Origin of the sequence: Flavobacterium sp. SLB02, assembly GCF_009664855.1 — a bacterium.
Lineage (GTDB): Bacteria > Bacteroidota > Bacteroidia > Flavobacteriales > Flavobacteriaceae > Flavobacterium.
In genome coordinates this window covers 825,079-882,749 of sequence record NZ_CP045928.1, presented here as the reverse complement: position 1 = coordinate 882,749, position 57,671 = coordinate 825,079, and the positions used below count along the sequence as shown (strand labels likewise).

The window sequence follows — 57,671 nt, the reverse complement described above, 5'->3', positions numbered from 1 at the left end:
GCTGTCCAACATCACTAATGGCTCCTCTGTTTAAATCCTCAGCCTTAACAGACGTTACAGCAGTAGTCAGGTTTTTACGCGATCCCTTACCATAACCCACCACTACTACTTGTTCTAAATTAGTGGTGTTAGACTGTAATTTAATGGAATAATTTTTTTTTGCCGGCTCTAATTTTACAGACTGATCATTAAAACCCATAAAAGAAACCAGTAGTATCGCATTTGGGTTTGAAACCGAAATTTTAAATTTCCCGTCAAAATCTGTCGTGGCAGTATTAGTTGTCCCTTTCTCCAGGACATTAGCCGCTGGCAGAGGAATACCTTTCTCATCTAAAATTATACCTGAGATTTCTGTTTTTTGCGCCCAGGTATTAATTGATAAGCCAAGAAAAAAGGCTAGTAATAAAAGTTTAAGTTTTTCCATTGTTTTTTTGGTTAATTGGTTAATATAGTATTGACGAAATTACTGGTAAAGAAATCTTAAGAAATGGACAAGTTATTCACAAACATGGATAAATCCTTTAAAGCCAATAATTGCAAGGGTTCAGGAGCGTATCTTTATAAAATTATATCATTAAAAACTGACTAATTAATCGATTTCGTAAAAGATTTCACTTCATATCCCCGGTATCCTTTAAGCCCAGAGTTGAAAGCTGAGGTTATATTACCTTTATTAGGGTAATAGTTATCCTCTTTGTATTATTTATTTACTCTCAGTCCAATTAATTTCCCAGTTTTTAATTACTTGCCTTTCTTTTACCTCATCAAATGGGGTATTATCTACAGCTGACTCTCTCAAGGCCTGCAAAAACATTTTCCATCTTGGCCAGTAAAATCCCCTGTACATTCCCTTCCATGATCTTGAAGCGTAATCATTTAAATGACCTTCTCCGCCCCAAAGGGTAATTAAGGTTTTGGCATTTTTTACATACAATTGAGCTACCTGTGGAGAACTTGCGTACTCAGCGGCCGATTGTACCCAATTATCAAGACTGTTCAAAGGCTGTCCGGTCATGATATTGTCAATAGCCAAGGCTTGTTTTTGGATCTTTTTAAATAGCTGGTCTGCCTTTGTGATGTCTTTGTCCCGGTACGCCTTTACGCATGCTATCAAATCCTCATCAATGCAGAGTGAATAGTAATGTCTTGAAAGATCAATTAAATCATAATAAATAAAATTCTTTTTATCATATCCTTTAGCCTCTTTGCTCAAAATATCTAAAGCCTGTTTTAGTTTTTTCTTGTCTCCTGGATTTCCTTTAAATTCTGTAATTTCTTGCGTTGGACGCTTAAAAAGCAAGTACGCTCCAGCGCTATCATTCCACCAGCGTGTCTCCCAATATTTGACATTGTAAACAGATTCTAACAATAATTGCCACGCGTGAAAAGCCCCAGCAGAAGTCTTTTTTGCGTACCTGGCATGAAGATATGCCTGGAGCCAGTCCTCTATAGGCTCCTGTCCTTTATTCCAGGCAAGATCATAAATGTATTCATAGACTATAGAATTGTTATTCAAGCCTTCTGGCATAGCTCCATAGCCCACAATATTTCCTTTGTTGGGATTTTTCAGTAAACTTGTTAGTTCATTTTTATAGAAATTCAAATCTCCATACACAGGATTTGACCCGCCATAATTATGAACATAACCATAAGTCCATTGTTTTCCATAAAAGGCTTCCTGATTCTCCCATACTTTATATCTGTCGTTGGCATAATCCTGAACCATTAGTCTGTCATTGGGCACTTTACTTAAAAATGCACTAGTGGCTTCTTTGGTCCAAAATTCCTTATTGTCTCCAAAAAGCCACCCCTGCATTACCCAAACCGCCCCTGGAGCAGCCTCATTAATAGTTTCATAGATAGCGCTTCCGTAATTGGAGAGTTCTTCATATTTAGTATCCTGGGACACTGGAGGCTCGATCTCGTTAAAAGAATCTGCCAGATAGAAATTAGATGCTCCATAAATACTGGTATAAATTTCAATAAAGCGTTTTCCTAATTTTTTAAATAAAGGATCTTTTGAATCCAGTAGAAACGTACTGGCAAAACCACCTCCTGACCAGGATTTTAATTCGGTTATTTTGGCCTCTGGATGTTTCTGGGCAAAAGCTTTTGGAACATACCCGCTAAATGCCGGTACAACAGGATGCATATCCAGAGCCCTCATTCTTGCCAGGATTCTTTTTTGCAGTGCTTCTTTTTTAGTGAACCATTCAGGGGGCAATGGTCCTTGAAGACTGTTGATATTTCCCATACGCTGCCAGGGCAGAAAGGCTGGTCCTGCAAAATGTGCCTCTAGCTCGTTACTTGTCAAACCGTACTCTTTCCATAATTGCTGCCAGGCGGCTTCCTGACCTTCCATGGCCGTTGGAAGATTTACCCCGTGCATGGCCATCCAGTCAATTTCCTGTTCCCAGCGTTTCCAATCCCACCATGGTGTGGTGTAACCAAAAGTGCAGGCATTTAAATATTCTCGGTACTCAAAAGGCGTATCCCCTTTTTTTAAATACTTGGGCCAACTCTTAGGCACCCCTACTCTATTTCCTTCCCAGCTCACTAAAACTGCTCCGATATCCCTTAGAAAATGATACGCTGCATAACAAATGGCAGTATTACTGGATGCCTTAATTTTTACCTTACTGCCTGTTGTTTCTATTTCAAACCAATCTGATTGGTTGACCTGTTTTTTGTCAATTATGCTCAATTCAAAATCGCTGGCCCGGTTGCCTATAAGTCGCTCTATTACTGCAAAGGCCTCTTTTGTTTTTTCCTTATTCTGACTATAGCTTGTAAAGCCAAAAAAAAATGACAGTATAAAAAGTGATACCAACTTTAAGGAATGGCACTTTTTAATTTTAAAATTCTTTCTTTTCATATAACCTTGTATTTATTAAATTCTCTTACCCCTTATTATTCTAGTAAAAACAATGGAGATGAATTCATCTCCATTGAAACTAAAAACCAAACAAAAATCTACTGCTAATAATCAGCAATCCTATTGCATGAATTCAGGATAAACCATAGATCCTAAACTAAAAATAAAATTATATAGAATTTTATGCTCCATGATGGATTTATCAATCAAAAGCATAGACATATTCATTGAATGCTATAACTTTTTAAAGCAAAAAGGTATGAATTGAGAAAAAAAGTAAATTCTATAATGAGTATATAAAAAAAGGGTTTGGATTTAAAGTTCGAATTCCTCTTTGCCCCTCAGTATTTAAAACTCATAACGATCATTAAGGGTTTTATTTTTTTATTATATTATTTTCTTTGTAAATAGTTCCAAAAAAATTTCCACAATCGAAAAAACCCCTTATATTTGCACTCGCAATAACAAAATGATCGCGACATACTGGAGAAATGGCAGAGCGGTCGAATGCGGCAGTCTTGAAAACTGTTGACTGTAACAGGTCCGGGGGTTCGAATCCCTCTTTCTCCGCTGAAAACGAAACCCCTAGTAAACACTAGGGGTTTCGGTATTTTCAGGGCGGAGCTTTTATTTTCGAACCCTGCATCCAAAATAATTCACTCCCCTGTTAACCCCGTAAACACTGGACAAATTATTTTTTATCCAATTACAGATTTTCAAAATCTGAAATTATAAGGCGTATTTTTGTGTCCCTATGAGTCTCCCTATTTTTACAAAAAACTACCTTATCTTGCTTCAAAAAATAAGTATTGTTCAGCTCGTTTTCAACATCGTAAATAGGTAAATTGATAAAATTTTCAGACCTTTAATATCCTTATTTTTTTCAAACTGAAAATAATCCGATCATGCTGAAGATTTATTTTTTTCTTAAACCCGGAAAACTGAACTGGAAAAATGAATCTCCGGTTTATGTACGCCTCTGGCATGAACATGATTCCATCACAATAGCAACCGGACATTATATAAGCAAAGAAAGATGGGACTTTACAAAAAAGCTGCGAAGTGTGCTCAGAATGGAAAAAGAAAAAACGCTCCGCAGAAGCCTGGATGCTTTCCAATTGGCAATTGAGAAAAAATTCAATGAAATGATCCGCAGAGACGACGACTTTTCCCTCGCTGGGTTCAAAAATGAACTTAACAGCAAAACGCCGGACAAAATTACTGCCTTAAAGATTTTGGAACTCCATATCGATTTTTTCAGCCGAAAAGTTAACCATGATGAAAGGCCCCGTGCAACCCTAAGCAAATATGAGCGGTCTAAAGACCTGCTGTCAAATTTTATAAGGGAAGAACATCAAAAAAATGACATCGGCTGGAAATCAATAAGCGGCAATTTTATTAATAATCTGGAATTATTCCTGAGGTACCATAGCACTTTTAATGGCCATATAGGAATCAGGTAAAGTACATGCGCATGTACAAAACTGCCTTCAACTATGCCCTCAAATCAGGCTTAATCACTAAAACCCCTTTGAACTGTACGAAGGTAAGGTATTTGAAACTGACGCAGTTTATCTGACTCCTGAAGAATTAAAAACGATAGAAACAGAGGAAATTACGGCAGGGCGATTAGTAAAAACAAGAGATATCTTCATATTCTGCTATTATACAGGATATGCTCCAGCGGATGCCGCAGCTCTGAGAGAGGACAATCTTGTTTCTGACAACAACAATGATCTCTGGATTCTGGCAAACAGAACAAAGACCTCAATGCATGAAAATGTGCCTCTGCTTCCTCCTGCATACAGAATAATTAATAAGTACAAACATTTGCAGCCAACGCTTCTGCCTGCCATATCAAATCAGAAAATGAATGAATACCTGAAGGAAATTGCAGCATTATGCGGCATCAGAAAAAAACTAACATGGTACACAGCGCGGCATACTTTTGCCACAACAATAACTTTGGGAAACGGCATCAGAATAGAAAACGTTTCCTCAATGATGGGGCATGTAAACATTATGCAGACACAACATTATGCCAAGGTGCTGGATATAAACATAAAAATGGACATGAAAAAACTAATGGATAAATATAGATAATTTCTGAAAACAGTGCCTTTTCCGCCTTAAAAAGCAAAGGCGGTTTTATAAAAAAATAAGGACATATTTTTGCATCTTTAGCTTCCAACTCAATTCTTATTAGCACATCCCCCTTGAGGGTTATTCATTTAATATGCTTTTGAATCTTTAAAGAATAAGAACTTTTCCTAGATACGATAGAACCCTAAACTATAATGCTTAATGATTCAAACCTGTTGATTATTTGGATAGGTTTTTTCATGTAAAACGATTAGATTTACAAATTGTTTGGCTTATTTTTTTTTAAGTATATCCAATTAATTTTATAATTGTTATAACATGTTTACTACTAAACACCAGATTATTAGATACAAGAAACTGGATAAATGCTTTCAAAATTTTGGAAGAGAATACAGTATTGAAGATCTTTTGGAATGTGTAAACGAAGCAATATTAGATTTTGACTCTAAGAGTTCAGGAGTACAAATAAGAACACTAAGAAAAGATATTGCATTTATGCGATCAGCATATGAAGCCCCTATTGAAACAATTAAAGGTTCAAATGGTATAAATTATTATCGGTATAGTGATAAAAGTTTTTCAATTAATAAAAGTCCATTGAATGATACAGAAGCCAAGCAATTAAGAAATGCTATCTCAATTTTACAGCGTTTTGAAGGTAGCCCAGAATTTGAATGGGTTAATGAATTAGGGCCATTACTAAATGATAAATTTGGACTAAAAAAACAAGAACAAAAAGTAATCTCATTGGAAACCAATATCGATTACAAAGGTTACGAGTATATAACTCCTCTTTTTAATGCAATTATAAATAAAACTGTTTTGGAAGTTACTTATGCTCCTTATAATAAGGCAGAATATATTGTAACTTTTCATCCCTATTTTTTAAAACAATACAATAATCGTTGGTTTGTTTTTGGTTACAACGAATTCAACCAAATGGCACAATGGAATTTAGCACTAGATCGTATTCATAAAATTGAGAATTCTAGAAAAAAGTATTTCTTAGATAAAACTGATTGGTTTGAGTTTTTTGATGAGATTATCGGTGTTTCAAAAGATCCGGTTAAATCACCTGAAAAAGTTTCTTTACTTTTCAATAAAGAACAGGCTCCATATGTACAAACTAAACCATTGCACGGAACGCAAAAAAACAAATTGCAATCTGACGGTTCTCTACTTGTAGAAATTGAAGTAGTAATTAATTATGAGTTAGAAATGCGTATTCTTTCCTTTGGAGAAAAAGTTAAAATTGTCTCACCAGAATCTTTAGTAACCAAAATTTTAGATAGAATAACACAGCAATATAAGAATTATTAATACTATGCACACATATTACACACTATAAATATACATTTGCAGAGAATTTAAAATCAATTATGAACAGAGAGTATTACAACAATGAACATATAAAAAATATTTCGAACGAAATATGGCGCATTTTTGATTATTTAAGAAGTTCTATTCCTGTCGAAGATTTACATGTACTTTTATTTTTATTATCGTGCTATAAAGATGGTCTATTTGATACTTTGCAAGATGAATATATTGACATACACAACGATCTAATAAATTATTATAAAAGAGATAGTAAATACTTTCAAATTGCAGAAATTTACACTTCAATTATCAGATATATTCCCAGACAAAAATTAAGTGATATTGTATCCTTTTTTTTTAGAATAAATAAAAAGGACTTACGAGAATTTTTCCCTGAGCTTTTTGATTTCCTTTTATATAAGATTTCAAATGTTCAGGGTAAAAACTCTGGAGAATTTATTCAACCATTCGAAATAAGTCGACTAATGATGAATTTAGCAGACTTAGACAATAATGCTACAATTTATAATCCTTTCGCTGGCTTAGCCTCTTTTGCTTCATTTTTACATCCTTTACAAAGGTATTATGGCCAAGAAATAAATCATCGTACATGGGCATTAGGTTCTTTACGCCTTATGGCTCATAACCTTGAAAGTTTTGACTATAGACTAGAAGATTCAATTGAAAATTGGAAGAGTTTTGGAGAATTTGATTTAATTGTATCCAATCCTCCTTTTGGAATTAAAATACCAAGACATTTTACTAATGGAGCAAATTCATCTGTCGAAATGTTTTTAATTGAAAAAAGTTTACAAAAACTCCCTAAAAAAGGGCAATTGATTCTGATTTTACCTCAATCATTTTTATATACTTCTACGACTAACAATAAACAATATAGAGAATATTTGGTGAACAATAATTTTATTGATACCATAATTTCTCTACCATCTGGTATATTAAAACATACTGCAATTCCAGTCTGTATAATCGTTTTTAGAAAAGTTCCAATAAATAAGGGATTTATCAAATTTGTTGATGCTTCTGAATTCGCAATTAAATCATTGGATAAAAAGGCTAAAATTCTAGATGATTTAAGATTATTAGATTATATAAAAACAAGTATTGAATATGATTTTATCAAAAACATTGATTTTTTTAAAATTAAAGAAAACGATTATAATCTAAAAGTCAATCGATATTTGATCGACGAAGATTTTGAGGGTGCAAAATTATCAGAAATTAGTAAATTCATATCTGGGACAAGAAGTGTTAGAGAAACAATTGCAAAATTTGTTAAGATAAAAGATTTAAAGGAAGATATTGTAAACTTTTATTTAGATGTAGACACAATAGAATCCAAAGAAATTCCGAGTAATAATATTAGAAAAATTGAACAGGATTGTCTTCTTGTGGCTGTTAGATGGAAAACTCTTAAACCCACCTATTTTAAATATCAAGGTGAAGCAATATATATTTCTAATGATATATTTGCAATCAAAATTGATGAAAACCAAGTTAATATTAATTACCTAATAAATGAACTTAGTTCAGATTATGTAATCAAACAGTTGGATAGATACAAAATAGGCACTGTCATCCCAATGATTAGAAAAGTGGATTTATTCAATATAAAAATTGAATTGCCAACTTTAGAAAAACAAAATGAAAAGTATTTTGATCAAGCTGGAAAATATCTTTCAACAAGAGATCAAGAATTTAAAACTGTTTATAAGGAACTAGAAATTAATGTAAATGACGAAAATAGCTTTTTAAGACATCAAATTGCTGGCACTCTCAAAAACGTTAGAGGTGCTTATAAAATTATTCAAAAAATACTTGAGGAAAAAGTAGAACCTGAATTTCCTGAACTTTACAACCTGAAAAATAATAAAGCTCTAGATTCTACATTAAAAACATATTTAGATATAGTTGAACGAGACTTAAATTCAATAACAAAATCTGTAAATCAAGTGGGAGACAAAATAGAACTTATGGATTTAAACATAGAATCTTTTGACTTATTAATTTTTATGAAAGAATACTTTGAAGATTTAAAAATTAGATCTAAAAATTTTTATTCTGTTACACTTGATTTAGATGAAAATGCAATTAAAGAAGATGGTTTAATAAGTATATATATCCAAGGAGATCGAGATTTATTGAGAAAAATATTTGATAATATTATTGAAAATGCTGAGAAACATGCATTTCCTAAAGGCATAAATAATGGATTTGAAAACAAAATCCAGATTGTATTATTATATGATTTTAAAGACTTTACTGTTCAGATCGATTTCAGCAATACAGGAAAACCTCTTCCGGAAAACATAACTTTTAATTCAATCACGAGGAAAGGTAGTTCATCTGGAATAAATTCAGGTAGTGGCATTGGAGTTTGGTTTGTAAATGAAGGAATGAAAATTCACAAAGGCAAATTTAGTTTCACGGATGAAACTGGGCCAGAAGGTATAGAAAGTGAGTTTGTAACTACTATGGAATTAACATTTCCAATAATCCCTGCATTATGAGAATATACAAAGTGTTATGGTTCGATGACCAACATGAAGAATTTGAAATCGATAAAGAGAAAGCTATTATAGAAAATATAAAGCTAATTGGTTATTCCAATTCGAAAGAAGGTATTCCTGAATTAAGACATAATTACAAAGATTATGACGCTATTATTTTGGACGGTCTGTTTTTTAAAGAAAAAGGGCAAAAAGGAACTGATATAGACCAAACAGCATTTGGTGAAGTTGCAAAAGTATTAAACGAACTAAAGGCGAAAAGTATAATTTTACCTTGGTTTATCTATTCGGGGCAGCCTTCTTTCGTGAAAGATAAAAATGATTTACTTGAAGTCCTTAAAGATAAAACTTTTGCAAATGGAAAGGTTTTTGACAAAAACAGGGATGAAGACTTTATTGAACTGATGAACGAAATAAAAACGGCATCCGATCTTAATCCAATACGAAAAATAAAAGTGACGAATCCTGAAGCTTTTTCACCTTTTGATTTAAATATAATTGACAAATCTTATGAGCCAATCTTAATAGAGATTATCACTGCTTTAGAAAATGAAGACTACGCAAAGAAAAACTTAAATGTACAACGTGACCTATTAGAAGCAATATATAAAACTTTAAACGCTCCCATACCTTGTTTGCACAATAGCTTTTTTGATAATACAAGAAATAATAAACCCAATCTTGAATGGTGCACACGTTTCATGGAAGACAGGGATGTTAATGGGCATAAGCTAAATAAAGCTGTTCCTCAAAGTATTAAATCTGCATTCAGAAAACTAAAAGAATCTACCAGTGAATATTCTCATTTATCAGAAGAAGCAATATTGAAACTTCCCTTTCTCTCAAATACTTTTTTACTGATGGAAATATTAGAATGGTTTCCGGGCTTTGTTAAGACAAATTATCCCAATTATATTTAAACTCAAAGGAATACTACTAAATAATATCCCATTAATTTTACAATCAACAATACCCAATGATTACAGGAGATTTAAAATCAAAAATAGACCAAATCTGGAATATATTCCATAGCGGTGGAGTTCCAACTACAATGACCATTGTAGAACAACTAACCTACCTCATTTTTATAAAAGACTTAGACGAAACTGAAATACGCAACGAGCGTAAAGCCCTACGCGGATTCAAATACACCCCTATTTTTGCTCCATTTAAAGGAGAAAAAGACGAAGTAAATCAACAAAATTTCCGTTGGAAAAATCTAAAAGAAATGGATGTTTCTGCGAGACATGATATTTTTACAAATACAGTCAGTGGTATTTTTCCATTTATTAGGAACTTAGGTAAAGAAAAAAGCTTGTTTAGCGTACACATGAAAGGGGCGACATTCGGAATTTCTAAAGCTTCTGTACTCGATCAAGTAATTGAGAAGTTAGAAAATATCGACATGTCTAATCAAGATACCAAAGGAGATATATACGAATACTTACTCTCAAAATTAGAAGGTGGTGGAACAGCTGGGCAATTTCGTACACCAAGACACATCATTAAACTGATGGTTGAACTAATGCAACCTACACTAGAAGATACCATTTGTGATCCTTCAGTAGGAACGGCAGGGTTTTTAGTTGCGGCTAAAGAGTACATTGATAAACACAATGAGGTGACCAAACTAGACAAATATGCTGATCACATCAACAAAAAGATGTTTAACGGTACAGAGTTCGATGCTACTATGCTACGCATTTCTTCTATGAACTTGTATTTACACGGCATCGAAGAACCAAATATTATCGACGTTGATGCAGTTTCCAAAGACAATAAAGTTGCTGATGCTTATACTTTAATATTGGCAAACCCCCCATTTAAAGGAACAATCGATAAAGAAAGTATTGCACCAGGATTAAAAAATGTAACCGATACCACTAAAACAGAATTATTGTTCTTAGCCTTAATGCTACGTCAATTAAAAACAGGGGGACGTGCAGCAGTTATTGTGCCAGATGGTGTATTATTTGGCAGTGGAAAAGCATATAAAAGTATCCGAGAAGAAATCATAGGTAATAACAAACTAGAAGCCGTAATCTCAATGCCTAGTGGTGTTTTCAAACCCTATGCAGGGGTAAGTACAGCTATTATTATTTTTACCAAAACAGGAACAGGTGGAACTGATAATGTTTTGTTTTACGACATGTTAGCCGATGGAAAATCATTAGATGACAAAAGAAACCTTTTGGTTGATGAAGATTTATTTACAACTTTTTCATTTGGAAATGCATTGGAAAACATGGATTTAGAAGCCAAGCAAAAATTACACGATAAATTCAATTTACCACAAATACTCGACCACTACTGCTATTACAAAAGTGATTATTTTAAAAAAATGCACGGTAAAAACGGTGAATTATTACAAGTTAGCGATGTGCCAGAAAATTTAGGTTTTAGTCATTTTATGGATGAAACGCTAATGCATGATTATAGCAATAGAACCTCTCAAAGTTTCTTAGTACCGTTTAAAGAAATCAAAGAAAACGAATGGGACTTATCGATTAACCGTTATAAAGAAATTGTATACGAGGAAGTGAAATATGATGAACCTAAAGTAATATTGAATAGGATTTCTGATTTAGATAAAGACAGAAAGACATTATTTACTAAACTCAATTTTTACTAAATTATGATTGAATTAAAAGAATTGAGAATAGTCTGTGATTTAAAAAATGGTTTTGCTTTTAAATCGGAAGATTATGTTGAGTATTCAAAAACTGTAAGTTTAAGGATGAGTAACATTAGACCAGGTGGATCATTTGACAGTGAGTATAACCAACGTTTTTTACCTGATAATTTTAAAGAGAAATATTCACAATATTTACTTAGTGATGGTGATTTAGTAATTGCTATGACAGATTTAGCTACTGATCCAAAAATTTTAGGTGTTCCAACTATTGTAGAAACAAATGGAAAAAATTGGTTATTAAATCAACGTGTTGGTAAATTAGTGATTAGAGATAATCTGAAAGCTGATAAAACTTATCTGAGATATATTTTAAATCATCCAATACATAAAAATTACTACAGAATGTTTGCTGGCGGTGGGTTGCAAATTAATATAGGTAAGAATGAAATCTTATCACTTAAAATCCCACTTCCACCAATAGAAATCCAAAAAAAAATTGCTAATATTTTAGATAATGCAGCGTCTTTAAGAAATAAAACAGAGCAATTGATAAAAGAATATGATTTACTAGAACAATCTATATTTTTAACAATGTTTGGAGATCCAGTTAGAAATGAAAAAGGTTGGAATACAGAAATCGGTGAAAACCTATGTAAAAAAATTAGCGTTGGAATTGTAATAAAACCTGCTTCATATTATGTTGACAATGGCATATTAGCATTACGTTCTTTAAATATTAAAAAAAATCATATTGATTTAACAAATATTGTACAACTTTCTAAAGAAGCTCATTTATCAGTTTTAAAAAAATCAATTCTAAAAACTGGAGATATTGTAGTTGTAAGAACAGGTAATACGGGAACAGCTGCAATAATTCCTGAAAGCTTAAATGGTGTAAATTGTATAGATTTAATTATAATTCGACCTGATATAAATATAATGAATTCCAAGTTTTTTATTTATTTTTTAAATTCGGAAAGAGGTAAATTACTAATTCTTGGTAAATCTGTTGGGGGTATTCAAAAGCATTTTAATGTAGGTTCAATGAAAAAATTAGTATTACCAGTTCCTCCTCTTACTTTACAAAATGAATTTGCTGAGAAAATTACTTTAATTGAAAAGCAAAAAGTATTAGCGAAAAAAGAATTGAAAGAAAGTGAAGATTTGCTCAATTGCTTACTGCAAAAGGCGTTTAGAGGAGAATTAGTGTAAATAATTAACAATACTAAATATGACACATGAAGAAATGCAAGATCAATTTATTTTGCAAAATTTAAGCGAAGGAACTGAAGTTCAATTAACCTTGATTGATGGTAGTACAATAATAGGTACACTTTCAAATGGTAACGTTCTCCCCGAAATAATAATAGGCGGAAGAATTATAGGAAGTAGAATTGGTTTGTTTTCAGGTCCCTTAACAGTAATGCAACCATATTTTTCTGAAGACATAGTTGAGATAATTGAAATTTAATAGAAGCATCTCTAGATTTTAATTTTTAAATTAAAAAATATTGAAAGATACATATACATTAAAAGAAATAGCTAATTGGCAATTAGACCCAGATAAGTCCATAGTAGAATTACCTTCAATTCAACGGGGCTTCGTATGGAAACCAAAACAAATTGAGGACTTATGGGATTCCATTTTAAGAGGATATCCCATAGGTTCATTTTTGTTTTCAAAAATAAGCAATAAATTGCATTTAATGGATGGCCAGCAAAGAGCAACATCTATATTTTTAGGACATTTTAATCCTTACAATGCAAATGATGCTACTAAAGCATGGGCGATAAAAGGAGAATTACCTGTCGTTTGGCTGGATATCAAACCAGAGGTAAAACCGGATACAAGTAAATATTTATTCCGATTAACAACACGCTCACATCCTTGGGGGTATCAGGCAAAAAATAATGACACAAAGTTAACCGTATCAGAAAGACGCAAAGCCTTAGATTTATTCCAACAACACCCCAACAATAAAGGTGGCTATACCTCATTTAAAAATACAACGACATTTCCGTTTGATTCTTCATATCCAATACCGTTAGCTTTTATAATTGAATCAAGAAATAGTGATGACATAATAGCAAAAGTAGAAGAAAATTTACCAGATTACTTTTCTACCTTAAGAGGTGGTTTTGCGGACAAAAATGAATTTGTTTCTTTACTTAAAACAGAATTAAAAGCGGAACTGGATGGTATTTTTGAGAATCTAAAGCAACTTTCCGAATTAAAAATCAAATCAAATATTATTGATGATCGGGTTCTACAGGAAGAAAACGAAACGGAAAACCCTACTCTATTTGTTAGAATAAATTCATCAGGAACAACCTTAAATGGTGATGATTTAATTTATTCAATTTACAAAGCAATTTTCCCAGAAGCCAAGAACTTAATGGAAAACATTGGCTTAGACTTTATTGCACCTACACAGGTACTTTCATTAGCTTCTCGTTTAGCAGCTTCTGAATTAGAAGGTAATAAATTCATAAAGAAAATAAATGTCCGAGATTTTCAACGTAGGATAAAAAACGATGATTTTAAAGAAGGTTTAAAAAATCAAATTCAAAAACAAGAATTAAAATCATTGTTTGCACAAGCAATTTCCATTCTATCCTGCGAAGATAATTTCTTGTTTGATGGCAAAGTTCCACCCGTCATTATTAAACAGTTTATCAAGAGAAATCAAGATTTATTTTTATTCTTTGTGTATTGGTTACACATTAATAAAATTGAATTAACCGACCAGATTAAACTTAAAATGGCGGGTAAATTATTCTCATTTGCTTGGTTTGATTTTGCTGATATTCCACGCTTGTGGAATGAAAAAATTAACAATAAAAACTTCTGGGAAGAACCACTCAATGAATTAATCTGGTGGGATGATAAATTCGGCATCCACTTTTTGATTAAACCTGATTTACTAAGAGTGTATTATTTACACCCCAAAGTAGAAAATAGGTTCATCAGTGAAGATAAAGATAGATGGGGCCTTTTGGAAGATGGCATTGGTACAGAAATAATGAAGTACTTCAATGAGGTAAAAGGGCAAAATTATGATTTTCCAACTGCGAATGAATATTTCTATAAATTCATAGGCAGAATTCAACACAACAGACAGCTAATTTTGTTGGCACAAAGAGAATACATCAATGCCGCTTTTGGTGACTATAATCAAATGGATGATATGGATGACACCAATGTTCCTTGGGATTGGGATCATATATATCCAAGTGAATGGGTTTACCGTAAAGAGTACTGTAATAGAAGTATTAGAGATTGGAATAATACCAATGGAAATTTCCGTGCGATGTCGCTAGAACAGAATAGAAGTGAAAGCAATTCAGCTTCTCCTAGAGAACGGCTTTCACTTGCAGAAATAAGAGATTATTCATTTATAAAGGAGGATTGGCAGTATTGGCAGAATTTAGAGAAAAGAATTTGGGATGATGAAGTACAAAATCATTTTCGAGCTATAACTTCTCGAATGATAAATATCTATGAAAAATTTTGGAAAGATTTTAAAATAGCTGAATTAATAAATACTAGTGAAAAAATTAAAGAATGATAAACATTGATTTCAAATTTAGAGCTGTAGGCCAAGGCGCTTTTTACACAGGTATATTTAAACACCAAAACGGAAATCAATTTTCTTTCGTTTATGATTGCGGTACACATTCTTCAAGACAATATATTGACCAAGAAATAATTAATTTCGTTAGTGAAACTTCAAATAAAAAAATTGATATTCTATTTATATCACATTTGCATGACGATCATATCAATAAAATAAGTGATTTGTTAAATCAAACTGGCGGAGCAAAATTAGCAGTCCTTCCCTATTTAAATCTTGATGAGTTGATACTTGCTTACACAGATGTCAATCTATCTGTTAGAGGTGGAGATACTCTCTCATTCATTCAAGACCCTATAAACTTCTTATTGGAAAGAAAGGTTGAGCAAGTAATCTTTATTCATCCAACAGATGAAAAGGATTCAAACGATAACAATGAACCAGATCTAAAAGATCCTGATTTCGATAGTTTTTTGTCAGATGATTTTGATTTTGAAATTTCAAATCAATTAGTCCCAAACAACAATATTAAAGAACAAAACCCGAAAGTTTCTCATTATTACGATTTAGGCAGATTTTCAATCGTTGCTTTTTGGGAGTTCAAGTTTTTCAATAAGCATAGAGATTTAGCAACATTAAATAATTTCCATTCTGATTTAGGTAGAATTTTGGGTACTCCTAGTGTTAATTTTGACAACATTGCAACTTATATAAAATCTCATCCTACTACTTTTGAATCCAATTTTAATACCATTTACTCTCAAAATTTTGGTTATGGTCAATTAATCAATGATACTAGTTTAGTCATTTATCATGGAGGTTTATCCAGACCATTTAGAAACCATAGAATGCATTTTAGCGCATTTCCATATTGGTCTTTAAGAAAACCAATTGGAACTTTATTGACTGGTGATATAAGATTCAATCAAGATTGCTTAAATCAAATACAGTCAAAATGGATAGACATTCAATATATTAGAAATATTGGTATTTTTCAAGTACCCCACCATGGAGCGAATCATTATCTAGAACCAAATGTAATTAGTACCTATAAAAATGTAAATTGGTGGGTAATTAATTTTGGCTTAGGAAATACACATAAACATCCTCACCAAAATATAGTAGATGTGATAGAAAACAACAAATTGAGAGGTAGAATATTTGCAAATACCCAAACAGACATTTTAAATTATAAATGCCTATTGCTACTAAGATAATGATAAGTAAAAATGAATCTTATCCAGAAAATATAGCTGATTTACTCATTTATGGAGATGAGGTAGCTAAACAAATATTGACGCAATTAACTAGTTCAAGCTGTAAAAAAGTGGGTGACTTATATAATTTCATAAATGGTAAAGTAACAAGGAATAAAAAATTGTTTGATGAATTAGGTTATAAAGCAAATGAATCAAGTGAATTCAAAGGATTATACATTTTCGGCGAAGAAATAGACGGTAGTGTTATTCCTGTGTATGTTGGTATCAGTCGTAGTGTCTATAGAAGATTAAGACAACATGCTTGGGGCAAAAAACACAATGAATGTACCCTTGCCTATTTAAAAACAAGACATCGATGGAAAATTGAAGGTAAAAAAACAGACAGAGCCACAATAACTGATGAAGATATGTTACCAGCCAAATCGTTTATTCAAAATTATAAAGTAGTTTTAGTTGCCATACAAAACGATTATGATCTATACTTTTTAGAAGTCCTTTTAGCAGGAAAATTCAAAACAAAATGGAATAGTTTCAGAACACATTAGTATATTAGCTTTATGGATACAAACTTTCAATTTCTAGCAGAAGAATGGACTGCATTTCACGAACGAAGTGTAAAAGCAGAACAATGGGTATTTACAGATCCACGAACTTCATTAACTTATGCACGAATGGCATTAGAGCTAGCTATAAATTGGATGTTTACAAACGATGAGGAACTAGCGCTCCCTCACGACACAACTCTAAACTCTTTAATGAAACAAAGAGAATTTCAAGAGCAATTTCCGCACAAATTATACAATGAAATTGATTTAATTCGTAAAGCAGGAAATTTAGCCATTCACAACAAACCAGTTACTAAAACAGATGCTGAAAAAGTAATTGAGCATTTGTTTTACTTTTCTAGATGGTTTGCAAAGTCTTATACAAAAAACAATTTAGGTATTATCCCAACATTTGATTGGACGCTAATTCCTATAGAAGGACAGGAAGCACTTTCAAAAAAAGACCTTAAAAAAGTACAAGATAAATATGAGGTTGATTTAAAAAAATTCAAATCTAAATTAGAAGAAGCTGCCGAAAAAAATATTGAATTAGCCAAGGAAAACGAACTATTTAAAAAACAGCTAGAAGCATTACAATCCCAAATTGAGGTTAATAAAAAAGAAGCTAATACAGCTGACACAATAAATCATCCTCGAAACGAATATGAAACTCGTAAATACTTCATCGATGTCTCCCTCCGTGAGGCTGGCTGGGATTTATCAGTCAGTAAAGACAAAGAGTTCAAAGTACATTATATGCCAGCTTCAACAAATGTTTCAGAAATAGGCTATATTGATTATGTCCTTTGGGACGATGATGGTTTGCCACTAGCTTTGGTGGAGGCAAAAAAAACCATGGAAAATGCTAGTAAAGGCGAAAATCAGGCACAACTATATGCAGAATCGCTTGAGGAAATGTATGGTCGTCGTCCGGTAATGTATTATACAAATGGTTTTGAAACCTATTTATGGGATGATCAATTTTATAAAAAATCAAGATTAGTTCATGGTTTTTATACAAAAAGAGAACTACAAACAATAATGTTCCGCAGAACAAACCGTGAAGACATTAGAACGAATCCTATTGATAAAACAATTACTGATAGGGCATATCAACTGAGAGCTATAAAATCTGCTGCAGAACATTTTGCTGGAAATAATAAAACGAACGGCCAACTCATTGGAACCCACAGAGCAGCTTTGTTAGTACTAGCAACGGGTACTGGTAAAACTAGAATTAGTATTGCTTTATCGAAATTGTTATTAGAAGCTAATTGGGCAAAAAGGATATTATTTTTAGCAGATAGAAAAAGTTTAGTAAGCCAAGCTAAGAATAACTTTGTAAAATTAATGCCAGAACACTCTTGTGTCAACTTATTGAAAGAAAAAGACAATATTGAAGCTCGTATTGCATTTTCAACCTATCCTACCATGATGGGTTTAATTGATGGCTCTAAAGAAAAAGACAAGCGGTTTTATGGTGTAGGGCATTTTGATTTGATTATAATTGATGAAGCCCACCGTTCTATTTATAAAAAATACCAAGCTATTTTCGATTATTTTGATGCACTCTTTTTAGGTCTAACTGCAACTCCTAAAAACAGCATAGACAAAAACACTTATTCCATATTCGGATTAGCGGATAAAACACCTACTGATGCTTATACGTTTGAAGAAGCTGTGGCTAATAAACATTTAGTTCCTTATCATTCAATTGATGTCCCAACTAAATTTTTAAGAGGTGGGATACATTATGACGAACTTACAGAAGAAGAAAAAGAAGAATTTGAAGATGAAATTTTAGATGGCGAAAAAGCTACAGGTCAAGAAATTATACCCTCCAGTGAACTTAATGATTGGCTATTTAATAAAGATACGGCTCTTAAAACATTACAATACCTTTTAGAGAAGGGAATTAAAAAAAGAGGAGGTGATGAAATTGGGAAGACCATAATATTTGCCAGAAATAAAAAACATGCTCAATTCTTAAAAGATATGTTTTTAGAATTGGACCCAGAGCTTTTTGGAAATGATTATGTAAAAGTAATTACGCACGGGGAACCAAAAGCAGAAGAGTTTATTCAACGTTTTTGTGACGAAGAAAAAGAAAGATTACCACAAATAGCCATTTCAGTTGACATGATGGATACTGGAATTGATGTTCCTAGTTGCGTAAACTTAATGTTCTACAAACCGGTAAAATCGTATGCCAAATTTTGGCAAATGATTGGAAGAGGTTCCCGTTTACGTCCCAACTTATTTGGTGAAGATCAAGACAAAGAAAACTTTCTTATTTTTGATTTGTATAGTAATTTTGAATTTTTCAAAGAAAACCCTAATGGGATAGAAACTGGTTCTCAAAAGAGTTTAACAGAAATAGTTTTTGGTTTAAAATTACAGCTTGCATTGTATCTTAAAGAAAATAGTTTCAAAGAAGATAAAAAATTACAAGACTACAGTGTACAATTACTTAACGAACTACACAATTCAATTATTGAATTAAATAAGGACCGTTTCGATGTAAAAATGAAAATAGAAACGGTAATAGACTTCTCAAATAGGGAAGTTTGGAATCATCTAGATAAAAGAGATTGTAAAACCATTTTAGACATACTCGCTCCTTTAGTACGACCTACAAAAGATGATTCAGATTTAGCTCGTTTTTATGATAAAATAATCTACACATTAATGCTAAAACGTATCGAAACACCAAATACACAAGAGTTTTTAGCCAAATTAAATATTCCAATTACAAAAGTAGCCATCATCTCAAAGAAGTTACTAAAAAAAACTACAATACCAGAAATAAAACATAACGAAGAACTTGTAAAGCTTCCCCTAAATGAAGATTTCTGGAAGAATAATGGCCTAAATCATTTAGAAAAAATTCGTACTGGTATCCGCGAACTGATAAAATACATTGATCCTGTTGATCAAAAATATGTTACAACAAATTTTGAGGATTCCATTCTTGAAAATGAAATTGTAATAACAGCTTTTGGCGAGGAAAATGTCGAACAATATGGCAATCCATTCCATAATAATATACACCGTTTAGAGGAAATTATTAGACAAAATAAAAACAACATTACCATAAGTAGGATACAAAATGGTGAATTAATTACTGAAGAAGAATTAAAATCATTAGAGACTCTTCTTTTTTCAAACAAAATTAAAAAAGAACAGGTTGAAAAAGAAATAGGTAACTCATTAAATTTAGTTGATTTTATTGTAAGCTTAATAGGTCTGTCTTCTGATAAAGTTGATAATGCTTTTGCCGAATTCATCAATAAATATCAATTATCCTCCGTACAAATCCAATTTTTGAATACCATTAAATTATTCCTCACAAATAACGGAAAAATTGATCTTGAAAAATTATATGACTCGCCTTTTAAAAATTACCATAGCTTAGGAATTGACGGTATTTTTAATGAGGAACAGGCTGATAATATCTTCACTATTGTAAAAGAATTCAATAATAACCTAAAAGGTAATTAACCGTTTATTTTCTTGCGATTTTAATCAAAATTGCATTTTATTTTTACTATGCACTTGTAATGCACAGTAACTCTTAATCTTTGTAGTGTTAATTATTAATACTATAAAGATGAATTTAGAAAACAATCAACTGCACTTCTTCGTTGACAAAATCAAGCTGCAAAGTGAAGACATGCAGAAGTATCGAGATCAAGTCAATAATCTCAAAGAGAAACTCGAAAACAAAATCAAAAATGACCAAAGCACAGGCCTTAAAGTAACTAAATTTCTTTTGGCAGGTTCATGGAAAAAAAGAACTATTCTAAAAGCTTCCGGTGATAACCCTATAGATATTGACCTAGTACTTTTTGTTGGCGGAGATGATAATATCCAAAACGATCTGGAAAAACTGCACGATTATATCGTGAAATATCTTAAAGAAATCTATCCTCAAAAAGATATTAATCGAGATGTTGATGCGAAAGGAAATACAAAATCCATTACCATCCGTTTTTCAGGATCAGGACTTGAAGTAGATATCGTACCTGTTGTTCCTATTGTAGCACCTCAAAGATACGTTTGGCAACCACAAAGAGGCGGTGGTGGTAAATACATTACCAGTGTAGAAAATCATTTAGATTTTTCTCTAAAAAAACGTCAAGATAATCCCAGCTATACAGCGATTGTAAGAATGCTGAAGCAGTGGAAAAATTATAAAGAATTAAAACCTACCGATTACGAAGGAGGAATTTCTTCATTTTCGATTGAATTAATTGTTGCTTACTTAGATGAGAAGCAAGGAACACAAACAAATATAGAAGAAGCTATTATACGATTTTTTCAATTTGTGAGTGCCCCTAATTTCCCAGTCATAAAATTTAACCATGCCATTAATTCAGTTCCCTCTTATTCATCTCCAATTTACATTTCTGATGATACTAATAATGAAAATAATGCGGCTAAGAAAATAGATCAGTCCAAATGGAATGAAATTATTGACGAAGCCGAAAAAGCTTTTGATGCATTGAATTATGCTCAATCTATTAAAACTGAAGGAAGCACAATTGAAGAATGGAAAACAGTTTTTGGTCCAACTTTTAATATCAAATAATCATGTATAATACTAGAACAAACACAAATACCTATACAGTAGTAGATATTCGCAAAACATTTGAAAATTGCGAAGCTGACATCAGAACAATTGCACGAAGAACAGGTAAATGGTCTATGGAATATGTTGATAAAATAATGCATGATATCTTAAAATTAGCAGAAAATGGATATTTAAATGAAGTTTCTATCGCCTTAAAAGATGCAAATAACCATGTAAAAAGAGCAACCAAGTTTGCAATAAGTGAAAATGGAACCGCCAATGATAGTGCTCGACCTGGTCAAAATAATGATTGGGAAAATATTGTAAATACACATTTAAGTGTATACCTCTCCTATTCATCCAAATGGCACTCTTTGACTGACCAACAAAAAAAAGGATTTCAGACAAATAATTATTTTCAAATCGGCTGGACTACAACTTCTGATGATACATCATTTTCGCACCTAAACTCAGGTGCTGCGCAATTATATGCAAATAAAGGATACGAACTTCAAAAAACAAATTTTAAATAATGGCTACTATATTTGACAACATAATGGAACTTCCTAGTAAAGAAGTTCAAACCCAGACTGATTCCTTAATTGGTTTTGAAAACAAATTCGAAAGGATTTATAATAACCTGAAATTACTTTTAGATCAAGGAAGCCTCACGAATTGGAGTAAACAGCATCATAAGGTGGAACTACCAATAATTCAACAGTTAAAAGATAAATACCCCCTCATCATTCTCGCAGGTGATGCTGGTACTGGTAAAACTATATCTGCTATTTCAATTGCAGACAGAATGACTCGTGAATTAGGCAAAGAAGGTTTTTTTCTAAAGTTAAGCACTCGTGTTCGTGGTGAAGGCTTACATGGAGAAATGGGTAAATTGGTTAATGATGCATTTTCACAGCTTAAAGAACAAGCTGGCAAAAAAAGAATTGCTTTTTTACTAATAGATGAAGCAGATGCAATTGCAACCACAAGATCGACAAGTCAAATGCACCAAGAAGAAAAAGCCGCAGTCAATACATTAATTCAAAAAATTGATGAAATTAGAGAATTAAACGGTCGTGCCATTATTTTTATGTCCACCAATCGACTTCATTTTATAGATGAAGCAATTTTACGACGTGCAGCTGTTGTGCTTGAATTTAATAGACCAACAAAAGAGGAGTGCATTGAACTTTATCAAAAGAGTTTAAAAGGAATTACTTTTACTGTAGAGCAATTAAATGAGTTAGCAGAATTGTCTTTAAAAAAAGGTATCGATAAGATAGGCTATTCATTTTCTGACATAAGGTTAAAAGTCTTACCAGAAGCTATTGCTAAGGCATACCCAAACAAACCATTAACTTTTGAAATCATCAAAGAAGTAATTTTATCAATAACTCCTAGCCCAGAAATAATATGATAAGAAGAATAATTCAAGCATTAATAGCTATAGGTTTTATAATTTATGGCTATTTTAAAATGGCTGGTTCAGAATACCAAAAAGATGTGGTTGTTTTTGGTATTATTGGTTTAGCTACTTTATTAGAACTTTTAATTGAACATTTAATAATTAATCGAAAAAGATTGATTTTACTTTTACAGATATATTATTTGGCTTTAAAAAGAGAAAACATAAGATTTTCAATGTCTTACTTGTACGTTATTAAGGTAGATGATGAATATTTATTAGTGAAAAATTCTAATTATGGTCACTACCAATTAGTAGGCGGGAAATACAAACGGCTAAAAGGAACTCAGAGCCTACTCAAAGAAAAATTTGAAGCAATTGATGATCTCAAACTTCCAAATAAAAATCTAATGAAAGATGATTTTGCTATTTTTATTCCAGCTCAAAATGCTATAAAATTTTTAGACTGGTTTAATGAAGGTAAAAATCGTGAAATAAATCATTGGAGAGAATTCTATGAAGAATTAATTGAAGGTAAAGGAAAATTATTATCAAAAGAAAAATTTCCTTATGTTAATTATAATCTGTTGGGCAGAGTAACTACTCCTGTAAAAAAAACACCAGGCTGGGATTGTTATGAAATATTGCAGTATGATATTCTAGAACTTTTGCCAAATCAAGAGCAATACACAGAACTTTTAAATTTGAAAAATCAAGGTGATAGCGAGTATATCAAATGGGCTGATATCGAACTCATTAATTGTTTAGGGCACGACAAAAGAACAAAGACTAAACTTTATGATATTGGTCAGCATACTAAATGGGCCTTAAATATGAAGTGGAGCAAAGATTAAGGCTTTATTAAAAAAATTGTCTGAAGGTACAAATCTCCTAATATGTAATGATCTCCAATAAAATGGAATTACAACTAAAAAGTGGAGGCTTTTTTACGTTATGAACTTTTCATTGAGTGAGACATGTAAGTACAAACAAATAATATAACTAAAAAAGAAATTATCTAAATGAAGTCATAGAAATACAATAAAATCTACCAAATCATATAGCGAATTTTTTATCTTTGCAATTGACTTACGAGAGTTAAATTTGTACTGTACCTATAGGTGTACCAATTTAAAAAAAATGCTGAAAACACCAGCAATTGCTGGGATCTAAATATGGTTAGCGGTACCTCTTTCTCCGCGGAAAGCACCTCAATGAGGTGCTTTTTACATTTCAATACTTTCCCAACTTTACAAAATCCTATATTTTACAGCACTTAAGAGTCGTTTTGTTTTAAATTCTTAAATGAGCCTATTTTCATTTTTAAACTTTAAATCTTATCCGACAAGGATTGCAGTTAGTCTACGTAGGCTACTTAAAAGTATTGGCGAAGATCCGGTAACTCAAAGCTATAATAAGATAGCCTTGACTGCATATATTAGAAAAGCTACAGTTTCAGACACATTTAATGCGAGATCAATTCCAAATTCATTGACTCTGTTTTTAATAGTTGAGACAATGGGTTTTTCCTTTACAGATTTTGCAAAAATTTATGATTCAATTGAAAATTCAGATTTAGTAATATTTAAAAATACTTTGCTTAGGTAATTTGTTTATAATTTTGATCCATTAGCTTTTATTAATGGAGGTAAAAGTAAGATGCGTATGCATCTTACTTTTATGCCCAATAAAAATAAAACAGGTATTTATACGGTATGGTTTGCATCATTAAAAGAATTATTTTGCAATTCATTTTATGATACTGATTATGGAAAACCGTAAAATAAAAATAAAATGGTTTTGTAGGTTTGGCAAAGTAAAAATATGATTTTATGGGACAAAGCCAAGCAAAATAAGACATGTAAAAGCCATTTTATACATAAAATAAGTTGTAGGCTAGTTTAACTCAAAATTGCGCCTACAAAAATCGAAAAATAAACCAAAAAATTAAAAGATGAATAAACCCGAAAGTGTTAGATTAGAAGTTTTTAAATTCAATTTAAGTCCAAGAAAGTCATATAAAGGAACGAATTCTTTTAGAGATTTATTTATAAAAAGAACAGAAGAACCTGCAAATATAGAAAACACAAAATTATATTCAAGTTTCTTCAAGCATATGATTTCAATTTTAGATAGTGAATATAAGGTTGTAAGAAACAAAGCTTTTACACTAATTAATGAAAATAATCAAACTAGTTTTAGCGCACCAAAAAATATAATATATGGAGTTTTGGAAGGCGGACAAATGGGCGAAGGAAAAACTAGACGTAAATTAAAAAACAAAACCAATTCAAATTCGTTGGACGGTGACGTAATTAATGACAAATATTTCTTTTACATTTATGCACCATTGAATGACAGTAATGGATATATTATGTTTCAAATTTATCAACAAGATAATATTAGAGAAGAATTTATGAGCTTCATTTTTAAAGAAATATACAAAAATGAAACAGATTATAATATGCCCAATTATGATGTTTTCATTCCACAATCAATAAAAGATGAATTCAAAAGCTCCGCTAAAGTTAAAGAATTGAAATTTACAGAAACTGTTTTATCTACGGAAATTGAAAAATCTGCGAGTTTTATGTCTATAAACGAAAGTTACAAAATTGAAATAAAAATTACTCCAGTTAAAAGCAAAATACAAATGTCTTTACTAGATACATTAGTTCAACCATTTTTGAAAAAAAGCTTTAATGGTATTGGGTTAGAGAATTTTGATAAAAAAAATGTAGTTCTAAAAAACAATAAAAAAACAGCAACATTTGAAATGGATGGTGCAGGTGATATAATGCCTCGAATATATTTAAAAGGAAAAATTCCTATAAGTCAATTTGGTGTTCCTGATTTTGAAGCGTTAAAAAAATATTGTGATGGAATATTAGAGGGAATATTATCCGAACAACCTAAAGTAAAAGAAATATAATTATGTTTTTAAACATAAAAAATATAAAAATTAATGCCAAAAAATCATTATACACAAATATTAATGGTGAGGAAGAAAAATGGAATTATGCTTACATTTTTGTCAAAATAATTATTCCAATTATTAGTTGTTTAATTGTATATATCAATCAAGATAAATTAATGGAAGACCCCAAAGTGATAGTAATGTTATTATCACTTTTTTCAGGATTAATGTTTGGAGTTTTAATTAAAATTCCAGACAAATTTAAAGATTTAGAAACAAAAGAAAATGAAACAAAACTTGATGAAACTAAAAGAAAACAGATAAAAAATTATCTAAAACTTTTTATGTATTCTCTCTCATATTCAATTTTAGTTGCACTTTTTTCAATATTTTTTGTTATTCTAAACTCATTTTTTCCAAGTTTAATAGAATTAGACTTAACCAAATATGAAATAATACAAAATATTAAACAATTTGATTTCTTAACAACATTCCTACTAATTACTATAATTTCTTACCGTATATTATTAGTAAATTATCTTTTAAATTTTCTATTTTTTATATTTCGAGCTGTAACAAATTTATATGAATTTATGTTATATGAGTTCAGTAAAATTAAATAAAAAACCAGCCTACAATGCAAGCTACAAGCAATTCGGGTTTTAGGCTTAATTTGAAGTTGGTTTTGTATATGGGATGATTTGCTTCGCCTGTTCGCTATAGGCTCGGGTGGCAAATCCGGTTTAGTACAAGACCGTTACCTATAACTTTACAGACGACTCAAGATAGATCAGAAACTCGATAAAAAATTTGGGGAGCCAATTGAAAAATTAAACAAGTAAACACAATTAAAAATAAATAATTTAAAATGGAAAATCTGCCATTTTTTAATGTTTGACTAAAACTAAATAGTTATGAACCAAAAAAAGAGAAAAGCAGCAATTCTAATTTCAATTTCATTTGTTTTTTTAACATCACTTGGTTTCAATATGTACCAACAAAAACAGATAAAAGAAATTCGTTCAGAACTTGACTATTGCGAAAGTAAAAGAAACGATTTAGAAAATACCGTAACAGATTTAGAAAACGAACTTGAAGAATGTAAATCTCAAAACGACGACTATGAAAGTCAGAGCAGTCATCAATCTTCCGACAATTCATATTTAGAAAGTGACAATAACAACTTAGAAACCGACAATGCAGATTTAAACAGTGAAAAAGAGTATTTGGAAAGAAAAGTTAGAAGTTTGGAAAGTGAACTTGACGACTGCCAAAGGAAATTAAGAGACAGCAATTAAACCAAATCCCATAATGAAACAAATAATTTTACTCTCAACATTGTTTTTACTTTTGACAACAAGTACACAAGCTAAATATGTTCAAACTTGTGACGTAAAATATATGACGCAGGACGGTTGGTCAAAAAAATATACTGTTGATGTTACATTTCTATCTGGATCGGAATTAAATACAGCGACAAATTCTTATAAATATTCTTCTTATTCTGTTTATGCAATAATATTTTGGGGCGAAGGAAAAGCTACTATAATTAAAGTTTCAAACTATCTTTCCTGTGCGACAGAAGTTGACAAAAGTTGTATAGCCAACACCTATGGCGACATAAAAGGTAAAGACCAAGATGAAGATGAATGGAAAATTTGTGTAAGTAATTATTGCTACTAAACGAATAAAAAACTACAGGTAATAGCTAGAATAACGGATTTCGGCAATTGGCTCAATGGAAAACTGGTTTTGTATTTGGGATGATTTGGCAAATCTGAAGAGTGGAATTAATTTAGTCACAAATCCTCTGCATTACCAGAACGTTGTGTACAATTTTCAAGGGCGTCTTCTTTAAATTAGAAAATATGAAAAAATTAGAAATTCTAAGTCCAATTATACTGGATTTTGATTTAGAAAATGGAATGGCTTGCAAAATTTCTCATCAAATGTATTCTGAATCTAAATCAGGATTTAAAATTCCCGTTCCCTTTAGTTTTTTTATGCATTTAACTGAAAAAAATGCCGAAGGAAAATTTATTATGCCATTAGATGGTGATAAAATTTTCGGAAAAGAAGTTATTGCTCAACTTGACTCTATAAAAACAATTATGTCAAAATGTGCCCAATTAGGTGAAATTTTAAATGGAAAATTAAGAGCATTTAATAATAAACACAAAATTAATCCCGAATTGAAAAACATATATTCAAAATATGATGAGCGTTATGATAAGATGGATTTTATGGGACATAGAAATTTATTTAGTGACATACTAAAGTCGAAGAAACTACAAAGGTTGAATACAGTAATTTCAGAATATAATGCAAAATCTGTTACTAAAACTTTCAACGATTTTATATTTGACAGGAATAAATATACACATGGCGATTTAATGTATTGGTATCCAAATGGAAAAACTCTTTTAGAGTATCGAGACGAAAAAGGAAAAATTGCTTACGGAGAATTGAATCAAGATATTTTTAGTTCATATTTGCTAGCATACGAAGAGTTAAATAAATTTCTTGATAAACTGGACAAGTAAAAAGTTGCACACAACAGCGGTTTTTGTGCAATCCCTGGTTTTATTTTCCTTAGCCGGAAAATACTCAGCTGGAAATTTACATATCTTTATTATAAACCGATAAGTTCTGCCATGCGCTAATATGTGGAACATTCGCAGTAAAGATAATTGACAATATTCTAAATAAAAAACCTATGGAATTTAACAGCGATATTTGGAAAGTCCTAATTACTGCATTTTTTACACTATTGGGAGTTATTATTGGAAGTATACTCGCATACCGAAATTCCTTTAAGCTTTTTAAAAATCAAAAGAAATATGATAATAGGCGAATTGCCTATTCACGTTTGCTCGCTTACAAGTTTATTTGGGCCCAATCAATAATATTTCATCTCGGAACACGATTCTCAGCAGAATATTTCTATGCAAAGTTTAATTTACTTTCCGACGAAAAAGATTTGGAGCAATCTAATAAAGAATTTGATAGAGCAGCTAACTTGATGAGAGATACATCTATTTATCAAAAAGATATATTTGAAACAATTGGTTTAATTCAAACTTGCTACACAATAGATTCTGAACTTGAGCTAGCTATTAATGAGTTATTTGGATCAGGAACAATTCAAATTCAGCCATTTCCTAAAACGCTTAAAAATCTTAATGAATTAAATCAATATCATGATGAAAATAGTACGAAAATTCCAATGATGGCAGAAGCCAAATATGTGACTAGAGTGGATAAGTTATTGAAACTTCTAAAAGCGCAATTGGATTCTGAAAAGTAGACTACCGCTAACCGCCGTTTCAACATTACATTTTCTGTAAAGCCTAAATTGAAAGGTTACTAACCATACATCTTCTCAAAGTGGCAGACCGTCACTAAATCCTAAAAAAAATAAGTTTTTAAGATTTCAATTTAGAAAAAAAACTAATATTTTTTTTCTAATAAAGTATAAAGTGTTTGTTTATAGTATTTAATCTATTCACCTTTTGAATAGGTTATTTTGGTTAAAACATTTAGATTTACATTTAAAATCAGAAGCGCGAAAGCTTCTAAAACAATTGAATTTAAACACCAATCACATAGGATTAATTCTTATCCTCACCATCGCAATAATTGCACTAAAAAAATAATGAAAAAAAAATTGACCCTTTCCTGGCTTGAAGGTTTCCTTATGGATGCCTGTGATATTTTAAGAGGAAATATGGATGCTTCAGAATTCAAAGAATATATCTTTGGTATGTTGTTCCTCAAGCGTTTGAGTGACAAATTTGAAATTGACAAAGCTAATCGTGAAAAGGAATTAAAACAAAAAGGAATATCCGCTGACAAAATTAAATCAGCCCTTGAAAAACAGAATGCTTATGAATACTTCGTCCCACCTATTGCAAGATGGAGTCACGTAGTAAAATTTGATACTGATGTTTATATTGACGAAGGGATACAGCACCTCAAAAAAGATGTTGGTAACCATCTCAATAAGGCCCTAGCGGCTCTAGAAGAATGCAATCCTGATAAATTGACCGGAGTTTTAACGAATGTCAACTTCTTAAAAACGATTGGTAAAAGTAAAAATGCACTTACTGATGAAACCCTGGTGGAGTTTATAATGCATTTCAATAAAGTTAAATTAACGGATGACAACTTTGAATTCCCTGATTTGTTGGGTGCAGCTTATGAGTACCTGATAAAATACTTTGCCGACAGTGCTGGGAAAAAAGGAGGAGAATTCTATACGCCAAACGAAGTGGTAAAACTATTGGTAACTTTGTTAGAACCGGATAAAGAAGCTGCCATTTATGATCCAACTTGTGGTTCGGGTGGTATGTTAATTGAAGCCAAAAATTACGTACAGGCACGTTATGGTGATGCATCCCGACTTAATTTTTATGGTCAGGAATTGAATGGAGGAACTTGGTCATTATGCAAAATGAATATGCTCTTTCATGACATCTTTAATGCTGAAATTTTACAGGGCGATACCATTGCAGAACCCCAACATATTGATAATGGTGAATTAAAACGTTTTGATATTGTCATAGCTAATCCTCCGTTTTCTGCTAATTATTCGGATATTAAAAACTTCCGTGACCGTTTTCATTATTGGATGCCAAAAAAGAAAAAAGCCGACTTTATGTTTGTACAGCACATGATTAGTGTGCTGAAAGACAACGGAAGAATGGCGGTTGTTATGCCTCATGGTGTTTTATTTCGTGCTTCTGAAGAGCGCAGTATGCGTAAATGGTTATTGGATAAAGGTTATCTGGAGTCTGTTATTGGTTTGCCTCAAGGATTATTTTATGGTACCGGAATTCCTGCATCGGTTTTAATCATCAATAAAAAGGATGCTTCAACAAGAAAAGAAGTATTATTTATTAATGCTGATCGTGAATACAAAGAAGGCAAAAATCAAAACAAACTTCGTCCGGAAGATATTGCTAAAATTAGCTATGTCTTCCGTAAAAAAGAAAATGCGCCTGGCTATTCGCAGTTAATTACTAAAGATGCAATTGCAAAAGAAGATTTTAATTTCAATATTCGACGTTATGTAGATAACAGCCCACCTGCTGAACCGCAAGATATTGTGGCGCATCTGTATGGTGACATCCCCCTTAGTGAAATTGCTGCCCTTATTCCCTTTTGGAAAAACTATAGGAATGTACGTTTAGAATTATTTGATGAGGCAAAAAAAGGCTATTTATCTTTTACTAAAACCATTACCAAAAAAGAAGATATCAAAAACTTTATAATATCTCATTACGATAGCAAGGCCAATCTGAAAAAATATGAAAATGCTGTGACGAATTGGTGGCAAGAAAACCTTAACAAGTTTGAAGCTTTGCCTATAAAACAAAATGTTTTTGAATTGTATCGTGACTTTTCTAAATCAATTTCTACTGATTTTAGTGCATTGGGAATTTTAGATATGCACAAAAGCCGTGGCGCGTTCGCTTCGTATTGGGACAGTTTAGAAAGCGATTTAAAATCAGTGGCAGCTAGTGGCTGGAATGCCGAATTGATTCCTGCTGATGAAATCCTACAATCTCAGTTCCCGGAAATTTTAGAAGAATTGAATGCCAATGAAGCCCGACGTGACGAACTCGAAACCCAATTCAAGGAAGTAAACGAACTAGAAGAGGAAGAATACAACGAGGAAGACTTTGAAGTGTTCCCAAAGAAAGCCTTGCAGGAATACAAAGGTGCGATCAAAAGTTACAATGGCGAAATAAAAGGCATCGACAAAGAAATTAAAGCCCTAAATATTCGTATCAAAGCCAATACGGAAACTGCAGAATTGAAAGATCAATTGCAGGAACAGCAAATCAAAAAGAAAGAACTGACAGAACAAGTCGCAACCATCGAAACCAAACTAGCACAACATACCGCCTTGGAAATAGAATTGGTTGCTTGCAAAAAAATCGTAAAAGAAATCAAAGACAAAAAAGAGGAGTTGGTAGAAAAAGCTCGCGAGAAAATCACACCTTCTGAAGCCAAAACCTTAATTATGGCGCGATGGAAAACTATTTTATTCACTACTGTAATGGAATATGTAAACCGATACGAACGTGCTTTAATTCAAGAATTAGAAAACCGCTATACCAAATACTGCGAAACCTTAACTGCTATTTTAGACGAGCGTGACCAAGCCGCAAGCCAATTGGATAACTTTTTAATGGAATTGGGATATGAAGGATAATTGGATACAATCACCTATTAATGAAGTTACTTCTTTAATAAAGGACGGCACACACGGCACGCATAAAGATTTTTCCAATGGTATTCCAATGCTAAGTGCAAAAGATATAGTTGGTGGAAAAATTCTAATTCCTGATGATGCAAGGTTAATTTCTGAAGCTGATTTTTTACAAATTCATAAGTCTTACAAACTTCAAGAAAATGATGTTCTATTAACTTTAGTTGGAACTATAGGTCGCGTTGCCATACTTAGAGATTATTCTACAAAATTCACTTTTCAACGTAGTGTAGGCATATTGAGGTTTAATGAAAGAGTAAATTCTCAATATGCTTATTATTATATTTCTTCAGAAAGGTTTTTAAAAGATTTAATCCGTTCAATGAATGCTTCTGCTCAGGGAGGTGTTTATTTGGGCGAACTAGGGAAAATTAATATTAGTTTACCAAAAAACCTCGCCCAACAAAGTAAAATAGCTCAGATACTATCTGCCTGCGATGCCGTAATCGAAAAAACAGAATCTGCTATTGCTAAATACCAAGCCATAAAACAAGGCTTGATGCACGACCTTTTTACTCGTGGTATTGATATTGCAACAGGTAAACTCCGCCCTAAATATGAAGACGCAAAACACTTGTATAAAGAAAGTGAGTTGGGATGGATTCCGAAGGAATGGGAAGTGAGTGAAATTGGCAACATTCTTCACATTAAACATGGATATTCGTTTGAGGGAAGATATTTTTCAAATGAAAAATCCAAATATATTCTTTTAACTCCGGGTAATTTTAATGTAGATGGAAGTTTATATTTTCAAGAAAGAAACACAAAATATTACATTGGAAAAATACCCGAAGAATTTATTTTTAAAAATGACGATTTATTAATTGTTATGACTGATTTAACACAAGATATGAACATATTAGGAAATGTCGTAAAATTAAAATCAAAAGAACAAGTATTACATAATCAGCGAATTGGAAAAATAGAAACTAAAAATGATGAGATAAATAGGGATTATTTATTATTTATTTTAAATTCCCCTTTTTCAAAAAACAATATAAAAAAAACAGCTACCGGAACAACTGTTAGACATACTTCGCCAAATCACATTTATAAAGGAATTATCCCAATTCCTAATGTTGAAGAGCAAAATAAATTTGTAGAACAAATAAACGCTATTGGTAAGAAAATCCAAATCGAAAAATCCGCCTTATTAAAATACCAACAAATCAAGACAGGTTTGATGCAGGATTTATTGAGTGGTAATGTGGAGGCTAAGATATAAAGGAACAATATTATGATAGATTTTAATTTAATTTTTAATGAAGCTAAAAAAACGGAAAGTTTTTGGGATTTCTCCCAAAACTGGTTTGATGTACTGACTTTAGTTCTTACCATCTTAAGTTTATGGTTGGCTTATTGGCTAGGAGAAAAAGGATATAAACGTGATAAAAAAGATAAGTTAGATGAACAAAAACAACTTATTGCAACTGAAGTAAATCTCTTTAAAATTAATTTAGAACAACTTTTAGAAGCAATAAGCAATCAATTAACAGCACTTGAAGATTATAAAGTAAAACAAAACTTTAGTTTAAAATATTATCCTGACTTACATGTAGATTTTTTAAAATTTATTAATCCTAAATTCATTTATGAGCATATTGGTTTTCAAAATGCAAATCAAATAAATGAATTCAATGAGCTTTTAAGATCTTTATATGGCTTAAATGATATAAAACTTTCTATAAAAGATTCTGTAAGGAATTATATTTTACGATATAATGAACTTGAAAAAGGATTCTATTTATACAGAAAACTAATGTATAAAATGATGCATGAAATTGTTAGTAGAAATATTGATGATTTAATACCAGTAGAAGGAGGTTTTCAAATAAATTTTGGTACAAATGAATTTGCAAGACAGTTTTTTCAGTTGAATGAATCTGTACTAGAAAATCCAGAGTTATTAGATGAAAATAAACAATTGATAAGACCTAAATTAATTGAACTTTTCGTACTTCCGACAATAGAAATATGCAAACAATTTATCCCTATAAATGCAGATGCAATTGAAGTTGCAGATGTGGCAAATGAAGTAAATTCATCATGGGTAAATATGGAAACTATAACAAACGCACATTTTAATGAAATTGACGGACATATAGCTATATTAGAAAATGTTAGAGATGAAATTACGGAATATTTACAATAAAAATTAAATTATGCCAGAAAGTAATATTTCAAAATACTTTGATGATGTAGCACAATCTTTAATGAGCAATTATAAAAGATTTGAGTTGTTAATACCAAACACATCATTAAAAAAAGGTTCAGAAGAAACTAAAGGTGGCTCAGATCATACTGGTGAAGAAGGTAGATTTTTAGAAAGTGTAATTCGTTCCTTTTTAAACAAACATCTACCTCAAAATTTAAGAGCATTGAGTGGTTTTATCATAAGACCAGCAGCTTTATGTGGAGATAATGATACTAGAAGAGCTAGAGATCAAAAAGTTGATAAGCACTCACCTCAACTTGATATAATTGTTTATGATATTGGAAATTATCCAGTTTTTGAGCAATTTGATGATTTTGCGATTGTGCCACCCGAAGGTGTTTATGCAATTATATCGGTAAAAAAGCAATTGCGCATGGATGACATTGAACATGAATTAAAAGCATTAGCATATTCAGCATCATTATGCCATCATTATAATAAAAATATTGGAGAAAAATTCAAAGGTGCACCAGCAAATCAAAGAGTTGCAGGTCCAATAACAGCATTAATTGGTTTTAAAACAGCTTTTGATTTAAACACAACAAATTCAAAAAAGATATTTGAAAAAATAAGAGATGTTCAAGGAGAAAATCCAGTCGATGGTATAGTTAAATTAATAAGTTCAATTGAAGAATTTAGCTTTTTTAGAGCAGACCATAGACTTGAAAAAGATAAATTTAGAGTGCCTTTCTTGTGGATAAAACATAAAATTGGTAATGAAAATCCTCGAATGAACTTGACGCTTCAATACCTTCTTCACTTCATTTTAAAATTATATTATGATGATACGAGACAACCTTTGCTAATGAAACCTGGATTTAATCATTTTAATGAATCGACAAGGAAAGAAAAAAAATTTGAAAATTTTCTAATAGTTGAAAAAGAGCATTTTTTAACTGAATTAAAATATAATAGTTTTGAAACTGTTGAAGAAATAAAAGAACTTAAAAAAGACAAATAAAAATGAATTGGATTCAAAAACTCATACAAAAAGCAAAAGCGTTGTTTTCAAAATCGGATAATGAAAATACAGCATTACTAACTGCAAATAAAACAGTAAAACCGCAAGTGACACAAAATAATCAGAAGATAGAAGAGCTTAATGAAATCATTATTGGTAATGATAAAAACAAAGTGGTTTTCAATCGAATTAATGATTTTACATTAGATCAAGGATGGACACCTTTAAGTCCTAATAACGAAAACGCGAATTTCTTTTCGCAGTTAACAGGCGCAGGAATGGCTTCTGGTGCCGTTTTGTATTCGGCTCAAGGATTATATCAAGCTACAGTAAACCCAGCTAATCTGATGACTTATAACAATGGTACTTTAAGTTCGATAACCTTGAATGGTAAAAGTTTTGGCAGTCATGCTGGATTTGTCACTGCAAATACAGCTGTTTTTGCTCCAATACTTGTTTTTCAGTTTGCATCCATGCTAACTGGCCAATACTATTTCAATGGTATGACAAAACAATTAACAGTTATCCAACAGGGAATTAATCAATTGTTGCAAAACCATCATAACGAAAGAATAGCGAAGATTAGAGCGTATACTGAAAAATTGATTGAATTTGACAAAAGCAGTTTTTTTACAACGGAGGATTTTATAAACATTGACAAAATCAAAATGGAATTGGCAGTAATTCGCTACGAGTATCTCTTATCGGCTCATCAACAGCTTAAAGAATCCTTATTTCCTGAAAAGAAAGGAGATAATGCTGCTAAATATGATAGCCCTGCAGATATCAGTTCTGCCGAAAAATTGAAAATTGAAAGTACTATATTATTCAATGAAGTTAAAAGAGAAATAGGTAGTCTTTATAAAAAAACAGGAGCTGATGGGGTTATAAATGAAATTGGTAATTTCTTTGAAAATTCAGGCAAAAAAGCCAGTAAAATGGTTCAAAAACTGAATGAGAGTAAATTTTTCTTTATACTGGAAGCTTCATTGCATTCAGATAAATTATACCAGTATATGCAATTTATTGAGTTAAAAGCGAATCTGTCCTATAAAAAACCTGACCAAAATAGAATCGGCAAAATTGACCAATTACAACAATCTATTTACAATTTCGATTCAGGTAAAGATTCAGTACTAAGCGAAGTAAATAGGACTGCCGAAAGTCTTAATCAAGAAGTGACCGCGTTATTAAACCATTATAATGATCAAAGCTTTTTGAATCAAACTGAGATAACAGCAAAAAAAGCAGAAATCAAAAAACAATTTCAAAAAATAGACAAATATAAAAATTCAAATGCAACTCTAATTGCGGAAAGAATCAAAATCAAGAATGCTTTTGAAACTCCAATCGAGTTCATTATGGATAATAGAAATGGTGAAGGGAAAATTTATGTAAAGAATCTGAACTAAAAAATATGAGCAATAGACTAGAGAACATTTACACGCATTTAGTTCAGAACCGCAAACACCAATTAAATGGTTGGCATAACGAATACAAAAGGATTGTAAATGATATTCAAAAAATTAAAGTTAATTTAGAAAATGGTAAAACATTAAGAGATGATTCATCATATCTTGTAACTTCATTTAAGAACTTTGATGCATTTATACAGGAACTGCTGTATGAAAAATCAAATGGAGTCTCATCTAGAGGACAATCCGTATTGAGTTGGGAAAACCTAGGAAAATTTAAAAGTGCTCCAAACTTTGATACAATAATTTCAAATATAATTAAATCACCTTCACTAACTACCTACATAGATTTACAGAATTTTTGGAGAGATCAAAATGTAGGCTTCAATCCGGTGCTTATCAATAGAGTATTAGCGGCCTGTAACACAGATGTATCAACAACAGTCGATGAGGATAAATTTAATCAAGTCTTTTATTGGTTGCAAAGAGAAAAATTAATCGATGATTATCCTAATACAAGTAATCAAGATTGGTATAGCAAAAACCTATTTGTAATTCAACAATTCAATGCCCAATTAAATAATATAGCAAATATTGACCCATATTGGATTGGATTATTTTGCTGGGAAATATTAGTTAATCTATCAAACCCATTTAGTTTAAAAAAGCAAATTGTAAAATATGGTGCACCTGGAACAGGTAAAACCTATACTGCAAAACAAACCAGCCAACTACAATTTAATATTTGGAAAAGTGAATTTGCTGAACAGGAAGACATTGATTTCAATGATTTAGTAGAAACCATACAATTTCATCCTTCATACACCTACGAAGATTTCATGGAAGGACTACGTCCTATTTTAGATAGTAATAAACAAGCACAGTTAAGTCTTGAAAATGGTATTTTTAAATCATTTTGCATCGTAGCCGGTAAATGGGAAGTAGATGTGGCTTTATTAAATTTAGAAAAAGATTGGACAACCATTACTATACAAGACTTAGAAGACTATAAAAAGGAGTTGAATAATGATTATTGGAAGTATATCTTTGATTATAAAGACAAAACGAAAAAACTTGCAGATGCAGTCCCACCTTATTTCATGATTATTGATGAAATTAACAGAGCTGAATTAAGTAGAGTGTTTGGAGAACTAATGCTTTGTTTAGAATATAGAGGGATTAAAGGAGCCGTAAAAACACAATACGCTCAATTGAATAATAACGACACGGGAATGATTAAATTAGGAAGTGGATTTCAATTTTTCATTCCTCACAATGTTTACATTTTAGCTACAATGAACACTATTGATAGAAGTGTTGAAAGTTTTGACTTTGCCCTAAGAAGAAGGTTCAAATGGGAAGAAGTAGAACCTGACATATCGCTTTTAAAATATCATTTTAGCAAAAAAAATAAAGTTTGGACAGTTTTAGCAGATAATTTAGGATCATTAAATGAAGAAATTGCCAAACAACCTTTACTAGGTAAAGATTACCGTATTGGTCATGCTTACTTATGGGATTTACCATATTCAATTAACCAATCGGCAAGTGAAATAAGAAGAATAGTTTGGAAAGATAGCATTGCGCCTTTATTAGAAGAATATTTAAGAGGAACGGGAAGAGAAGATCTTGTTGATAATACATTTTCTAAAAAGTTTGGGCTTTAATTATGAAAGAAAAGTGGCTTTTTAATATTATAAAAGATAATACTTTGGTAGATAATCAAACCTATCAAACAAATAACGGTGTTTTTGTAAATCATCGTTTAAAAGAGCCTATATCATTATTAAGACGACAAGGAAGTCAATGGAAAAATCCATCAAATGATGAATCTGCCCTTTGGAAATTCCTTAATAATACCAATCGCAAAATTAACGAAGCATTACAAAATAATGAAAATACTGCCTTAGTATTGTTCAATAGTAAAGATTATGAGCACAATACTAATGATAAATTCATTGATATTGCTGGTATTAATTGTATGGATTTTACTTTAAAAACAGGAAATTTAATTGGGTATATTAAAAACGGAGATTACGCTTTGAAAATAAGCTCTCGTTTTGGAGACAATTTTTTGAAACAGATTATTGCTGATGCAGATGGATTTCTTGAATTAGAAAATCATGGAGGTTCAAACGCTTCTAAAGGATATGAATGGCTTCTAATTTATTTATGGAAAATAAAGCTAAAAAAGGCCTACCGATTAGGTTTGCCTAAAAGTTATATTTCTAAAAATGAACGATTTAATAAAGTTAGAGGCCAAATAGATCCTATTGGATATTTTATAAATGGTCATGAAGGAAAGTACAACTGTAAATATAGAGAACACAGTTATGACAATCCAACAACTAGAATAATTGCGGAAGTATTTAAAAAACTAAAGGGGAATGAATTTATCACGGATTTACATCCAATAAAAAATGCATTGTTAATTGCAACTAATGGATGTAATTCCAAACGAGTAGATTTATACAATACCTCTCATTTTTCAAATCCTTTTTACAATGATTATAATGATGTGATTGATTTATCTAAGCTAATTCTGAGAGATAAACTTTCAGATTTTGGCGAGATTTCCGACAACAGTGCCTTTTTCTTTGATATCTCAATGTTATTTGAATACTTCATTAGAAAACAATTGAATAAAAACGGAATTAAACTTGAAAGTAAATTTGAAAAAAGATTCCAAATTCCAACAGGGATCAGTTCTTATAAAAGAAAATTGATTCCAGATATAGTAATGGAACATAATGATAGTTTTCATGTTTTTGATGTAAAATACAAAGCTTTTGATTTTAGATTTGGGGTTAGTAGAGATGATTTATTCCAAATTCATACTTATGTTGGTCAATATGGTAATGTTAAAAACATCAAAAGTTGTGGTTTTGTTTATCCAATCGCAGAATCGGAATTTGATTCGAACAAACAATTTCAAAGCAACCATTTAGAAGAAAAATTAAATATTATGGGAATTGAAATATCGTTTTATATTATATTTTTAAAAATACCCTATGATAAAGACGAAAAATTTCAAGAAAAATTTCAAGAAAACACTAATTCATTTGTTGAAGAAATAATTTATAAAGTCTTAAAATAGCATGGCAGAATATAAAAACGTAGAAAAACCATTTCTAGAAAAACTAAAGCAACTTAACTGGGAAGTAATTGACCAGGGTGGTTTTGGTATTCCCCAAGATCCTTCTAAAAGTTTGCGAAGCTCTTTTAGAGAAGTAACACTTAAAGGACGTTTTAAGACTGCTGTAAGTAAAATAAATGCTTCTAATGGAGCCGAATGGTTAACAGATAAGCAACTAGAAGAGTTGTTTCAGGAAGTAACTGAATTAGAAAAAAGCAATCGCTCATTGTTGGAAGTGAATAAAGCTGTTTTTGAAAAACTAACTGGAAAAACTAAAACAACATTATCGGAAAATGAAACTACTGGTGAGAAAAATATAGCCATTAAACTCATCGATTTTGAAAATTGGGAGAACAATACATTTACCGCTATAAATCAGTTCAGAGTTGTTACTCCTGGAGGTCCAAGAGAAGGTATAATACCGGATATTGTACTTTTTATAAATGGTTTACCTGTTATAGTAATTGAATGTAAAGATGTAGATGTAAGTGATCCTATTTCGGAAGCAATTAACCAAATAGAAAGATATTCAAATACTAGAGATGATGACTTTGGAATAAAAGAAGGTGAAGAGAAATTATTTCATTACAACCTATTTTCCATTGCAACCCATGGCGAAGAAGCCCGCTTTGGTACTATTACAGGAGGTTATGAATACTACTTAAACTGGAAAGATATATTCCCAGAGAATTATAAATCAATAGAAATTAAAACCTATAGTGATGAAGAAAAAGTTCGTTATCAAAACAATGGTTTACATAAAAAACCAGATGTAAGACAAGAAGTAGTGATTCAAGGGATGCTCAACAAAGAAATTCTGCTTGATGTATTGTGTCATTTTACTCTTTTCATGGAAATTAAACAAGGGGTCGAGGTTAAAGTGATTTGTCGCTACCAGCAATACCGAGCGGTTGGAAAAATATTGAATCGTCTTCGTATAGGACAAAGCCCGCAAGAACGTTCGGGAGTAGTTTGGCATACTCAAGGTTCAGGAAAATCATTAACGATGGTATTCTTTGTTCGGAAATTGCGTTCCCAAAAAGATTTAAGAGACTATAAAGTAATAATGATGGTCGACCGTAAAGACTTAGAAGACCAACTGTCAAAAACTGCAAAACTGACAGGTGAATTCAAAGAAAAAAATGTGATAGGTTCACGTAAAGAATTAGTCCCAAAATTAAGTGATAATAGTTCTGATTTGAACATGGTGATGGTACATAAGTTTGTACAGGAAGAATTAAAACACTCCAAAGCCTTAATGAAAGCTTTTGTAGAAGAAGGTGTAGTGCCGGAATTCAAACCGTTTGAGGTGGTAAATAAGTCAGATCGTATCATAATCCTAATCGATGAAGCGCACAGAACACAAGGTGGTGATATGGGAGATAATCTATTTACTGCTTTTCCTAATGCTACCAAAATTGCATTTACGGGAACACCACTCTTAACGGACCGTCACAAGCAAAAAACACACGAACGCTTTGGCGGAAAAGGTGAATTTATAGACACCTATAAAATTCGTCAATCGGTTGATGACCGAGCTACGTTAGATATTATATACATTGGTAAAACTACTTCTGACAAAATAATTGACCGTGATGAACTAGACCATGCCTTTGAAGACGTCTTTAAAGAACGAACCAAGGAAGAAAAAGAAGAAATTCAAAGACGTTACGGAACTATGCAAGCCTATCTTGAAAACATGGATAGATTGCGAAAAATAGCTATTGATTTGGTTGATCATTATATTGATGAAATTCTACCAAATGGTTTTAAATCTATGGTTGTTGCAAATTCTGTTTTAGCTGCGGCACGATATGAATATCTAATTCAACAAGCCATAGATAAAAGATTAGAACTTGAAAAAAACAAGTTAGAGATTGATGAGGTGTTAATAAAGCAAATTGAATTTCTTAAGGTAGGAACAATAGTAACCCAACAAGATAATAACGAAGAAGCTTTTATTAGTGCTGCTAGAAAAAGAGCTAAAGAATTTAATGCCGTAGATAATTTCAAAAAAGATTTTGATTACACTATAGATGATAACGGTAATTATTTGAAACCAGAAACCGGTTATGCTTTTTTATGTGTATGCGATCGATTATTAACCGGTTTTGATGCTCCTATTGCACAAGTAATGTACTTAGACAAGAGTATTCGTGAACACGATTTATTACAAGCCATTGCACGTGTAAACAGAACCAAAGGAGAAAAGGAATACGGGATACTGGTAGATTATTATGGTGTATCAAATCACTTAAAAGATGCCTTAAAAATTTGGGGAGCTGAAAATGAGGAGGATATCAAAGAATTGTTAAACTATTTAAGAGATATTAATAAAGAGATTCCAGTTTTGGAAGCAAGGTACAATCGAATGATTCAGCTGTTTGAAGATAAAGGAATAAAAGACTTCAAAGGATTTGCAGAACAAACAATTAGAGATAAGGATGCTGAATTCAAACTTGCGGAGCAATGTATCGAATTAGCAGAAGCTATTCCTTTCAGAGCGCAGTTTGATACCTATTTAAAATCGTTTTTTGACAGCTTAGATTTGCTATTTAATAGTGAAGTGGCAAAACAATACTATATTCCTGCTAAACGTTTTGGGTATTTATTAATGAGAATCCGAAATCGTTACAAAGACCCAACACTGGATTTGAAATGGGCAAAACCAAAAGTTAGAAAAATCATTGATAAATATTTGGAAACATTGGGCATTAATAGTAAAATACCTCCTGTAAGTTTGCTGTCTGACGAATTTCAGAAAGAAGTTCAAAATTCTGGAAGTACAAAATCAAAAGCTTCTGAAATGGAACATGCCATAAGACGACACATAAAAGTCAATATAGATAAAGATCCAGCTTTATATATGCGTTTTATTGAGAGAATAAATCAAATTATGGAACGTTATAAAGGAAATTGGGAACAAATTTTCGATGAATTTAACAAACTCAAAATAGAAATTGAAATAGGTAGACAATACGATTCAGAATTTGGTTTAAACAAACAAGAGCTACCATTCTATGATTTGATCGTTATGAATGTCTATGGAGATGAAAAGCCAGATGAAGAAGATAATACAATTATAATCGAGCTAGTAGGAGAATTAGTTAAAAAACTTCAAGAGGCAATTAACAAACCTAACTTCTGGAAAGAAAGGGAGGCTGAAATAAGAAAACTTCAAGGTGAAATCGATGATATGTTCGACTTTTCAGGAATTGACACCTTATCGGCAACAAAAGAAAGATTAAGCATAGAAATAATGAATCTTGCCAAGAGAAGGCATATTGAACTGACAAAATAAAAGGGTATGCGACTTTCAGAATTAGAAATAGAATTAATCCGAAGCAATAGAAAGACTGTTAGTATCCATATTGAGAGAGATGGAAGTGTTTCAGCGCGTATCCCTGAAACAATTACTGAAGAGGAAATCCAAAAAGTACTCCAGTCAAAGGAATACCAAATTCATAAAAATTTAGCGCAATGGTCTCAGTTAAATCAAACTAAAGTCGAAAGAGAATATGTTAATGGACAATCCTTTCTTTACTTAGGTAGAAATTACAGATTACAATTTGTAGAGGAAAAACTTGAAACATTGATTTTCAATAAAGGATATTTTCATTTGTCGTATTCAGATAAAAACCAAGCGCGAAATATGTTTATTAACTTTTACAAAGAAAAGCTCAATGAAAAATTAAAACCAATTATAAAACGATATAAAGGTCAGTTAGGTGTAAATATTAAAGAAATTAAGATAATGGAATTACAGAATCGATGGGCATCCTGCAGTGTAAAAGGAAATGTAAATTTTCACTGGAAATGTGCAATGGCTCCTATAGATGTTTTGAATTATATTGTCGCTCATGAATTGACTCATTTAATTCATCCTAATCACAATACTTCTTTTTGGAATGAATTAGATAAAGTAATGCCAAACTATAACGAGCAAGTCAATTGGTTGAAAAGAAATGGTGCTGGAATGGATTTATAAACACAGAAGTCAGCAATCTTTTAAAAGAAAACAAAAAAATCTACGTAATATGGATTCCATTAAACGGCTATGTTGCTTTAAATAATTATACTCTTCATTTTTTAAAATCCAATGCACCTTTTCTCGGAATGACAATTTTTTTATAACTATAGATGCAGATTTTTTTCCTACATTTACAGAGGTTAAAAAACCCAAGAATTTTAAGAGTGCCCTATTAGTGCCCTGCTTTCTTTGACATAACATGAATCCCAGTGTTTACTGGTACTTACGATACAAGTGGCGGAGCCTCTTTCTCCGTGAAGGCCCAAAACAAAGGAAGAACAAGATTTTAAAAGTTTAAAAAAAAGCCTAAAAAAGTGGTAAACCCTTTTATAACACAAAGTTCAGATTTCGTATTCTCTACAACCTGATTTCCTCTAAAATTATCAGCTCATTTTTACAAATTCAGTATAGAGGTTAAATTAGTCAAAAACCTTTCATGCCATTGGAAGTATTCAAACTTGAGGAACTTTATGAAATGCCTGCTAATCACGTTCTGGAATTAATATACAAAAGCAAGATAAAGTATACCCACACCTATATGCACTATTTAAAAAAATACAGAAAAAAGAAATGAGTTTTTTTGAATAAATATGCTACAATTAATAGGACAATGTCCTTAAAATCAAACAACAATCCCATTCATTGGCTAAGTCAATGGGATTTTTTATATAATAATCACTCATTTCTTATTTTTTTGAAATCTTAAATAGAAACTTTTCTAAACTCTTCAAAAATAGTTTTTGAATTTATAAAGTAAATTCTATGATTTGAAAAGGTGATTTTATCATTTTTTTTAATACCTCATCCAATTCTATAAAAAAATCAAAAACAGGTAATTATACGCTTGTTTCATTTCTAATAAAAAAAGAACTTTACTTTTATATTAGCTAAACATGTTAAGTTAGAAGATCAAAAAAAACTTTATTGAAACTATATAAGATAATGAATCCTTCATAAAGAATAAAGACATTTTTAACAAAGAGATAATTAATGAAGAGTTTTTGAAACTCAGAGTAAAAAAATTACTCTTAGCTAAATTTTCTTGGAGTATGATGAATTTACAGTTTGTAACTTTAGTATTTGCCATAATTTTTACATATTTTCAAATTTTCTCTAATAATAGATTTAAGCAATTAAATTAATGTATAATACTTCATCACGCATAAAATGATTATGGGTACATATTGATCATTGTATAGCTAGTATCCACAAGTTGGCATAAATTTCAAAATATATCAAAATATGAAACAGTTTGTAATTACTCTATTTCTTTTTTCAATTTCGTGCTTAATTTATGGACAAGAATTTAAGCTATCTGATTCTTATATATTTAAACCTCAAAATAAAAAGGTAACACTATTAGAGAATCTAAAAGAGATAAAAATTATTGTATTTAAAACGAATATGGCAATTAATACAGATGGTACTCCACTATCCTATCATCCATATGATTTAAGAGCAGATTCATTAGCTTTAAACTACATTACTAACGCAGTCGCAATTTATAGACTTTCTGATAGCAGATGCGTAAGCATTCCTAAAAAACCTTTAAGTGATTATCCTAAAAGATTTAAAACAAATGTAAAGTTTGATCCAACTAAAATTACCGAAAAAGAAAAGAAAGAATATATAAAACTGGCTTATAAAGTATTTGAAGAATGGCGTGATGCAGGTTTCCCAGAAAAACAAATTGAGGGTTATGAAATAGTTTGGAAAAATGTATTAGTAAATAAAAATGGAAAACCCTGCATTTTTGAAAAAAACAAACAATTTAAAGGTTATTTTGCATCAATGACAGCAGAAGATAATGGTATAAGAAATGATACAAGTGAATGCTCGTGCGCTAATCAATTAGACCCATTTAAAATACCTTCAATTGTATTAAATGATGGAATAAAATATGGAGCTTCAAAAGGAGATCTAGTTGTAGCTTACAATCCAATTAAAAAAAATATTGTTTATGCTATTATTGGAGATAAAGGACCTGGTTCTAATCTAGGAGAGGGCTCAATCTTATTAAACATGAAACTTAAAGGATCTGAAATCCCACGAGGCAAAAATGCTGTCAAGACTCTTGCAATCAGCGAAAATATATTAATATGTATCATTCCAAAATCTAAGGATTTTAAAACACTTAAGCCATATACAGAAGAGAGTATTAAAGATCGTATTCTACAATGGTTTTTAATGCAGGGGTATAAAGGTGAAGATGAAATTATAAAACTACTTATTGATAATTGCACGTAAAATAAAGTATAAGTGACAGCACGGGACTAACTGAATTATGCTGTTTAAAACCATAAAATTAATAATTTATATAAGTCATTAGAACCAACAAACTATTCAACACATGAAACAAATCATAACATTCATATTTTTAGTGGTTGGTTGTTTATCTTATGGGCAGGGTATTTGTACAGATTGTGGTCCTGCCGGACTGGAGAATAACAGAACAAATATTGTAAGCGGAAATGAGAAACTTTCCCCTTATAACGGAATTTTCCACCTTCGAGTTACTAGAGGATTTATAAGAACAAATTTGTCTACTGGTACTTTTATTGCCAACGATTTAATCATTACCGCAAATCATAATTTAATGTACAGCCCATTTATCACCAAAGTTGAGTTTTTTTTAAATGGGAATTGGATCAAAATTTCTAATTACAAAATCTATCACTATCACCAAAGTTTTTTGCATAAAAGAAATAAGGATATAGCGATACTTAAAATATTTAATTTAGAAAAATTGAAAAATATAAGCCATACTAATTTTATTCCATGCGACTATTCAAAAATAGAAAGTACAGCTGGGATAAATTTTAATTTAACAGGATTTCCATGTGATCGTCCCGATACATTGGTCGAAAAAACCACTTGGTCAGATAATTTGCTAAGCGATCAAACGAATACAGTCTTTTCTTATAAAAAATTGTATACTTGCACTGGAGATAGTGGAGCACCATTGTGGTTTGAAAAGGAGGGCAGAAACTTTATTGTAAGCATTCATCATGGTGGAAATGATTTCGGAGCTTTCGATGACAATAACACAAACGTTGCGATTAAAATTACACCCGACATTATCACATGGATAAATACTAAAACACATTCAAAATTTTAAAGCTATCTAAAATGCAACAAAACTTAAAGCTGAAAGACTAAAATATAAATATTTAAGTAATTTAAAAGTTAGCATTTTAATTTACAGAATGATTTAAACATAGTTTTACCGGGATTAGCCATCTGATTCTTTCTAAGCATATGCACAACTTCAATTCAACTCAATGTTCGTCTGGCCGATTCAAAACTTTTAAAACCTAATCCGTTTTGTATACACCACTTGATAAAACGATGGTCCTGTTCGACAATATTGTTGAGATATTTACATTGCCGGATTTTAATCTTTGAGAACGAACGCTTGTTATATACTTTGATCGCTGCTGTATTATAACCGCTTTTGTCAATGTTTATTACTCGTGGCTTGTAGTTATTACTAATTGCTTTAATTAGAAACAACTGAGCGCTCATTCTTTGTCTTTTTCTGGTCAAAAGAAAATCAACCCTATTGCCTAATTTATCAACAGCCCGATATAAATAACACCAAATACCTTTTACTTTGATATACGTCTCATCCATTCTCCAACTCGTCCCCACTTTGACCTTTCTCTTCTTCATCTCTGATTCAATGAAAGGTGTAAATTTATAAACCCAGCGTTGGATCGTGGAATGATCAACAATCACACCCCTAATCTTCATTATTTCTTCAACATCTCGATAACTTAAAGTAAACCTAAGCTTAAAATATACTGCCTGCACTATATTAGACTTCAGATAGCAATAACCTTTCGTATTCATGAGTTTAAGAATTTAAAAAAGGCAAAGATATAAATTAGCTTTAGATGTGACAGAACCTTATAAGTGCTCGACTACTTTTTCAATTCTCACTACTTTTTCACCCTTACAGTACGGAAGCCGGCATACCGGACTGTAATAACAATTACCATTAAATTTATAATCCGTTTCACCGGCTGTTAAAATCCCTATAACATTGTTAGTATGCAGATTAAAAACTGGCGATCCTGAATTTCCCTGAAAACTATCTAAAGAAGTATAGAAATAAAAAGGATGGGAATCTTCTTCAATTCCTGCATTTAATGCAACCTTTGTCGGAATGCCACTAGGATGACCAATCATATAAATCTCACTGCTTTCTTTTTTAATATCTGAGGATTTCTCCCATTCTAAAACTGGTCTGTCAAAATCCTTGTTAACTATAAATTCAACTATATCCAATTCATCATCTTTTTTGACTACTGCCTGCGGAAAATAAATATCCTTTTTATAAAAATAGTTATCAGGCACCAAAGTACTTGAAACCAAAATTTTAAATCCAAAGACAATAACATAATCCGTAATAGGTCTTTCAAAAACGTGTCCTGCGGTCAGCATACTGTTTTTACTAAAAATAAAAGCAGTTCCAATACCCGATGAAGGCTGCCTACTATAGGGTTCATCTCTGCACAGACCGTATTTAGCTCCAAGTGTTTGGGATACATCAAGTACATAAACATCATTTGACAACTGGTGTAAATTTTCTTTTTCCACTATCATCGCCACAGACTGGCTTTTTTTTATCAATTCAAACTGCCACTGAGTATTTACATCAAGCTGCTGCAATTCAATTCTGCTGTCAAACTGTGATGGACCATGTAATCTTTTAATTACAATCTCCTTATCACTTTCTATAATGCCAGTCTTCCCGTCTTTTGCTTTTTTCACTATTGTAATTGTTCCTCCATTAGTTTCCTTTGCACCGGCATCGATAATACTTTTCTGCTGAAACTGTTGAAGCATCATCATTTTTGCCGCTGAATCAACATCAATCTTTAGACTTGCTGGTTCAAACTGCAGGATCTGCATATAGGATTCATCAAAACTTTTCTTTGTTGCATCACTATTAAAAAGTTCCTTATCAATCTTTAATTTTTTTGCATCGTTCCAGACACCGGTTGTTGAGTCTTTATCTTGCCCCATAATCCACTGCCCGATTAGAAATAATATAACAAAAAATCTCATCTTAGTCTTTGTATTTTCCTGATAAGGTAATAAGCGGGATATCAATGGTAATTCCTGCCATCAAACGGCAGGAGTCTAATGTTTTAACTATACCGTCCACTGCCGTTATATCACGCAGCTTTGGTCCATACTGCATACCGAAATTTATTGCTAATGGGGAGTTTTTAAAACCATATATCACATAAAAACCTGGAGAAAAAATATCTTTAAAGTCAAATTCAGGCAGGGTCTGGGTATCATTGCTGCCGTCAAGGCGCAAACGAACAGGAGCTGCAATATCGATTATAGGCAGAAAAAAACCAACACTGCCCCCTTTTCTAAACGCGCCCCAAGGCTGGAAATAAAATCCGACAGGTGCTGTAAATCCAATTGTCCCTGCTGGCCCTTCCCCGCTTGTGAATTCCCATCCACCTACCACTCCGGGAAATGAATTAATTGAATAATAACTTGTCGCCCTTTCTTTTAGATTGGAACTGCCAACCGGAAGGGCAAATGCATCGATTGCTTTCTCTACGTCCTCCGCAGTTGATGCAAGTGCTATATCATTCAAAAAGTTAATAATTTTTAGTGCCTGCCCGTCTTTTAAAATATTTCTTTTTTCCACAAATGCAGGAGCAAAAGCTAAAAATGCTTCACTCAGTTCATTTCCTGCCGAGATACTTTTATCAGGCATGTGTAAAACCTTGTTGTCAAATATCGATATGGAGTAGACATCAATCTTTTTTTCCACAAATTCTCTAACATTCCTGGATTGATTCTTGTCTGCCAGAAAATTATCAGCTTGTGTTTTTATCTTTTTCAAATCTATTCCATAATAATCTAATAAATCATTTTGATATAATTTAATATCATTTCTTAATAAAGTTACTGCCTGCTGATAATTTGAACCATCACGGGACTCCAGAAAGATTAAGTCGTTACTTAGTGCTTTTAGTTTAGAATTATCATTCCATCTAATTCTTATAATTTCCAGCGAGCCGTGTAATTTTTCAATATCCGTAAATGAGACACTAGGAACAAAAACCTGGCTTAAAATCTGCAGATCATGCTGTTGCTCTATTAAATATTTAATACCAAGCAGATTATCATTAAGACTAACATTGTTACTTTTAAGAAGCACCGGAATTTCTATGGCTTTGGTAATTGCATTTGTATATTTTTTTTGATGAAGATCCAAACCAAGATCATTGCCTGCTTTTGCTACCTCGAAATAAGACTGCAATTCTTTCTTATAATTTATTTCAGCACTTTCAGAGTTATGGGTTATACTACTATAACTTTTAACAAGCAGGTCCCCTGTAGATACTATCTTTTCCGCCAATTCAATAATTTCGTTTACAAATCCATGTATTTCTTCATACTTGATTTCTTCGCCATTTTTATTCTTTTTCTTTATTGACTGGGCCGTAGTATAAATTTTCTCACCATACTGCACCGCATCGTTTATATTATCTTTAAAAAAATTAAAATTTTCTGCTCCGTTTTTAATATCATCAAAGGTATACTCATCCATTAGCGTTTTAAAATTCAGATGTCGATGACCGCTGAATTCAATATTAAAATACTTGATGTTCTGCTGGTGCAGAAACCCAAAATAAAGAAGATAGAAATCATTCTGCGAACCATAACCAGCCAAAAAATCGATACTAGCAAACTTTGGCTCACTGTTTTCAATGACTGTCAAACTGTAGGCCAGCATCGAGGCTAACCGTAAGCCTTGTGCAATATCATATTTTCGGGGCGAAGATTCAGCACTTAATCTCCAGTTTTCCAGAGCTTTGCTCTCTTCCAAAAATGTAAAATAATCAACCGGATTTTTTACTTTGGAAATTTGCGATAATACCTTAAGTCCTTCAAATGCAAATTCAAGATCTGGCTTACCTGCAATATACTGCTGAATCTTTGGCAGATCTTTCAACTTTTGTGCATTAACCAATATGTTATTTAAATCCTGCTCGATAAGCTGTTTCATTTCATTTGTAAAATTCATCAGCTGGCTGGAATCAAACCTTTTTAAATAATTAGTTGTTTTGGGAAGTATCACCATTAGCTCCTGACTGTAGTTCTCAGCTTTAGGATTATTTAGATATGTTTTTATCTTATCAATGGCGTAAACTGTCAATTCCTCTTTTATTCTCTTGGCCAAAAAGCGGCTCAAACCGTCAATCATAGTCTCAAAGGCAAGATCACCACCAAGAAAAGGTAGTGATTTATTGATCGAAGACTGGTAATTATTCTGGGCATATGCATCTATGCCATTTCCGGAGACACTTTTATATTTTTCTAAAAATATTTTGATTTCATTTTCCAGATAAGGATTTATAGCAGTATAGAGAACCTTAATTTTTTCCATTTGATCAATGTCAAAAAAATACTGTTCATTATAATAGTCTCTTTTTTTCTCTAGTAATCTGGCTTGTAAAGTTTTAAGATCTTCACTAGCACTTTTAATTGTATATTGATTATTTATGGAAATATTTACCTTTAGGACTGAATTATATGTATTTAAGGCATTTGTATAAGCGGTATCCGATGCTATTAAATTGTTAATCAGTAAAGAATTATTCTGGAGGCCTTTCTTTTGATTATCTGTCAGATAGGATTTAAAAATTCCTATTACTCTTTCCCTGTCACTCTTTATCTCTCCAAATTTTGTCTCAGGGTTTAAACTTGCGTAATCCTTTTTTAGCAAATCTATCAGAATGGCGGCGTCACCCATAACGGCAGCAGTTTTCTGAGCCTGCAGTGTAGTGTTGTAAAATAAAATTAAAAACAAAAGTAAAATTTTCTTCATTCGACGTTGATTTAAATTAGGTATCAATTCAAGATTAAACAGTTAAATTCTTACCAAATTTACAATAATCAATTCAAAATCAGACACGTATAAATACTGATTTTTAGAATTGTTTTTTATTAAAAACGGATTACAAGGCTGCCAAAGTAGTACCCCCCGACCCCTGCAAGCGTATAAGGGCTAAGGCTGCCCTTCTGGACTTATAGCACTCCGGCTTCTTATCTGAAGACTTGACTTGTGATTTCTTTTTTTGTTGTTTTTGAAAAAAAAATATTATCCAATAATCATTATAGATTTAAATTATAAAAAGTAAATTATCTAATTCAAATATTAATATTGATTGCGAAAATCTCAATAATAATTGTATTCTTGATTATGTTTCACTATCAAAAAACACTTTGTAGAAATGTTTTCCACTTACTTCATCAAACCCTTTATGAATTAAACCTGGTTTGCCGGACTCATGGGACATTCCTTCGGCGGCTACCAGACTACTTACATCATTACCCAAACTGGATTGTTTGCCGCGGCGGTAGCGGGATCTGCGGTAACCGATCTTACCAGCTATTATTTCACTGTAAATTGGAAATCAGGTCGTCCCACTATGAATTATTTTCAAAAAGGACAACTCAGGATGATGCAGTCCCCTTATGAAATACCTGAACTCTACAAGGGTAATTCTCCTTTGGTGTATGCCGATCGAATTACCACGCCCCTTCTCTCTTTTACTGGTAAAGAGGATAATCATGTGGATTGGCATCAGTCAGTGGAGCTTTACCTGGCCATGCGCAGGCTCGGGAAAAAACACGTAATGCTGCTCTATCCCAACGAGGCCCACTCCTTGTTTAATCCCTCCAATCAAAAAGACTTATCCCTTCGGATACAGCAATGGTTTGGCTATTATCTTAAAGGCCAAACACCCGCCCCCTGGATTACAGAGGCAATTAAATAAAAGACAAAAAAAACAATGCAGTTCTCTTTAAGAACTGCATTGCCTTTACCTGCCGGGTTCAAGAAATTAATTACTTGGACGGTACAGAACCTCTGTACAATCACCATCAAACTTATCCTTGGCGATCTGTCCCGGAGGAGCGTAACTGGCGCGGCACACTACATTGAGGTCTGTGCTACATCTCACTGGAACCGTACAAGGTCCATTAGGCCCGTCAACATATCCAATCTTAGGAATTGGAGCGGACTTGGCATTTTGCATGGAAGTGGTCAGGAAAGCTCCCGAGATACCCAAACCCAGCACTACTACAAAAGGCACTGCCTTTTTTGAAAATATAGTTTTCATAATAATAAAATTAAGTTAAACGTGATCTACTTTTTTCTACAGGTTTTCGATCTTTTTCCTGATACTGGCCAGTATATTTTTATGCGTCAGGGAGGTCCTTTTACGCCTTGTTCATTTCTTTTTCAAGCAATCCACTTATTTTATAAATGATCAATTCAGCATCAATGATAACATATAGATGACTGGAGCTCACCCACAAAGCCTGGATTTTTTTATTTTCATTTCCATATACAGGAAAACTCAGCACATAACTTTTCTTTTTCAGGTCATAAACATCAATTATAGAGGACTGTTGCCAGACTTTTTCACTATCATATCTTCCTGGTACTTTGGAATAGACAAACAGCAGATGTTTTTTTGTAGCGGTCATTGCATTTACCATAAAGGGAGGAGCGGCCATTTGCCTTTCGGTATTACCTTTAAGGTAAGCTACTTTTATTTTGGCCTTGGTAATTGTATCGATAGTATGTCCGGTAAATTTGAGGTTGCCTTTTGTATCGGCCACAATAAATTGATTTCTATAAAAATAATTGTACAGCAATATTTTCATTTCTGCGTTGTACTGCAGCATACCGTCAGTATCAAATATACCGTCAATTTGTGGAGTTAAAAGCCAGGGTGCATAATCTACTTTCGGGCTCGTGCCTGCGTAAAAAACACCCAGTATATGTGCCCTGTTCGCGCCCGTATTATTACGAAAGGCAATGGTGGTGCTATCCAATGGTTGGGCCAGGGTGAATCTAGGCATTCCTTTTAGCTGAGTGGTGATGCTCCAGTCCTTTGTATTTCCTCTAAAAATGCAGGGCACTGTTCCATCCATCAAATAGATATACTCTTCACGTATTGCAATTCTGATCGACTGAAAACCAAGGTTCTTGTGGTCAAAATGTAACCTGATTCTTTTTTGGCGTCCTTGCAGGTCAATTGCCAGCAGATGAAGAGGATCTGTGGAATTACCCAAGTATATCACATCCCCTACTGCCCCTGCAAAATAATAGGAGTTAAATTTTAAATCTACCTGCTGCACTTCTTTAATCGAACTTTGCGGATAACGCCGTATAAAAGGATTTTTGCGATGGATAATCTCCTCGGAAGATAAAAATAGCACGACAACCAGACTTACACTTCCAACTATTAAAAAGGCTATACCACCAGCATATATTGGCAGCCTTCTTTTCATCAGGCCATCCTGTTTTGCAATAAGCAACAGGGCTACAATGGCAAGCAAGACAAAAACAAGATTAAAGATCAAATGTACATCCCAGCTCATTTTCTCTAGTATTCCTCCGCAGGAACAGGGTATAAAAGAGCTATAATGGAGTATGATAAAAATATAGGCCGTAAACATGCTCATCAGACTAAGTGCTGCAAACAAGGCAATAGTTCTTGTTCTTTTATACAACAGTAGTAAGGCAATAAAAAGCTCAATACTGATCACCATCCAGGAAATCCACCAAGCATATGCGCTCAATAATGGAGATTGTGCAAGCTGTACCTGAAATCTCTCAAAATCCAAAAGCTTGCTTACCGATGCATAAACAAATAATAAGCCATAGAGTAAACAAATACAGTCTACTAAAATCCTTTTTATATGAACAGATGTTTTCATAATCTAAATTTTTAAATTACTGTTTTTCAAAGCAATAATCTTTGCCGTCAGAAAAATCATAAACAAATTTAGAAGTGTTTTTTTATATAATTGTTACCCAAAAGATGCCAAAAGATGCCAAAAGTTTTAAAAAACGTGCCAATTTAAATTCGCATCAGCCATTAAATAAAAAATGCTTAATAGAATTTAATCTACTAAGCAATTTGTTGTTTTTTTTACAAACACTGTTAAGCTATTTATTCTCGATTTAGTTTTGGGGATATTATTTTAGTCTGTATATAAATAAGCCCATTAAGCGGGTTGCTTAATGGGCTTATTTAATTTTAGATTTATTGATAAATCTTAAAAAAATAAAAGAATAGACTGCTCTTGTTTCTGTGCTCCCTAATATTTCTCTAGATGATATTCTTAAAAGACCTATAAGGAACTAATACCAAAACTCAATCATTCTTGGAATTTATTTTGTAGTAGTTGATGATAAAAAAATATAAGCCTCTGCTTTGTTAAATGCCAAACAACCTATCATTTATCTTTTTTATCTTTTAAAATTTTACCCTCTTTTGTAAATTCCAAATCGATATTGTTTGTTAAATCAACATCGAGATCCTTATGTCCATAATCGATATGAGTAATTTTTTCATTTGGATGATTCTTTGCTACATAGTCTTTTACTGACTCAGGAATAAATGCAGTTGGAATCGGTTTCTTTCCTCCATCTACCTCGCGATACGAACCGTCCTTCCAAAACTCTATTTCTGTTCCGTCTTTAAGCTTGACTTCATATCCTTTCTCACCATGCTCGGCATCTTTTTTTACAACATCTATTTCACTTTTACTAAAGTGCTTTTTTAAAAAATCCTGCGCTGGTTTTGGCAACTCAGTAATTTCAATTTTCTTCTGTGCGCTAGCCGATATTGCAAAACCTAGCAATAATACAGCAATTATAATTATCTTTTTCATGATTTTAATATTAAAAATTAGTAATTTTCTTTCACTAATTTACAACAAGCGAAAATACATTCAAATCAATTTAAGAAAGCTTTATTATTTTAAGAACAACATTTCTTATATTGTAACTCATTATATTTAAAATTGTTATGACAAATCCTATCACTATAAAACTAGCAACTATTAATGATTTAGACGGAATAATAAAACTGCAAACTGCCAATCAAACTTCTAAGGGCGGAACATTATCCGGAGAATTAACTCGCAATCAAATTCAGGAAATGATGAGCGATATGCCACAGATTATCGCCACTATTAACAATGAAATTGTTGGCTTTTTATTGACCACATCAAAAGCTGTAAACAGAAATCGTAAAGTTCCTATTGTCGATGCCATGTCAGGCGCTTATACAGGCTCTGCTGACTGGTATATTTATGGGCCAATTTGCGTGAGTCAAACCCAACGCGGAAAAGGGTTGGCGCAGCTTATGTTTGAAGAATTATTAAAATTAGAACCTAATCGGGAAGGTATTCTATTTATCAAAAGTGACAATGTAGCATCTTTAAAGGCGCATGAAAAAATGGGAATGCAAAAAGTGAGTAGCTTTCATTTCAATGATGCTCACTTTGATGTATACGCCTATTTATTTCACTCCGAAGAAGATAAAAAGTCTATTGAAATTATAAACCTTAAATAAAAATACATGCGTTATCTGGCCATTCTCATTGCTGCTTTTCTAAGCGTTTCTTGTAAAAATGAAACAAAATCTACAACACTTTCCAGCTATTTCACTTATCATGAAAACAATGATGTAGAATCAGCAGGTGTAAAGATGATTCCGATAAAAACTTCTGTAGGAGAACTTAAAGTGTGGACAAAACGTTTTGGCAACAACCCTAAAATCAAGATCCTGTTATTACACGGAGGTCCCGCCATGACCCATGAATATATGGAGTGTTTTGAAACTTTCTTTCAACGGGAAGGATTTGAATTTTACCAGTACGATCAATTAGGATCTTACTACAGTGATCAGCCAAAAGACAGTAGTTTATGGACAACAGAACGTTTTGTTGAAGAAGTGGAACAAGTGCGTAAAGCTATTGGAGCTGATAAAGATAATTTTTATGTTCTGGGCAACTCTTGGGGCGGAATTCTTGCCATGGAATATACACTAAAATATCAGCAAAACATGAAAGGATTACTAGTTGCAAACATGATGGCCAGTGCCCCGGATTACGGAAAATATGCCGATGAAGTATTAGCCAAGCAAATGAAGCCTGAAGTTTTAGCCGAAATCAGAGCACTTGAAGCCAAAAAAGACTTTGGTAACCCTCGTTATATGGAATTGCTCATTCCCAATTACTATCAACAGCACTTATGTCGTTTAAAAGAATGGCCAGATGGACTCAACCGCGCCAGCAAACATATTAACAATGAAATTTATACCATAATGCAAGGTCCTAGTGAATTTGGTATCAGCGGTCGTCTGGCAAAATGGGACATTAAAAACCGTTTACATGAAATTTCTGTTCCCACATTAATGATTGGAGCCAATTACGACACCATGGATCCAAAAGCTATGGAAGAGCAAAGTAAACTAGTTAAAAAAGGAAGGTATTTATACTGTCCTAACGGAAGTCATCTGGCCATGTGGGACGATCAGAAAGTCTTTATGAATGGTGTGATTCAATTCATAACCGATGTTGATTTAGAGAAATTCCAATAATCAATTCTATATACAATAGTAGTTTAGTCACTAATTATTAGTTTTAATGGATAGGTACTCCAATAAATCTCCCAAAGAGAAGCTTTATTTATATTTGGCAAGAAGTTTATCATCTCGTCTAGTTATATCACTTCTACAACTAAACAATCTTGTAAAATCAGTACCGAAATGTGTCTGATTAAAGCTGAAATCCGGGCTACAATTAAAAATACTGATGAAAATTTACATCTTTTAAAATTATTATACCTGCTCCTAGCCACATGTAGTGATTTTTAAAAATTTTCAATTACAATGCAGGCGTACTTTAGTTTGAATCCCGAACCCATCTAAAACAAAAAACCCCGTTTCGTTAGAAACAGGGTTTTTAAAAGAAAGGCGACGACATACTCTCCCACATAACTGCAGTACCATCTGCGCAGGCGGGCTTAACTACTCTGTTCGGGATGGGAAGAGGTGAGCCCCGCCGCAATAACCACCTTAAGGTCGTTTTTGC

At 32.1% G+C, this 57,671-nt stretch carries 43 protein-coding genes, 1 tRNA gene, 1 rRNA gene and 1 pseudogene (1 of these 46 running past the window's edge); 38 read left to right on the top strand and 8 right to left on the bottom strand.

Annotated elements, in window-relative coordinates:
* Together GIY83_RS03795 and GIY83_RS03790 are read right to left on the bottom strand one after the other, a co-directional pair.
* Nucleotides 1-424, bottom strand: partial view of a TonB-dependent receptor gene (locus GIY83_RS03795; RefSeq protein ID WP_194617030.1) — the start only. Its footprint begins 2,588 nt before the window's first position; 424 of the gene's 3,012 nt are visible here — the first part of the coding sequence; its start codon is at nucleotides 422-424; the stop codon falls past the left edge of the window.
* 279 nt (nucleotides 425-703) lie between these two features.
* Nucleotides 704-2,875 (bottom strand): alpha-N-acetylglucosaminidase, encoded by a 2,172-nt coding sequence (locus tag GIY83_RS03790; protein WP_208684839.1) that lies wholly within the window; start codon nucleotides 2,873-2,875, stop codon nucleotides 704-706.
* 485 nt (nucleotides 2,876-3,360) lie between these two features.
* On the opposite strand from GIY83_RS03790, the gene GIY83_RS03785 reads away from it, so the two are divergent.
* The 35 genes from GIY83_RS03785 (at nucleotide 3,361) to GIY83_RS03615 (ending at nucleotide 46,848) form a co-directional block, all read left to right on the top strand.
* Nucleotides 3,361-3,445: transfer RNA gene (locus tag GIY83_RS03785), tRNA-Ser, on the top strand.
* A 335-nt stretch (nucleotides 3,446-3,780) separates the two neighbouring features.
* Nucleotides 3,781-4,338: an Arm DNA-binding domain-containing protein gene (locus GIY83_RS03780; protein WP_208684837.1), complete on the top strand. Its 558-nt coding sequence runs from the start codon at nucleotides 3,781-3,783 to the stop codon at nucleotides 4,336-4,338.
* Between the two features lie 73 nt (nucleotides 4,339-4,411).
* Nucleotides 4,412-4,978, top strand: a complete 567-nt coding sequence (locus GIY83_RS03775) for a site-specific integrase (RefSeq protein ID WP_208687091.1) — start codon at nucleotides 4,412-4,414, stop codon at nucleotides 4,976-4,978.
* A 318-nt stretch (nucleotides 4,979-5,296) separates the two neighbouring features.
* Nucleotides 5,297-6,298, top strand: coding sequence for a YafY family protein (locus GIY83_RS03770; protein ID WP_208684835.1), 1,002 nt, complete (start codon nucleotides 5,297-5,299; stop codon nucleotides 6,296-6,298).
* 59 nt (nucleotides 6,299-6,357) lie between these two features.
* Complete coding sequence (locus GIY83_RS03765; protein WP_208684833.1) at nucleotides 6,358-8,826, top strand: N-6 DNA methylase; 2,469 nt, start codon at nucleotides 6,358-6,360, stop codon at nucleotides 8,824-8,826.
* Complete coding sequence (locus tag GIY83_RS03760; protein ID WP_208684831.1) at nucleotides 8,823-9,746, top strand: hypothetical protein; 924 nt, start codon at nucleotides 8,823-8,825, stop codon at nucleotides 9,744-9,746. The genes GIY83_RS03765 and GIY83_RS03760 overlap by 4 nt, the downstream gene beginning before the upstream one ends.
* Nucleotides 9,747-9,802: 56 nt before the next feature.
* A complete protein-coding gene (locus GIY83_RS03755) occupies nucleotides 9,803-11,458 on the top strand; it encodes a class I SAM-dependent DNA methyltransferase (protein ID WP_208684829.1) in 1,656 nt (551 codons plus the stop codon).
* Nucleotides 11,459-11,461: 3 nt separating this feature from the next.
* On the top strand, nucleotides 11,462-12,673 hold the full coding sequence (locus GIY83_RS03750; protein WP_208684827.1) for a restriction endonuclease subunit S: 1,212 nt from the start codon (nucleotides 11,462-11,464) through the stop codon (nucleotides 12,671-12,673).
* Nucleotides 12,674-12,692: 19 nt separating this feature from the next.
* Nucleotides 12,693-12,932 carry a hypothetical protein gene (locus tag GIY83_RS03745; RefSeq protein ID WP_208684825.1) on the top strand — a complete coding sequence of 80 codons (240 nt, stop codon included), beginning with the start codon at nucleotides 12,693-12,695 and terminating at the stop codon, nucleotides 12,930-12,932.
* A gap of 40 nt (nucleotides 12,933-12,972) precedes the next feature.
* Entirely contained in the window at nucleotides 12,973-15,030 is a 2,058-nt protein-coding gene (locus GIY83_RS03740; protein WP_208684823.1) for a DUF262 domain-containing protein, read from the top strand.
* A complete protein-coding gene (locus tag GIY83_RS03735; RefSeq protein ID WP_208684820.1) occupies nucleotides 15,027-16,253 on the top strand; it encodes an MBL fold metallo-hydrolase in 1,227 nt (408 codons plus the stop codon). The genes GIY83_RS03740 and GIY83_RS03735 overlap by 4 nt, the downstream gene beginning before the upstream one ends.
* Nucleotides 16,232-16,801 carry a hypothetical protein gene (locus GIY83_RS03730; RefSeq protein ID WP_208684818.1) on the top strand — a complete coding sequence of 190 codons (570 nt, stop codon included), beginning with the start codon at nucleotides 16,232-16,234 and terminating at the stop codon, nucleotides 16,799-16,801. The genes GIY83_RS03735 and GIY83_RS03730 overlap by 22 nt, the downstream gene beginning before the upstream one ends.
* A gap of 12 nt (nucleotides 16,802-16,813) precedes the next feature.
* The gene (locus GIY83_RS03725) at nucleotides 16,814-20,302 is read left to right on the top strand and encodes a DEAD/DEAH box helicase family protein (RefSeq protein ID WP_208684816.1); all 3,489 of its coding nucleotides are present in this window, start codon (nucleotides 16,814-16,816) and stop codon (nucleotides 20,300-20,302) included.
* Between the two features lie 109 nt (nucleotides 20,303-20,411).
* The gene (locus GIY83_RS03720) at nucleotides 20,412-21,392 is read left to right on the top strand and encodes a CBASS oligonucleotide cyclase (RefSeq protein WP_208684814.1); all 981 of its coding nucleotides are present in this window, start codon (nucleotides 20,412-20,414) and stop codon (nucleotides 21,390-21,392) included.
* A 2-nt stretch (nucleotides 21,393-21,394) separates the two neighbouring features.
* A complete protein-coding gene (locus GIY83_RS03715) occupies nucleotides 21,395-21,907 on the top strand; it encodes a hypothetical protein (RefSeq protein ID WP_208684812.1) in 513 nt (170 codons plus the stop codon).
* Nucleotides 21,907-22,791, top strand: coding sequence for an ATP-binding protein (locus tag GIY83_RS03710; protein WP_208684810.1), 885 nt, complete (start codon nucleotides 21,907-21,909; stop codon nucleotides 22,789-22,791). The genes GIY83_RS03715 and GIY83_RS03710 overlap by 1 nt, the downstream gene beginning before the upstream one ends.
* Nucleotides 22,788-23,633, top strand: coding sequence for a hypothetical protein (locus GIY83_RS03705; protein ID WP_208684808.1), 846 nt, complete (start codon nucleotides 22,788-22,790; stop codon nucleotides 23,631-23,633). Before GIY83_RS03710 ends, GIY83_RS03705 begins: the two co-directional genes overlap by 4 nt.
* A 451-nt stretch (nucleotides 23,634-24,084) precedes the next feature.
* Entirely contained in the window at nucleotides 24,085-24,387 is a 303-nt protein-coding gene (locus GIY83_RS03700) for a hypothetical protein (RefSeq protein WP_208684806.1), read from the top strand.
* A 346-nt stretch (nucleotides 24,388-24,733) separates the two neighbouring features.
* A complete protein-coding gene (locus GIY83_RS03695; RefSeq protein ID WP_208684804.1) occupies nucleotides 24,734-25,711 on the top strand; it encodes a hypothetical protein in 978 nt (325 codons plus the stop codon).
* A 2-nt stretch (nucleotides 25,712-25,713) separates the two neighbouring features.
* Nucleotides 25,714-26,319 (top strand): hypothetical protein, encoded by a 606-nt coding sequence (locus tag GIY83_RS03690; protein WP_208684802.1) that lies wholly within the window; start codon nucleotides 25,714-25,716, stop codon nucleotides 26,317-26,319.
* A gap of 291 nt (nucleotides 26,320-26,610) precedes the next feature.
* Nucleotides 26,611-26,994 (top strand): hypothetical protein, encoded by a 384-nt coding sequence (locus GIY83_RS03685; RefSeq protein ID WP_208684800.1) that lies wholly within the window; start codon nucleotides 26,611-26,613, stop codon nucleotides 26,992-26,994.
* Nucleotides 26,995-27,007: 13 nt separating this feature from the next.
* Nucleotides 27,008-27,379 (top strand): hypothetical protein, encoded by a 372-nt coding sequence (locus tag GIY83_RS03680; RefSeq protein WP_208684798.1) that lies wholly within the window; start codon nucleotides 27,008-27,010, stop codon nucleotides 27,377-27,379.
* 185 nt (nucleotides 27,380-27,564) lie between these two features.
* Complete coding sequence (locus GIY83_RS03675; RefSeq protein WP_208684796.1) at nucleotides 27,565-28,239, top strand: hypothetical protein; 675 nt, start codon at nucleotides 27,565-27,567, stop codon at nucleotides 28,237-28,239.
* 173 nt (nucleotides 28,240-28,412) lie between these two features.
* Entirely contained in the window at nucleotides 28,413-29,003 is a 591-nt protein-coding gene (locus GIY83_RS03670) for a hypothetical protein (protein ID WP_208684794.1), read from the top strand.
* 348 nt (nucleotides 29,004-29,351) lie between these two features.
* Nucleotides 29,352-31,916, top strand: a complete 2,565-nt coding sequence (locus GIY83_RS03665; protein WP_208684792.1) for a type I restriction-modification system subunit M — start codon at nucleotides 29,352-29,354, stop codon at nucleotides 31,914-31,916.
* Complete coding sequence (locus GIY83_RS03660; RefSeq protein ID WP_208684790.1) at nucleotides 31,906-33,198, top strand: restriction endonuclease subunit S; 1,293 nt, start codon at nucleotides 31,906-31,908, stop codon at nucleotides 33,196-33,198. Before GIY83_RS03665 ends, GIY83_RS03660 begins: the two co-directional genes overlap by 11 nt.
* Nucleotides 33,199-33,210: 12 nt before the next feature.
* Nucleotides 33,211-34,125 carry a hypothetical protein gene (locus tag GIY83_RS03655; RefSeq protein ID WP_208684788.1) on the top strand — a complete coding sequence of 305 codons (915 nt, stop codon included), beginning with the start codon at nucleotides 33,211-33,213 and terminating at the stop codon, nucleotides 34,123-34,125.
* 10 nt (nucleotides 34,126-34,135) lie between these two features.
* A complete protein-coding gene (locus GIY83_RS03650; RefSeq protein ID WP_208684786.1) occupies nucleotides 34,136-35,149 on the top strand; it encodes a DUF6602 domain-containing protein in 1,014 nt (337 codons plus the stop codon).
* A 2-nt stretch (nucleotides 35,150-35,151) separates the two neighbouring features.
* The gene (locus GIY83_RS03645) at nucleotides 35,152-36,561 is read left to right on the top strand and encodes a hypothetical protein (protein ID WP_208684784.1); all 1,410 of its coding nucleotides are present in this window, start codon (nucleotides 35,152-35,154) and stop codon (nucleotides 36,559-36,561) included.
* Between the two features lie 5 nt (nucleotides 36,562-36,566).
* On the top strand, nucleotides 36,567-38,231 hold the full coding sequence (locus GIY83_RS03640) for an McrB family protein (RefSeq protein ID WP_208684782.1): 1,665 nt from the start codon (nucleotides 36,567-36,569) through the stop codon (nucleotides 38,229-38,231).
* 2 nt (nucleotides 38,232-38,233) lie between these two features.
* Nucleotides 38,234-39,661: a restriction endonuclease gene (locus GIY83_RS03635; protein ID WP_208684780.1), complete on the top strand. Its 1,428-nt coding sequence runs from the start codon at nucleotides 38,234-38,236 to the stop codon at nucleotides 39,659-39,661.
* Between the two features lies 1 nt (nucleotide 39,662).
* Nucleotides 39,663-43,001 carry a type I restriction endonuclease subunit R gene (locus GIY83_RS03630; protein WP_208684778.1) on the top strand — a complete coding sequence of 1,113 codons (3,339 nt, stop codon included), beginning with the start codon at nucleotides 39,663-39,665 and terminating at the stop codon, nucleotides 42,999-43,001.
* 6 nt (nucleotides 43,002-43,007) lie between these two features.
* Nucleotides 43,008-43,688, top strand: coding sequence for a M48 family metallopeptidase (locus tag GIY83_RS03625; RefSeq protein ID WP_208684776.1), 681 nt, complete (start codon nucleotides 43,008-43,010; stop codon nucleotides 43,686-43,688).
* A 1,284-nt stretch (nucleotides 43,689-44,972) separates the two neighbouring features.
* Nucleotides 44,973-45,977, top strand: coding sequence for a glycoside hydrolase family 75 protein (locus GIY83_RS03620; protein ID WP_208684774.1), 1,005 nt, complete (start codon nucleotides 44,973-44,975; stop codon nucleotides 45,975-45,977).
* Nucleotides 45,978-46,080: 103 nt separating this feature from the next.
* Complete coding sequence (locus tag GIY83_RS03615) at nucleotides 46,081-46,848, top strand: serine protease (RefSeq protein ID WP_208684772.1); 768 nt, start codon at nucleotides 46,081-46,083, stop codon at nucleotides 46,846-46,848.
* Nucleotides 46,849-46,916: 68 nt separating this feature from the next.
* Here the strand turns inward: GIY83_RS03615 and GIY83_RS03610 are convergent.
* The 3 genes and pseudogenes from GIY83_RS03610 to GIY83_RS03600 form a co-directional block, all read right to left on the bottom strand.
* Nucleotides 46,917-47,582 (bottom strand): annotated as a pseudogene (locus tag GIY83_RS03610) (IS6 family transposase).
* 57 nt (nucleotides 47,583-47,639) lie between these two features.
* Nucleotides 47,640-48,761 (bottom strand): serine protease, encoded by a 1,122-nt coding sequence (locus tag GIY83_RS03605; protein WP_208684768.1) that lies wholly within the window; start codon nucleotides 48,759-48,761, stop codon nucleotides 47,640-47,642.
* 43 nt (nucleotides 48,762-48,804) lie between these two features.
* Nucleotides 48,805-51,597 carry a hypothetical protein gene (locus GIY83_RS03600; RefSeq protein WP_208684766.1) on the bottom strand — a complete coding sequence of 931 codons (2,793 nt, stop codon included), beginning with the start codon at nucleotides 51,595-51,597 and terminating at the stop codon, nucleotides 48,805-48,807.
* 463 nt (nucleotides 51,598-52,060) lie between these two features.
* Between GIY83_RS03600 and GIY83_RS03595 the strand changes: the two genes are divergently transcribed.
* Nucleotides 52,061-52,549 carry a S9 family peptidase gene (locus tag GIY83_RS03595; RefSeq protein WP_208684764.1) on the top strand — a complete coding sequence of 163 codons (489 nt, stop codon included), beginning with the start codon at nucleotides 52,061-52,063 and terminating at the stop codon, nucleotides 52,547-52,549.
* A gap of 445 nt (nucleotides 52,550-52,994) precedes the next feature.
* Here GIY83_RS03595 and GIY83_RS03590 read toward each other — a convergent pair whose 3' ends face one another.
* A complete protein-coding gene (locus GIY83_RS03590; protein ID WP_208684762.1) occupies nucleotides 52,995-54,503 on the bottom strand; it encodes a DoxX family protein in 1,509 nt (502 codons plus the stop codon).
* 522 nt (nucleotides 54,504-55,025) lie between these two features.
* Nucleotides 55,026-55,463, bottom strand: a complete 438-nt coding sequence (locus GIY83_RS03585) for a PepSY-like domain-containing protein (RefSeq protein ID WP_208684760.1) — start codon at nucleotides 55,461-55,463, stop codon at nucleotides 55,026-55,028.
* A gap of 137 nt (nucleotides 55,464-55,600) precedes the next feature.
* Here GIY83_RS03585 and GIY83_RS03580 point away from each other — a divergent pair, with 137 nt between their 5' ends.
* A complete protein-coding gene (locus tag GIY83_RS03580) occupies nucleotides 55,601-56,149 on the top strand; it encodes a GNAT family N-acetyltransferase (protein WP_208684758.1) in 549 nt (182 codons plus the stop codon).
* 6 nt (nucleotides 56,150-56,155) lie between these two features.
* A complete protein-coding gene (locus tag GIY83_RS03575) occupies nucleotides 56,156-57,178 on the top strand; it encodes a proline iminopeptidase-family hydrolase (protein ID WP_208684756.1) in 1,023 nt (340 codons plus the stop codon).
* A gap of 370 nt (nucleotides 57,179-57,548) precedes the next feature.
* On the opposite strand, the gene rrf is transcribed toward GIY83_RS03575, so the two are convergent.
* A 5S ribosomal RNA gene (gene rrf, locus GIY83_RS03570) occupies nucleotides 57,549-57,658 on the bottom strand.
* Between the last annotated feature and the right edge of the window lie 13 nt (nucleotides 57,659-57,671).

Bases quoted from the DNA above. Each gene is read 5' to 3' on its own strand.
- GIY83_RS03790 (WP_208684839.1), bottom strand. From the start codon at position 2,875: ATGAAAAGAAAGAATTTTAAAATTAAAAAGTGCCATTCCTTAAAGTTG.
- GIY83_RS03780 (WP_208684837.1), top strand. From the start codon at position 3,781: ATGCTGAAGATTTATTTTTTTCTTAAACCCGGAAAACTGAACTGGAAA.
- GIY83_RS03770 (WP_208684835.1), top strand. From the start codon at position 5,297: ATGTTTACTACTAAACACCAGATTATTAGATACAAGAAACTGGATAAA.
- GIY83_RS03765 (WP_208684833.1), top strand. From the start codon at position 6,358: ATGAACAGAGAGTATTACAACAATGAACATATAAAAAATATTTCGAAC.
- GIY83_RS03760 (WP_208684831.1), top strand. From the start codon at position 8,823: ATGAGAATATACAAAGTGTTATGGTTCGATGACCAACATGAAGAATTT.
- GIY83_RS03755 (WP_208684829.1), top strand. From the start codon at position 9,803: ATGATTACAGGAGATTTAAAATCAAAAATAGACCAAATCTGGAATATA.
- GIY83_RS03750 (WP_208684827.1), top strand. From the start codon at position 11,462: ATGATTGAATTAAAAGAATTGAGAATAGTCTGTGATTTAAAAAATGGT.
- GIY83_RS03745 (WP_208684825.1), top strand. From the start codon at position 12,693: ATGACACATGAAGAAATGCAAGATCAATTTATTTTGCAAAATTTAAGC.
- GIY83_RS03735 (WP_208684820.1), top strand. From the start codon at position 15,027: ATGATAAACATTGATTTCAAATTTAGAGCTGTAGGCCAAGGCGCTTTT.
- GIY83_RS03730 (WP_208684818.1), top strand. From the start codon at position 16,232: ATGCCTATTGCTACTAAGATAATGATAAGTAAAAATGAATCTTATCCA.
- GIY83_RS03725 (WP_208684816.1), top strand. From the start codon at position 16,814: ATGGATACAAACTTTCAATTTCTAGCAGAAGAATGGACTGCATTTCAC.
- GIY83_RS03720 (WP_208684814.1), top strand. From the start codon at position 20,412: ATGAATTTAGAAAACAATCAACTGCACTTCTTCGTTGACAAAATCAAG.
- GIY83_RS03715 (WP_208684812.1), top strand. From the start codon at position 21,395: ATGTATAATACTAGAACAAACACAAATACCTATACAGTAGTAGATATT.
- GIY83_RS03710 (WP_208684810.1), top strand. From the start codon at position 21,907: ATGGCTACTATATTTGACAACATAATGGAACTTCCTAGTAAAGAAGTT.
- GIY83_RS03705 (WP_208684808.1), top strand. From the start codon at position 22,788: ATGATAAGAAGAATAATTCAAGCATTAATAGCTATAGGTTTTATAATT.
- GIY83_RS03700 (WP_208684806.1), top strand. From the start codon at position 24,085: ATGAGCCTATTTTCATTTTTAAACTTTAAATCTTATCCGACAAGGATT.
- GIY83_RS03695 (WP_208684804.1), top strand. From the start codon at position 24,734: ATGAATAAACCCGAAAGTGTTAGATTAGAAGTTTTTAAATTCAATTTA.
- GIY83_RS03690 (WP_208684802.1), top strand. From the start codon at position 25,714: ATGTTTTTAAACATAAAAAATATAAAAATTAATGCCAAAAAATCATTA.
- GIY83_RS03685 (WP_208684800.1), top strand. From the start codon at position 26,611: ATGAACCAAAAAAAGAGAAAAGCAGCAATTCTAATTTCAATTTCATTT.
- GIY83_RS03680 (WP_208684798.1), top strand. From the start codon at position 27,008: ATGAAACAAATAATTTTACTCTCAACATTGTTTTTACTTTTGACAACA.
- GIY83_RS03675 (WP_208684796.1), top strand. From the start codon at position 27,565: ATGAAAAAATTAGAAATTCTAAGTCCAATTATACTGGATTTTGATTTA.
- GIY83_RS03670 (WP_208684794.1), top strand. From the start codon at position 28,413: ATGGAATTTAACAGCGATATTTGGAAAGTCCTAATTACTGCATTTTTT.
- GIY83_RS03665 (WP_208684792.1), top strand. From the start codon at position 29,352: ATGAAAAAAAAATTGACCCTTTCCTGGCTTGAAGGTTTCCTTATGGAT.
- GIY83_RS03660 (WP_208684790.1), top strand. From the start codon at position 31,906: ATGAAGGATAATTGGATACAATCACCTATTAATGAAGTTACTTCTTTA.
- GIY83_RS03655 (WP_208684788.1), top strand. From the start codon at position 33,211: ATGATAGATTTTAATTTAATTTTTAATGAAGCTAAAAAAACGGAAAGT.
- GIY83_RS03650 (WP_208684786.1), top strand. From the start codon at position 34,136: ATGCCAGAAAGTAATATTTCAAAATACTTTGATGATGTAGCACAATCT.
- GIY83_RS03645 (WP_208684784.1), top strand. From the start codon at position 35,152: ATGAATTGGATTCAAAAACTCATACAAAAAGCAAAAGCGTTGTTTTCA.
- GIY83_RS03640 (WP_208684782.1), top strand. From the start codon at position 36,567: ATGAGCAATAGACTAGAGAACATTTACACGCATTTAGTTCAGAACCGC.
- GIY83_RS03635 (WP_208684780.1), top strand. From the start codon at position 38,234: ATGAAAGAAAAGTGGCTTTTTAATATTATAAAAGATAATACTTTGGTA.
- GIY83_RS03630 (WP_208684778.1), top strand. From the start codon at position 39,663: ATGGCAGAATATAAAAACGTAGAAAAACCATTTCTAGAAAAACTAAAG.
- GIY83_RS03625 (WP_208684776.1), top strand. From the start codon at position 43,008: ATGCGACTTTCAGAATTAGAAATAGAATTAATCCGAAGCAATAGAAAG.
- GIY83_RS03620 (WP_208684774.1), top strand. From the start codon at position 44,973: ATGAAACAGTTTGTAATTACTCTATTTCTTTTTTCAATTTCGTGCTTA.
- GIY83_RS03615 (WP_208684772.1), top strand. From the start codon at position 46,081: ATGAAACAAATCATAACATTCATATTTTTAGTGGTTGGTTGTTTATCT.
- GIY83_RS03605 (WP_208684768.1), bottom strand. From the start codon at position 48,761: ATGGGGCAAGATAAAGACTCAACAACCGGTGTCTGGAACGATGCAAAA.
- GIY83_RS03600 (WP_208684766.1), bottom strand. From the start codon at position 51,597: ATGAAGAAAATTTTACTTTTGTTTTTAATTTTATTTTACAACACTACA.
- GIY83_RS03595 (WP_208684764.1), top strand. From the start codon at position 52,061: ATGGGACATTCCTTCGGCGGCTACCAGACTACTTACATCATTACCCAA.
- GIY83_RS03590 (WP_208684762.1), bottom strand. From the start codon at position 54,503: ATGAAAACATCTGTTCATATAAAAAGGATTTTAGTAGACTGTATTTGT.
- GIY83_RS03585 (WP_208684760.1), bottom strand. From the start codon at position 55,463: ATGAAAAAGATAATTATAATTGCTGTATTATTGCTAGGTTTTGCAATA.
- GIY83_RS03580 (WP_208684758.1), top strand. From the start codon at position 55,601: ATGACAAATCCTATCACTATAAAACTAGCAACTATTAATGATTTAGAC.
- GIY83_RS03575 (WP_208684756.1), top strand. From the start codon at position 56,156: ATGCGTTATCTGGCCATTCTCATTGCTGCTTTTCTAAGCGTTTCTTGT.